The organism is Amycolatopsis sp. FU40, from assembly GCF_021903635.1.
GTDB classification, from domain to species: domain Bacteria; phylum Actinomycetota; class Actinomycetes; order Mycobacteriales; family Pseudonocardiaceae; genus Amycolatopsis; species Amycolatopsis dendrobii.
Genome location: NZ_CP091381.1, coordinates 394594 through 451662 on the forward strand (window position 1 = coordinate 394594; position 57069 = coordinate 451662).

At 69.6% G+C, this 57069-nt stretch carries 50 protein-coding genes and 2 pseudogenes (2 of these 52 cut by a window edge); 21 read left to right on the plus strand and 31 right to left on the minus strand.

Annotated elements, in window-relative coordinates; all coding sequences use genetic code 11:
• The 3 genes in view from L3Q65_RS03085 to L3Q65_RS03095 are tightly spaced (at most 40 nt apart) and all read right to left on the minus strand, a layout consistent with a single transcriptional unit that may run on beyond the window.
• A protein-coding gene (locus tag L3Q65_RS03085) for an APC family permease (RefSeq protein ID WP_182890559.1) crosses the window boundary here: on the minus strand, positions 1 to 707 show its 5' portion. Its footprint begins 727 nt before the window's first position; only the first 707 of its 1434 coding nucleotides appear in the window; it begins with the start codon at positions 705 to 707; its stop codon lies beyond the left edge, outside the window.
• A gap of 40 nt (positions 708 to 747) precedes the next feature.
• Positions 748 to 1401, minus strand: coding sequence for a response regulator transcription factor (locus L3Q65_RS03090; RefSeq protein ID WP_182890558.1), 654 nt, complete (start codon positions 1399 to 1401; stop codon positions 748 to 750).
• Complete coding sequence (locus tag L3Q65_RS03095; RefSeq protein ID WP_370648249.1) at positions 1398 to 2579, minus strand: sensor histidine kinase; 1182 nt, start codon at positions 2577 to 2579, stop codon at positions 1398 to 1400. Before L3Q65_RS03095 ends, L3Q65_RS03090 begins: the two co-directional genes overlap by 4 nt.
• A 124-nt stretch (positions 2580 to 2703) precedes the next feature.
• Between L3Q65_RS03095 and L3Q65_RS03100 the strand changes: the two genes are divergently transcribed.
• From L3Q65_RS03100 to L3Q65_RS03115, 4 genes are read left to right on the plus strand one after another with little or no spacing between them, the layout of a single operon-like run.
• Positions 2704 to 3270 (plus strand): hypothetical protein, encoded by a 567-nt coding sequence (locus L3Q65_RS03100; protein ID WP_237598744.1) that lies wholly within the window; start codon positions 2704 to 2706, stop codon positions 3268 to 3270.
• The gene (locus L3Q65_RS03105; protein ID WP_182890555.1) at positions 3267 to 3470 is read left to right on the plus strand and encodes a hypothetical protein; all 204 of its coding nucleotides are present in this window, start codon (positions 3267 to 3269) and stop codon (positions 3468 to 3470) included. The genes L3Q65_RS03100 and L3Q65_RS03105 overlap by 4 nt, the downstream gene beginning before the upstream one ends.
• 10 nt (positions 3471 to 3480) lie before the next feature.
• Positions 3481 to 3858, plus strand: a complete 378-nt coding sequence (locus L3Q65_RS03110; protein WP_237598745.1) for a hypothetical protein — start codon at positions 3481 to 3483, stop codon at positions 3856 to 3858.
• Positions 3859 to 3879: 21 nt separating this feature from the next.
• Complete coding sequence (locus tag L3Q65_RS03115) at positions 3880 to 4848, plus strand: phosphotransferase family protein (protein ID WP_237598746.1); 969 nt, start codon at positions 3880 to 3882, stop codon at positions 4846 to 4848.
• Positions 4849 to 4882: 34 nt separating this feature from the next.
• On the opposite strand, the gene L3Q65_RS03120 is transcribed toward L3Q65_RS03115, so the two are convergent.
• From L3Q65_RS03120 to ppgK, 7 genes are all read right to left on the minus strand, one after another.
• Positions 4883 to 5818, minus strand: a complete 936-nt coding sequence (locus L3Q65_RS03120; protein WP_237598747.1) for a DUF3592 domain-containing protein — start codon at positions 5816 to 5818, stop codon at positions 4883 to 4885.
• 80 nt (positions 5819 to 5898) lie between these two features.
• Positions 5899 to 7590: an ABC transporter family substrate-binding protein gene (locus L3Q65_RS03125; protein WP_182890551.1), complete on the minus strand. Its 1692-nt coding sequence runs from the start codon at positions 7588 to 7590 to the stop codon at positions 5899 to 5901.
• Between the two features lie 40 nt (positions 7591 to 7630).
• A complete protein-coding gene (locus tag L3Q65_RS03130) occupies positions 7631 to 9763 on the minus strand; it encodes an ABC transporter ATP-binding protein (RefSeq protein ID WP_237598748.1) in 2133 nt (710 codons plus the stop codon).
• Positions 9760 to 10767 (minus strand): ABC transporter permease, encoded by a 1008-nt coding sequence (locus L3Q65_RS03135; RefSeq protein ID WP_182890549.1) that lies wholly within the window; start codon positions 10765 to 10767, stop codon positions 9760 to 9762. The genes L3Q65_RS03130 and L3Q65_RS03135 overlap by 4 nt, the downstream gene beginning before the upstream one ends.
• The gene (locus tag L3Q65_RS03140; protein ID WP_067579476.1) at positions 10767 to 11744 is read right to left on the minus strand and encodes an ABC transporter permease; all 978 of its coding nucleotides are present in this window, start codon (positions 11742 to 11744) and stop codon (positions 10767 to 10769) included. The genes L3Q65_RS03135 and L3Q65_RS03140 overlap by 1 nt, the downstream gene beginning before the upstream one ends.
• Before the next feature lie 602 nt (positions 11745 to 12346).
• The gene (locus tag L3Q65_RS03145; protein ID WP_182890548.1) at positions 12347 to 13777 is read right to left on the minus strand and encodes an RNA polymerase sigma factor; all 1431 of its coding nucleotides are present in this window, start codon (positions 13775 to 13777) and stop codon (positions 12347 to 12349) included.
• A 222-nt stretch (positions 13778 to 13999) separates the two neighbouring features.
• Complete coding sequence (ppgK, locus tag L3Q65_RS03150) at positions 14000 to 14761, minus strand: polyphosphate--glucose phosphotransferase (protein ID WP_182890547.1); 762 nt, start codon at positions 14759 to 14761, stop codon at positions 14000 to 14002.
• A 64-nt stretch (positions 14762 to 14825) separates the two neighbouring features.
• Here ppgK and L3Q65_RS03155 point away from each other — a divergent pair, with 64 nt between their 5' ends.
• Entirely contained in the window at positions 14826 to 15662 is an 837-nt protein-coding gene (locus L3Q65_RS03155) for an inositol monophosphatase family protein (RefSeq protein ID WP_237598749.1), read from the plus strand.
• A 54-nt stretch (positions 15663 to 15716) separates the two neighbouring features.
• On the opposite strand, the gene cei is transcribed toward L3Q65_RS03155, so the two are convergent.
• Positions 15717 to 16400, minus strand: coding sequence for an envelope integrity protein Cei (cei, locus tag L3Q65_RS03160; protein ID WP_182890545.1), 684 nt, complete (start codon positions 16398 to 16400; stop codon positions 15717 to 15719).
• 509 nt (positions 16401 to 16909) lie between these two features.
• Here cei and L3Q65_RS03165 point away from each other — a divergent pair.
• Entirely contained in the window at positions 16910 to 17218 is a 309-nt protein-coding gene (locus L3Q65_RS03165) for a DUF4193 domain-containing protein (protein ID WP_013224476.1), read from the plus strand.
• Between the two features lie 520 nt (positions 17219 to 17738).
• On the opposite strand, the gene L3Q65_RS03170 is transcribed toward L3Q65_RS03165, so the two are convergent.
• Entirely contained in the window at positions 17739 to 18221 is a 483-nt protein-coding gene (locus L3Q65_RS03170) for a DUF3093 domain-containing protein (protein WP_237598750.1), read from the minus strand.
• Positions 18222 to 18245: 24 nt separating this feature from the next.
• Between L3Q65_RS03170 and dut the strand changes: the two genes are divergently transcribed.
• Entirely contained in the window at positions 18246 to 18749 is a 504-nt protein-coding gene (gene dut / locus L3Q65_RS03175) for a dUTP diphosphatase (protein ID WP_043838363.1), read from the plus strand.
• Positions 18749 to 19414 (plus strand): DUF3710 domain-containing protein, encoded by a 666-nt coding sequence (locus tag L3Q65_RS03180; protein WP_182890543.1) that lies wholly within the window; start codon positions 18749 to 18751, stop codon positions 19412 to 19414. The genes dut and L3Q65_RS03180 overlap by 1 nt, the downstream gene beginning before the upstream one ends.
• Before the next feature lie 63 nt (positions 19415 to 19477).
• Here L3Q65_RS03180 and L3Q65_RS03185 read toward each other — a convergent pair whose 3' ends face one another.
• A complete protein-coding gene (locus L3Q65_RS03185; RefSeq protein WP_237598751.1) occupies positions 19478 to 20185 on the minus strand; it encodes an alpha/beta fold hydrolase in 708 nt (235 codons plus the stop codon).
• Between the two features lie 104 nt (positions 20186 to 20289).
• Between L3Q65_RS03185 and L3Q65_RS03190 the strand changes: the two genes are divergently transcribed.
• Both L3Q65_RS03190 and L3Q65_RS03195 read left to right on the plus strand, forming a co-directional pair.
• Positions 20290 to 20670: an OB-fold nucleic acid binding domain-containing protein gene (locus tag L3Q65_RS03190; RefSeq protein WP_009075573.1), complete on the plus strand. Its 381-nt coding sequence runs from the start codon at positions 20290 to 20292 to the stop codon at positions 20668 to 20670.
• 87 nt (positions 20671 to 20757) lie between these two features.
• Positions 20758 to 21426, plus strand: a complete 669-nt coding sequence (locus L3Q65_RS03195) for a DUF3159 domain-containing protein (RefSeq protein ID WP_182890904.1) — start codon at positions 20758 to 20760, stop codon at positions 21424 to 21426.
• Positions 21427 to 21480: 54 nt separating this feature from the next.
• On the opposite strand, the gene L3Q65_RS03200 is transcribed toward L3Q65_RS03195, so the two are convergent.
• A complete protein-coding gene (locus L3Q65_RS03200; RefSeq protein WP_009075577.1) occupies positions 21481 to 22137 on the minus strand; it encodes a TrkA family potassium uptake protein in 657 nt (218 codons plus the stop codon).
• Positions 22137 to 22802, minus strand: a complete 666-nt coding sequence (locus L3Q65_RS03205) for a TrkA family potassium uptake protein (RefSeq protein WP_067579456.1) — start codon at positions 22800 to 22802, stop codon at positions 22137 to 22139. The genes L3Q65_RS03200 and L3Q65_RS03205 overlap by 1 nt, the downstream gene beginning before the upstream one ends.
• A gap of 95 nt (positions 22803 to 22897) precedes the next feature.
• Here L3Q65_RS03205 and L3Q65_RS03210 point away from each other — a divergent pair, with 95 nt between their 5' ends.
• Both L3Q65_RS03210 and L3Q65_RS03215 read left to right on the plus strand, forming a co-directional pair.
• Complete coding sequence (locus tag L3Q65_RS03210; RefSeq protein ID WP_182890541.1) at positions 22898 to 24946, plus strand: APC family permease; 2049 nt, start codon at positions 22898 to 22900, stop codon at positions 24944 to 24946.
• Complete coding sequence (locus tag L3Q65_RS03215; protein ID WP_182890540.1) at positions 24943 to 26133, plus strand: class I SAM-dependent RNA methyltransferase; 1191 nt, start codon at positions 24943 to 24945, stop codon at positions 26131 to 26133. The genes L3Q65_RS03210 and L3Q65_RS03215 overlap by 4 nt, the downstream gene beginning before the upstream one ends.
• 3 nt (positions 26134 to 26136) lie before the next feature.
• Here L3Q65_RS03215 and L3Q65_RS03220 read toward each other — a convergent pair whose 3' ends face one another.
• From L3Q65_RS03220 to L3Q65_RS03240, 5 genes are all read right to left on the minus strand, one after another.
• Positions 26137 to 26556 (minus strand): hypothetical protein, encoded by a 420-nt coding sequence (locus tag L3Q65_RS03220; RefSeq protein ID WP_237598752.1) that lies wholly within the window; start codon positions 26554 to 26556, stop codon positions 26137 to 26139.
• Positions 26557 to 26869: 313 nt separating this feature from the next.
• The gene (locus tag L3Q65_RS03225) at positions 26870 to 28768 is read right to left on the minus strand and encodes a prolyl oligopeptidase family serine peptidase (protein ID WP_237598753.1); all 1899 of its coding nucleotides are present in this window, start codon (positions 28766 to 28768) and stop codon (positions 26870 to 26872) included.
• 114 nt (positions 28769 to 28882) lie between these two features.
• Positions 28883 to 30436 (minus strand): GMC family oxidoreductase, encoded by a 1554-nt coding sequence (locus tag L3Q65_RS03230; protein WP_237598754.1) that lies wholly within the window; start codon positions 30434 to 30436, stop codon positions 28883 to 28885.
• Positions 30433 to 31959 carry an APC family permease gene (locus L3Q65_RS03235; protein ID WP_237598755.1) on the minus strand — a complete coding sequence of 509 codons (1527 nt, stop codon included), beginning with the start codon at positions 31957 to 31959 and terminating at the stop codon, positions 30433 to 30435. The genes L3Q65_RS03230 and L3Q65_RS03235 overlap by 4 nt, the downstream gene beginning before the upstream one ends.
• Positions 31960 to 31991: 32 nt before the next feature.
• Positions 31992 to 33461 (minus strand): aldehyde dehydrogenase family protein, encoded by a 1470-nt coding sequence (locus L3Q65_RS03240; RefSeq protein ID WP_237598756.1) that lies wholly within the window; start codon positions 33459 to 33461, stop codon positions 31992 to 31994.
• A 208-nt stretch (positions 33462 to 33669) separates the two neighbouring features.
• Between L3Q65_RS03240 and dxs the strand changes: the two genes are divergently transcribed.
• On the plus strand, positions 33670 to 35586 hold the full coding sequence (gene dxs / locus L3Q65_RS03245) for a 1-deoxy-D-xylulose-5-phosphate synthase (RefSeq protein WP_182890534.1): 1917 nt from the start codon (positions 33670 to 33672) through the stop codon (positions 35584 to 35586).
• 200 nt (positions 35587 to 35786) lie between these two features.
• Here the strand turns inward: dxs and L3Q65_RS03250 are convergent, their stop codons facing one another.
• Complete coding sequence (locus L3Q65_RS03250) at positions 35787 to 36413, minus strand: hypothetical protein (RefSeq protein WP_182890533.1); 627 nt, start codon at positions 36411 to 36413, stop codon at positions 35787 to 35789.
• Positions 36414 to 36588: 175 nt separating this feature from the next.
• Here L3Q65_RS03250 and L3Q65_RS03255 point away from each other — a divergent pair.
• Positions 36589 to 37152: pseudogene (locus L3Q65_RS03255) on the plus strand (cupin domain-containing protein).
• An 84-nt stretch (positions 37153 to 37236) separates the two neighbouring features.
• Positions 37237 to 38001: pseudogene (locus L3Q65_RS03260) on the plus strand (LysR family transcriptional regulator); the annotation flags it as partial.
• 52 nt (positions 38002 to 38053) lie between these two features.
• On the opposite strand, the gene L3Q65_RS03265 reads toward L3Q65_RS03260, so the two are convergent.
• From L3Q65_RS03265 to L3Q65_RS03285, 5 genes are read right to left on the minus strand one after another with little or no spacing between them, the layout of a single operon-like run.
• The gene (locus L3Q65_RS03265) at positions 38054 to 39502 is read right to left on the minus strand and encodes a cytosine permease (protein WP_237598757.1); all 1449 of its coding nucleotides are present in this window, start codon (positions 39500 to 39502) and stop codon (positions 38054 to 38056) included.
• Entirely contained in the window at positions 39502 to 40908 is a 1407-nt protein-coding gene (locus tag L3Q65_RS03270) for an aminobutyraldehyde dehydrogenase (protein ID WP_182890531.1), read from the minus strand. Before L3Q65_RS03270 ends, L3Q65_RS03265 begins: the two co-directional genes overlap by 1 nt.
• A complete protein-coding gene (locus tag L3Q65_RS03275; RefSeq protein WP_182890530.1) occupies positions 40905 to 42548 on the minus strand; it encodes a thiamine pyrophosphate-binding protein in 1644 nt (547 codons plus the stop codon). The genes L3Q65_RS03270 and L3Q65_RS03275 overlap by 4 nt, the downstream gene beginning before the upstream one ends.
• A complete protein-coding gene (speB, locus tag L3Q65_RS03280) occupies positions 42545 to 43498 on the minus strand; it encodes an agmatinase (RefSeq protein WP_237598758.1) in 954 nt (317 codons plus the stop codon). The genes L3Q65_RS03275 and speB overlap by 4 nt, the downstream gene beginning before the upstream one ends.
• Positions 43495 to 44946, minus strand: a complete 1452-nt coding sequence (locus L3Q65_RS03285; protein WP_182890528.1) for a sodium:solute symporter — start codon at positions 44944 to 44946, stop codon at positions 43495 to 43497. Before L3Q65_RS03285 ends, speB begins: the two co-directional genes overlap by 4 nt.
• A 106-nt stretch (positions 44947 to 45052) precedes the next feature.
• Between L3Q65_RS03285 and L3Q65_RS03290 the strand changes: the two genes are divergently transcribed.
• From L3Q65_RS03290 to L3Q65_RS03310, 5 genes are read left to right on the plus strand one after another with little or no spacing between them, the layout of a single operon-like run.
• Positions 45053 to 46537, plus strand: a complete 1485-nt coding sequence (locus L3Q65_RS03290; RefSeq protein ID WP_182890527.1) for a PucR family transcriptional regulator — start codon at positions 45053 to 45055, stop codon at positions 46535 to 46537.
• Between the two features lie 59 nt (positions 46538 to 46596).
• Positions 46597 to 47268, plus strand: coding sequence for a response regulator transcription factor (locus tag L3Q65_RS03295; RefSeq protein WP_009075614.1), 672 nt, complete (start codon positions 46597 to 46599; stop codon positions 47266 to 47268).
• Positions 47265 to 48389, plus strand: coding sequence for a cell wall metabolism sensor histidine kinase WalK (locus L3Q65_RS03300; protein ID WP_237598759.1), 1125 nt, complete (start codon positions 47265 to 47267; stop codon positions 48387 to 48389). The genes L3Q65_RS03295 and L3Q65_RS03300 overlap by 4 nt, the downstream gene beginning before the upstream one ends.
• Positions 48390 to 48433: 44 nt before the next feature.
• Positions 48434 to 48721 (plus strand): type II toxin-antitoxin system Phd/YefM family antitoxin, encoded by a 288-nt coding sequence (locus L3Q65_RS03305; RefSeq protein WP_182890525.1) that lies wholly within the window; start codon positions 48434 to 48436, stop codon positions 48719 to 48721.
• Positions 48718 to 49119: a type II toxin-antitoxin system VapC family toxin gene (locus L3Q65_RS03310; RefSeq protein WP_182890524.1), complete on the plus strand. Its 402-nt coding sequence runs from the start codon at positions 48718 to 48720 to the stop codon at positions 49117 to 49119. Before L3Q65_RS03305 ends, L3Q65_RS03310 begins: the two co-directional genes overlap by 4 nt.
• Positions 49120 to 49138: 19 nt before the next feature.
• Here the strand turns inward: L3Q65_RS03310 and L3Q65_RS03315 are convergent, their stop codons facing one another.
• The 4 genes from L3Q65_RS03315 to L3Q65_RS03330 all read right to left on the minus strand — a co-directional run bounded on the left by L3Q65_RS03315 (position 49139) and on the right by L3Q65_RS03330 (position 54964).
• Positions 49139 to 49732, minus strand: coding sequence for a LysR substrate-binding domain-containing protein (locus L3Q65_RS03315; protein ID WP_237598760.1), 594 nt, complete (start codon positions 49730 to 49732; stop codon positions 49139 to 49141).
• Positions 49733 to 49890: 158 nt separating this feature from the next.
• Positions 49891 to 51504 (minus strand): PHP domain-containing protein, encoded by a 1614-nt coding sequence (locus tag L3Q65_RS03320; RefSeq protein WP_237598761.1) that lies wholly within the window; start codon positions 51502 to 51504, stop codon positions 49891 to 49893.
• Between the two features lie 143 nt (positions 51505 to 51647).
• Positions 51648 to 53756: a 3-hydroxyacyl-CoA dehydrogenase NAD-binding domain-containing protein gene (locus L3Q65_RS03325; protein WP_237598762.1), complete on the minus strand. Its 2109-nt coding sequence runs from the start codon at positions 53754 to 53756 to the stop codon at positions 51648 to 51650.
• Positions 53756 to 54964 carry a thiolase family protein gene (locus tag L3Q65_RS03330; RefSeq protein WP_237601036.1) on the minus strand — a complete coding sequence of 403 codons (1209 nt, stop codon included), beginning with the start codon at positions 54962 to 54964 and terminating at the stop codon, positions 53756 to 53758. Before L3Q65_RS03330 ends, L3Q65_RS03325 begins: the two co-directional genes overlap by 1 nt.
• A gap of 206 nt (positions 54965 to 55170) precedes the next feature.
• Here L3Q65_RS03330 and L3Q65_RS03335 point away from each other — a divergent pair, with 206 nt between their 5' ends.
• The gene (locus tag L3Q65_RS03335) at positions 55171 to 56232 is read left to right on the plus strand and encodes a tetratricopeptide repeat protein (protein WP_237598763.1); all 1062 of its coding nucleotides are present in this window, start codon (positions 55171 to 55173) and stop codon (positions 56230 to 56232) included.
• Positions 56233 to 56271: 39 nt separating this feature from the next.
• On the opposite strand, the gene L3Q65_RS03340 is transcribed toward L3Q65_RS03335, so the two are convergent.
• Positions 56272 to 57069 carry the 3' portion of a 3-hydroxyacyl-CoA dehydrogenase NAD-binding domain-containing protein gene (locus L3Q65_RS03340; RefSeq protein WP_237598764.1) on the minus strand. Its footprint extends 165 nt past the window's final position, so only the last 798 of its 963 coding nucleotides appear in the window; the start codon falls outside the window, past its right edge; it ends in the stop codon at positions 56272 to 56274.

Sequence of the window (57069 nt, forward strand, 5' to 3'; positions counted from 1 at the left end):
CCGGCGATGCCGTACACCGACTGCTCGAGCCCGAGCGCGGCCTGGACCACCGGCTGGTGCAACGCGTTCGCGCTGCTCGACGGCGGCTGCGCGGGCGGGATGAACGGGGTGAGGTTCGAACCCTTCACGAAGAACACGCCGACGGCGAGGATGAGCACGCAGACCGCGACCTTGACGAGCACCAGCACGTTCGTGAGCCACGCGGACTCCTTGATGCCGACGACGGCCACGACCGTCAGCACCGCGATGATCAGCACCGCGCCGACGTTGACCGTCGCGGACTCGCCGAACCAGTCCGGCGACAGCCCGAGCAGGTTCGCGAGGTAGCCGGACCAGCTGCGCGACACCACGGCCGCGCCGAGCGCGAACTCCAGCAGCAGGTCCCAGCCGATGATCCAGGCGAAGACCTCGCCGAGGGTGGCGAAGGCGTAGGTGTAGGCGCTGCCCGCGGTCGGCACGCTGGAGGCCAGTTCGGCGTAGCAGAGCGCGGCGAGGCCGGCGACCACCGCGCCGATCACGAACGAGAGCGTCACCGACGGGCCGGCGTGCGTCTTCGCCTCGACCCCGGCGAGGGTGAAGATCCCGGTGCCGATGATGATGCCGACGCCGAACCCGATCAGGTCGCGCCCCCTGAGCCGCCGCTTCAGCTCGCCGGATTCCTGTCGCTTGAGGACTTCGTCGACGTCGAGAGTTCTCCGCTCACCCATGGGGGAACGTTAGAAGGTCGCGCCCGGATGCGCAGATCGGCTAACCGGGTGGCTCAATACCGTGGTCTTGCGCGAGGATCGCGGCCTGCACCCGGGACCGCAGGCCGAGCTTGGCGAGCACCCGGGAAACGTGCGTTTTCACCGTCGCCTCGCCGATGTACAGCCGGGAGCCGATTTCGGCGTTCGAAAGCCCGGCGCCGAGACAGCCCAGCACCTCGCGTTCGCGTTCGGTGAGGTCCGCGAGCCCGCTCGGCGCGGGCGACGGGCCGGCCGGGGTGCTGGCGAAGGCGGCGATCAGCCGCTTCGTGACCTGCGGGGCGAGCACGCCCTCGCCCGCCGCGACCAGCCGGACGGCCTCGATCAGCCGCGGCGCCTCCACCGACTTCAGCAGGAACCCGGCGGCCCCGGCGCGCAGTGCGGCGTGCACGTATTCGTCGAGGTCGAAGGTGGTGAGGACGAGGACCTCGGCGAGCCCTTCGGCGATCAGCCTGCGGGTGGCGGTGATCCCGTCGGTGCCGGGCATCCGGACGTCCATCAGGACGACGTCCGGCCGCAGCGCGCGGGCCTGGCGCAGCGCGACCTCGCCGTCGGCGGCTTCGCCGACCACCTCGATGCCCTCGGCGTTGCCGAGGATGAGCGCGAGCCCGGCGCGGATGGCGCCGTGGTCGTCGGCGACGAGGACACGGATGGTCATGAGGGCTCTCCGGCGAGGGGAAGTTCGGCGTGGACGAGCCAGCGCGGTCCGGACGGACCCGCTCGCAGGGTGCCGCCGACAGCGTGGGCGCGCTCGCGCATGCTCAGCAAACCGTGCCCGCCGCTGCCGGACGGGGAAGGCGCGCCGAGCAGTTCATTGCCGATTTCGACGGTCAGCGTGCCGTCGGCCGCTCGCAGCCGCACTGTCGTCTGGCTGCCCGGCGCGTGTTTGACCGCGTTGGTGAGCGCTTCCTGCGCGATCCGGTACGCGGTGAGGTCGACGGCCGTCGGCAGCGCGAGTTCTTCGTTCACAGTGGAATCCACGGTCACCGTCATGCCCGCCGCTCGGGCAGATTCCACCAGTCTGGACAGTTCGGCCAGCCTCGCCGGAGCGGTCACCTCGTCGTCGGTGGACTCCGAACGCAGCAGGCCGATCATCGCGCGCATTTCTTCCAGCGCGTGCACGCTGTTCTCCCGAACCGCGACGAGCACGGTCTGCGCGGTCTTCGGATCGTCTGCCATGGACAGCGCCGCCTCCGACTGGATGGCGATAGCCGACAAATGCCCGGCGACGACGTCGTGCAGGTCGCGAGCCATCCGCGCGCGCTCGGCCGCTACGGCCGCCTTTCGGTCCAGCGCAGCGATCGTCGCGAGCTGCTCGGCGTTGGCCCGTTCGGTCGCCGCGATGTCGCTCTGCTGGCGCACATTCGCGCCCCACCACACCGGGACCAGCAGGAACGACAGCATGCCGAACACCCCGAACGCAGCCGCTCGCCAGCCCGCGATGGCCACGAAGACGAACAGCACCGCGAGCGTGGCGGCGGCGGTCAATCCGACCAGCACCCGGGCGGTGCGGCGGGAGCCGTGCAGCACCGCGGTGTAGAGGAAATCCGTGTACGCGACGGCGATCGGCAACGACAGACCCACCACGACGTCAAACCCGACGATGCCGGTCGCGATCAGCAGCCCCCACGGCACTGTCCGGCGCAGGAACAGGGCGAGGCACATCGCGCCGAGCTCGGCGAACCGGACCCAGATCGGGTACGGGTCGCTGTTGCCCTGCAGCCGGTGGACGTCGATGAGGTACAGCATCGCGCCGCCGGCGAACACCGCGAGCGCGACGAGGCCGTTCTGCTGCCACAGCGGCAGTTCGCGCGGCCGGGGGAGGGCCGAGCGCAGGTCTCGCAAGCGCACCCGACCATGACAGCACACCGCGGCGGCCCGGTCGTCCTACGAAATGATGACCCCCCGATCGTGCCGACCGCTGACGCGCGCGGACGTCCGCGCCCGCGACAGTGAGGCCATGGACGAGATTCTGAACAGCCAGATGACCGCCGCCATCGTGGCGTGCGAGATCGGGTTCTGGGTCTTCATCGCGGCCGGGCTGCTGACCCGGTACGCGCTGCGCAAGCAGAAGGCCAGCACCGTGCTGCTCGCGCTGGTGCCCGTGGTCGACCTGGTGCTGCTGGTGATCACGGTGATCGACCTGACCAACGGCGCGAAGCCGAACGTGACGCACGGGCTGGCCGCGGTGTACCTGGGCTTCTCGGTGGTGTTCGGACCGTCGATGGTGGAGTGGGCCGACATCCGGTTCGCGCACCGCTTCGCCGGCGGACCGCCGCCGGAGAAATTGTCCGGTCGTGCGAAAGTGCGCAAGGAATGGCTCGAATGGGGCAAGTGCGTGCTGGCCTGTGCGATCAGCACCGCACTGCTGTTGCTCGCGATCCTCTTCATCGGCGACGCGAGCCGGACCGAGCCGTTGTGGGGCTGGATGTCGCTGCTGGCCAAGGTCGTCGGCATCTGGTTCCTCGTCGGGCCGTTGTGGCACCAGATCGGGTCTTCCGAGCGGAAAGGAAGGGCGCGGTCGTGATCGAGCTGCTCGGCATTCTCCTGGTGGTGCAGGGCGCGGGCGGGCTGATCAACCGGCTCGCCGGGGCGGAGCACCCGAGCTGGTTCGTCCAGTTGCACGTGCTGCCGCCGCGGCTGCACGTGATCGCCAGCATCGTCCTGCTCGGGGCGGGTGTCGCGGTGCTGTTCGCGAACCGGGCGCGCAACCGCCGGCGCGGCTAAACTCGGCGGGGTGGCGGCCGGTCCGGTTCTGCTGTTCGCCGTGGTCAGCGTGGCACCCTCGGCGTTGTTCTGGGCTGCCCTCCGCCTTCCCGCGCTCTGCCGCTGGCTTCGTCGGCGACGCGCCGCTCCAGTGCCGTCCGAACCGCCGGTAGAGCAGGTGGCCGCCGACCTGCGCCGGGTACGCCGGACGCTCGCGCGGCTTCCCGCTGGTACGCCCGCCGCGCGTCGGATCGGCACCCGGCAGGCGTACGACGCACTGCTCGTCACCGCCTGCCGCGAGCTCGGCGTCGAACACCGGCTCGACGGCTTGCGCGAGGGCGCCGACCGGGATCTCGAACGGCTGCGGATCGAGGATTCGCTGAGCCGTCAAGGATTCGTGCTGTCCTGAACGGGGTGGCAGGATGCCCCGGTGGACTTCCAGCCGAAAGACCGTCCCTCGGACGCGTTCCAGCAACCCCTCACCGCCGAGCAGATCGAACTGCTGTGCCGCCGTGCGCTCGGCAGCAGTGTGCGGTCCGCCGTCGAAATCGGCTGGGGCGGCTACAACAACACCTACCGGGTGGAGCTGGCCGACGGCCCGGCGATCCTGCGCGTCGCCCCGGAACCGGCGCGGCAAAACCGGATCGAGCACCAGTTCATGCGCAACGAATACCTTGCCGCGCCGTACTTCGCCCCGATCGCGCCGCTGATGCCGCGCACGATCGCCGCCGACTTCACGCACCAGGTCATCGGCCGGGATTACGTCCTGCAGGCGGTTCTCCCCGGAGCGCCCGGCCCGGACATCCTTTCCGCGCATACGCCGGAGGAACGGGTGCCGTACTTCCGCCAGCTCGGCGAAATCACCCGCGCGATCCACGACGTGCGCGGCCCCGGTTTCGGCGTCGTGGCCGGTCCGCATTTCGCGACCTGGAGCGAAGCGCTCATCGCGTATTTCGAGGACAACGCGGCAGACGTCGAAGGCTTCGGCCTCGACGGGTCTGACTTGCGCGCGATGGCCGCTTGGGTGAAGCGCGACGCCGCGCTGCTCGACGAGATCACCGAACCGCGCCTGACGCACGGGGATCTTTGGCATGTGAACGTCATGCTGACGCCGGAACTCGAGATCGTCGGAGTATTCGACCACGACCGAAGCTGGTGGGGCGACCCGGCGGCGGACTGGACGATCCGCATGGCCTCGGTGAAAACGGGTTCGAGACGGGATTGGTTCTGGGAAACCTACGGGCGGCCCGACGAGTCCCCGTCGGCGCGTCGGCGCGCGTTGTACTACGAGGCCCGGCACCTCGGCGCGGTGCGGCTGGAACGGCAGCGGCTCAAGGAGCGGCAGGTAGAAGAGACGTACGCCGATCTGGCCTCTATCCTGGCCGAACTGGAGTCCTGAGCGCGGAAGTCCTCGCGAGCCGGGGCGGGGCCGGTCAGAGTGAAGGATCGGAGCCGCGCAGAGCGGCCCACCAGAAGCCGAACGCGGCGATCAGCACGCTGACCGTCAGCCAGCCCGCGAATCCGCTGCCGTCGACCAGCGCCCAGAACGCCCCCACGACCGGGGCAACCGCCAGCACCGGCAGGTCAGCGCGGAACTGCCGAGCAAGCCGTACCGGCGTGGCCGCGGCGAGCGCGCGTTCCTCGTCCGGCTCGGAAGGGTTGTCCAGCCGGCGGCCGCGAGGTTCGCCAGTGCGCACCGCGCCTGCCGGGTACAGCACCTCGCCGTCGAGGCGCACGGCGACGTGACGGTCTGTGCGCAGGTCACCCAGCACCTCGACCCGCGAGGGCGACGGCAAGCCGATCAACGTCGGCGAGAAGTACACCGGGATCCACCGCGGCGTCGCGGTGTCGGTCTCCAGCCACGACCGCGTCAGCAAGCCGCGTTGCACCTTCACCCGGCGCATCGGCACCGAAGCGACCGCCTTGCGCCGGGACGGCTGCACGAAGCGCGTGAAGAACAGGAATCCGTTCACCGCAAGCATCGCGAGCACTGCGACCACCGTGACCGTCGCGTACGTCGAGGCGCGATCGGCGGTCACCAAAGCCGAAGCGCCGGTCGTGACCGCGCGCGAAGGGGCTGACGGGTCGTAGCGCACCGGCACCTTCGTGCCCAGCGGCGGGGGAGTGGTGTCCAGTTCGACCGCCGCGCTCGCTTCCGGCTGGTTCGGCACCGGGAACCGCACCGTGACGGTGGCGTCGTCGACCCGGGAGACGATGCCAGTCGCGTTCACGGTCAGCCCCTGCAGCCGCGGCCGGGTGCTGTTGAACTCCAGCAGTTGCACCACGAACACCGCGGCGCACGCGACGAACACCACCGCACTCGTCGCCAGGATGTGCCGCACCGGCCGCAATCGCAGGAACTTCCGCACAAGGATCACCTTAACTGTCCAAAAAGGAAGGAGCGGCGCGGGGAGTCCGCGCCGCTCCTTCGTTTCCCGCTGGGGGAGGATTACTTCACGAACCCGATCTTGGTGTAGTCGTACGGGTTGTTCGCGTAGCCAGGCGAACCGAAGTTGCCGAGCGTCTTGCGGACGGCGAAGGCGCCGGTCGACTGGAAGATCGGAAGCTGGTGGCCCAGCGCCCAGATCTCCTTGTCCGCGGCGTTGATGTCCGCGGCCCGCTTCGTGTCGTCCAGTTCCTGCGCGGCGGTGTCCAGCAGCTGGTTCAGCTTGTCGCTGCCGATGTGCCCGTAGTTCTGGTTGATGTTCTTCGGGTCGAGGTAGTAGATGCCCTTGCTGCCGCCGATCGGGAACGAGTTCGAGATCCAGCGGAACAGCGTGAGGTCGAAGTTGCCGACGTTCACGTAGTTCTTGAAGAACTCGGCCGACGGGACCGCGACGATGTCGATGCCCACGCCGATCGCCTTCAGCTGCGACTGCAGGATCTGGCCGGTCTGCTGGCTGATCGGGGTGCCCGACGGGATGACCAGGCGCAGCTTCAGCTGCTTGCCGTCCTTGGCGCGCAGGTCGCCGGACTGCTTCCAGCCCAGCTTGTCCAGCTCGGCCTTGGCCGCGTTCTGGTCGAACTTGTACGGGCCGCTGTTGTCCTCATAGGTCTTCGAACCCTTGAGGTACAGGTGGTTGCCGATCGGCGTGGTGTCCTTCTGCATCTGGCCGAGGATCGACTTCGAGATGGTCACCGTGTCGACGCCGCGCATGACCGCCAGCCGCAGGTCCTTGTCCGAAAGGATCGAGGACGGCGCGCCGTTCAGCGTCATGTGCGTGTAGTCGGGGTAGGTCGACTGGCGCACGACCGCGTTCGGGTCCGCCTGCGCCCGCTTGAACGCGTTGATGTCGTTGTTCAGGTTGTAGAAGTCGATCTGCCCGTTGGCGAACGCGTCCGCCAGCGCGGGACGGTCCACGACCTTGTAGGTCACGGTGTCCAGCTTCGGCTTGTCGCCCCACCAGTTCGGGTCGCGCTCGAACACCGCGGTCTTGGCGGTGTAGTCGACGTTCTTGATCTTGAACGGGCCCGCGGTGATCAGCGCCTTCTGCGCCCAGCCCTTGTTGAAGGTGTTGGCGTCGGCCATCGCCTCCTTCGGGTACAGCGGCGAGAACAGCGACTTCCACTCCGCGAACTTCTTCGCGAAGGTGACCTTGACGTCGAGGTCGTCAGTGCCCTTCTCGACCTTGGCGATGTCCTCGTAGCCGGTGGTGCTGGAGACCTGGTAGGCGGTGTCCTTGCCGTTCAGGACCTTCGCCATCGCGGCGAAGTCCTCCCAGGAGAACTGGCGCCCGTTGCTCCACTTGGCCTTCGGGTTGATCTTGTACTCGATGACCTGCGGGTCCTGGCTGACGATCTCGGCCGAGGTCAGGTAGTTCTTGTCCAGACCGACCGTCGCGTCCGCGTTCTGCGGGAACGGGTAGGGCAGGATCGCGCCGAACATGTTCGCGCCGTCCAGGACGGTGCCGTCGACCTGGTAGTAGTTCCAGTTGTCCGGCAGCTGGTCGACCGGCCACTTGAAGTCGCCGCCGTCCTTCAGCTTGTCCATCGGCTGCTCGTTGATGTCCGACGTCTTGACGCCCGTGGTGCCTGCGTCCTGCAAACCCTTGTCGCCGCCGCCGCTGCCTCCGCCGCAAGCGGCGAGCAGGAGCCCCAGAGCGGCAACGGGGGCCACGATTGCGGCCATTCTCCGTCGCATGTGTTTACCTTCCTTCTTCTGGTGTGCCAACGGATTGTGGCTACACAACTTCGCGGGTTTTGGCATAGTGGCACGCGACGTCGTGGTCCTCGGCGCGGGATTCGCGCGGGGGTTCGACGTCGACGCACTTGCGCTTGTCCTCTTCGGACAGCTGGGAGAAGACGAAACACCGGGTGCGGAACCGGCAGCCCGACGGCGGATTCGCCGGGCTGGGCAGGTCGCCGGTGAGGATGATCCGGCCGCGCTCGCGTTCCTTGGCCGGGTCCGGGATCGGGATCGCGGACAGCAGCGCCTGCGTGTACGGGTGCTGCGGCGCCTCGAACACCGTGCGGACGTCGCCGATCTCCACGATCTTGCCGAGGTACATCACGGCCACGCGGTCGGCGATGTGCCGGACCACCGACAGGTCGTGCGCCACGAACAGGTACGACAGGCCCAGCTTGGCCTTCAGCTCGTCCAGCAGGTTGATCACGCCGGCCTGGATCGACACGTCGAGCGCGGACACCGGCTCGTCGAGCACGATCAGCTTCGGCTCCAGCGCGAGCGCCCGCGCGATGCCGATGCGCTGGCGCTGCCCGCCGGAGAACTCCGCCGGGTACCGGTCGGCGTGCTCGGGGCGCAGCCCGACCAGCCCGAGCAGTTCCGGCACCCGCTGGTCGATGCGCTCCTTCGAGAACCCGTGCGTCACCATCGGCTCGGCGATGATGTCGCCGATCGGCAGCCGGGGGTCGAGCGCGGCCATCGGGTCCTGGAAGACCACCTGGAGGTCGCGGCGGATCGACTTGCGGTCCTTGCCCGCGAGCTTCGCCACGTCCTTGCCGAGCACCGCGACCGAACCGTGCGACGGGGCCGCCAGTTCGAGGATCTCCATCAGCGTGGTCGACTTGCCGCAGCCGGATTCGCCGACCAGGCCGAGGGTTTCGCCCTCGACGATGTCGAAGGTGATCCCGTCGACCGCGCGCACGACGCCGACCTTGCGCTTGAAGACGGTGCCCTTGCTGACCGCGTAGTGCTTCTGCAGGTCCTGCACGTCCAGCACGGTCGAGCGCTGGGTGCGCGGCAGGGACGCGACCGCGGCCTCCTCGATCACCTCCGCGCCGTAGACCTCGGCGGCGTCCGCTTCGGGACGGGCGAGTTCTTCGGTGCGGATGCAGGCGGCCCGGTGCGTCGTGTCGACCGGCGCGTTCGGGTTGCCCGGCGTGATCGTGAACAGTTCCGGCTCGGCCGTGCGGCATGCGTCGATCGCCAGCGGGCAGCGCGGCGCGAACGGGCAGCCCTGCGGCAGGTTCACCAGCGACGGCGGCTGGCCCTCGATCGGCACCAGCGGCTGCTTCTCCCGCGCGTCGACGCGGGGGATCGAACCGAGCAGGCCCAGCGTGTACGGCATCCGCGGCTGGGCGTAGATCGTCTCGACCGGACCCTGTTCGACCGCGCGCCCGGCGTACATCACCATCAGCCGGTCGGCGAACCCGGCGACCACGCCGAGGTCGTGCGTGATGATCACGATGCCGGCGCCGGTGACCTCCTGCGCGGTCTTGAGCACCTCCAGCACCTGCGCCTGCACCGTCACGTCGAGCGCGGTGGTCGGCTCGTCGGCGATGATCAGGTCCGGGTCGTTGGCGATCGCGATGGCGATCACCGCGCGCTGGCGCATGCCGCCGGAGAACTCGTGCGGGAACGCCTTCGCCCGCGCCGCCGCGTTCGGGATGCCGACCAGGTCGAGCAGCTCGACCGCGCGGTTGTTCGCCTGCTGCTTGGTGATCGTGCCCTTGCCGTGCACCAGCAGCGCTTCGGCGATCTGCGCCCCGACGGTGTACACCGGGGTCAGCGCGGACAGCGGGTCCTGGAAGACCATCGAGATCTTCTTGCCGCGGATCTTCGACAGCTCGACGTCGGACTTGCCGATCAATTCGCTGTCCTGGAACCGGATCGAGCCCGACACCCGCGCCTGCGGGGGCAGCAGCCCCATCACCGCGAGCGACGACACCGACTTGCCCGAACCGGACTCGCCGACGATGCCGAGCACCTCGCCGGCCGCGACCTGGTAGTTCAGGCCGCGCACCGCGTGCACGCGGCCGGACTCGGACGGGAAGGACACTTCGAGGTCGGAGACCTCGAGCACGGTGCCGGTGGGCTTGCCCGTTTCCGCGCTCAATTCGAGTGCGGCGCTCATGCTTCTGCTCCCACAGGTTGCGTCGAGGCGCTCGACTTGGTCTTTTCTTCGATCCGCTTGCGTTCCTTGCGCCGCGAACGGCTGGACGACGGGTCGAGCGCGTCGCGCAGGCCGTCGCCGACGAAGTTCACCGCGAGCACGGTGAACACCAGGAAGCCGGCCGGGATGTAGAACAGCCACGGGAACGTGCGGACCGCGTCGGAGCCCGCCGAGATCAGCGTGCCCAGCGAAACGTCCGGCGCCTGCACTCCGAAGCCGAAGAACGACAGCGACGTCTCCATGATGATCGCGACGCCGACGTTGATCGTCGCGTCGATGATCAGCAGCGAAGCCATGTTCGGCACGATGTGCTTGAAGATGATCCGCCACGGGGACTGGCCCATGAACTTGGCGGCCTTCACGAACTCGCGCTCGCGCAGCGTCAGCGTCATGCCGCGGACGATGCGCGCGGTGATCATCCACTGGAACAGCGCGATCAGGCCGACCAGGATCAGCCAGGTCTTGCCGCGGAAAGCGGGCGACAGGATCGAGATGATCAGGAACGGCGGCAGGATCAGCAGCAGGTCGACGACCCACATGGACACCCGGTCGGTCCAGCCGCCGAAGTAGCCCGCCGCGGAGCCGACGATCGAGGCCACGCCGGTGGAGAACAGCGCGGCCAGCAGGCCGATGGTGAGCGACTTCTGCAGTCCGCGCATGGTCTGCGCGAACATGTCGCCGCCGATCTGGTTGGTGCCGAACCAGTGCGTGCCGTCCGGCGGCATCAGCGTCGCGGCCGGGTCGAGTTCGTCGTAGCCCCACGGCGAATACCAGCTGTAGGTGAACGCCAGCACGTAGAACAGCAGGATGACGACGAGCCCGACCAGCGCGAGTTTGTTGCGGAAGAACCGGCGGGCGACGAGCCTGCCGCGACTGGAGGACTTCCCGGTCTGCTGCTCGGTTTCCGTTTCGGTGGCGGCGACAGCCGAGTCGGCGAGGTCGGCCTCGTTCAATGGGGCGGCCATCAGATCCTCACCCTCGGGTCGAGCGCGGCGTAGAGCACGTCCGCGAGCCAGCCGGCGAGCAGCACGCAGATCGCGATGAACAGGGTCACGGTGGTGACGATGTTGGTGTCCTGCTTCTGGATGCCGGTCACCAGCCAGTCGCCCATGCCGTACCAGCCGAAGATCTTCTCGGTGAAGACGCCGCCGGTGATGAGCAGGCCGAAGCCGAACGCGAACAGCGTCGCCATCGGGATCAGCGCGGTGCGCAGGCCGTGCTTGAACAGTGCGCGCCTGCGGGTGAGGCCCTTGGCCTGCGCGGTGCGCAGGAAGTCCGAGCCGAGCACGTCGAGCATCGCCGAACGCTGGTAGCGGCTGTAGTAGGCGACCTGGGTCAGCACGATCGCCAGGGTCGGCACGATGATGTGCTGCAGCCGGTCGAGCAGGACGTCGCCGAAACCGCCGTCGACCGCGCCGCCCTCGCCCTGCACGATGAAGAACTGGTAGCCGTCGAGCAGGTTGTCGTTGACCGACTGCGCGCCCGCCTTGAGGATGGTGGCGATCACGAACACCGGCGTCGACAGCACCACGAAGGAGAACGTGGTGGCGATGTAGTCGCTGATCTTGTACTGGCGGATCGCGCTGATCACGCCGACCAGCACGCCGATGATGATGCCGATCGTGATCCCGAGCAGGAACAGCCGCAGGCTCACGCCCGCGCGGCGGAACAGTTCGTCGGTGATCGCCTGATCGGCGACCGTGCGGCCGAAGTCGCCCTGGAACACGCCGCCCAGCCAGGTGAAGAACCGGTGCGGGATCGCCTGGTCCAGGTGCAGTTCGGCGGCCTTGGCGTCGATGGTCGCCTGCGGAGCCGGCGGATTGCGCAGCTTGAGCGCGTCCAGCGGGCTGAACGACAGCGACGCCAAGGAGAACGCCGCGAAGGTCGCGACGAGGCACAGGGCGATGTAGTTGACGAGTCTGCGGAGGAGGAACCCGATCACAGTTGCCTCGCTTCACCGGGGCCGGAGGATCCGCTCCGCGCCGCCGGGCATCCCTGGCTCGCTCGCGATTGAGTTTTCGTCGAAAACACTGGGCGGTGCTGCCTTCCAATACTGACGCTCGTTGTGGGCGCAGCTTAATGGCGATCACTCGTTGCGATCTTCGTTTTCAGGCAACCAAACAATCACGATTTCCGCGCATCTGCGGAGAACAACCAACTTTAGCCTCTTGCCCGGGTCCCAGTGTCGCGGTGGGTGCGCGACTGTGCACCGGCGATGAGTATTCCGGAACGGTTCCGGGGTTCCGGGTGAACGGTTGTGAACAGGAAACGGACACGCGTGCAAAGCCCGCGGCTCCGGCGGTGCACGTTCGGGTGCACGTTCACTCGCCGGGATTCACGCGCGGATTACTCTTGCGCCGCAGCGTAATTCGCATCGGGACCCGGTGTCTCCGGGTTTTCGGGACTTGTCCTGGGTCCACTGTGGTCAGCGAAGGAAGGATTTCGCGGAAATGCCGGGGCGATGCCGCGCGGCGTTGTCGGTAAACGCAGAAACCCCGCCGCCGCGTAGTGCGGGGCGGGGTTTCTCGCCGGAACCGGAGAAGCTCAGTCCAGGTAGTCGCGCAGCACCTGCGAGCGCGACGGGTGGCGCAGCTTCGACATCGTCTTCGACTCGATCTGCCGGATCCGCTCGCGCGTGACCCCGTAGACCTGGCCGATCTCGTCGAGGGTGCGCGGCTGGCCGTCGGTGAGGCCGAAGCGCAGCCGGACCACGCCCGCCTCGCGCTCGGACAGCGTCTGCAGCACCGACTGGAGCTGGTCCTGCAGCAGCGTGAACGACACCGCGTCGACCGCGACGACCGCTTCGGAGTCTTCGATGAAGTCGCCGAGCTGCGAATCGCCCTCGTCGCCGATGGTCTGGTCCAGCGAGATCGGCTCGCGCGCGTACTGCTGGATCTCCAGGACCTTCTCCGGCGAGATGTCCATTTCCTTGGCGAGCTCCTCGGGCGTCGGCTCGCGGCCGAGGTCCTGGAGGAGTTCGCGCTGTATGCGGCCGAGCTTGTTGATGACCTCGACCATGTGCACCGGGATGCGGATGGTGCGCGCCTGGTCGGCCATCGCGCGGGTGATCGCCTGGCGGATCCACCACGTGGCGTACGTGGAGAACTTGTAGCCCTTGGTGTAGTCGAACTTCTCCACCGCGCGGATCAGGCCGAGGTTGCCCTCCTGGATCAGGTCCAGGAACGCCATGCCGCGGCCGGTGTAGCGCTTGGCCAGCGACACGACGAGCCGGAGGTTCGCCTCCAGCAGGTGGTTCTTGGCCCGCTCGCCGTCGCGCACGATCCACTTGAGGTCGCGGCGCATCTGGGTGACGAGCTTCTCGCCCTCCTCCTCGGCGGTGCGCACGCGCTCGGCGGCGTAGAGCCCGGCCTCGATCCGCTTGGCGAGCTCCACCTCCTCCTCGGCGTTCAGCAGCGCGACCTTGCCGATCTGCTTGAGGTAGGCGCGGACCGAGTCGGCCGACGCGGTGAGCTCGGCGTCCTTGCGCGCCTGGCGCAGCGCCTCGGACTCCTCCTCGTCCCACACGAAGTCCGGGTTGTCCGAGGACTTGCCGCCCTTCTCGGCGGCACTCGCGCGGCGGCGGGCGGCGGTGGACGTCGCGGCTCCCGCGGCCCCCTCGGTCGCTTCGGCCTCGTCCTCGGAGTCGTCGTCATCGTCGTCGTCGGTCTCGTCGTTGACCGTCTCGTCGACGACGTCGACCTCGACCTCTTCGAGATCGGACAGATCCGGGCTGTCGAGTTCGGCCTCGTCGAGGTCGACCGGGCCGTCGGGATCGCCGTCGTCGGTCTTCGGACCCTTCGCGGCGGCCTTCTTCGCCGGAGCCTTCTTGGCCGGAGTCTTCTTCGCGCCCGCCGGCTTCGCGGCGGTCTTGCGCGCCGGGGACTTCGCCGCTCCGGTGGCTGCCTCGTCGGCCGGCTCGCCGGCTTCGGTCGCTGTCTTCGTCCCGCCTCGGGTTGCGGTTCTTGCGGCTGCCACTTACGCCCTTTCGCAGCGGTCGATCATGACGAGCCGAGATGTCGCCACCTCAGCTGCCTCACATTCGGGGAACACGCCTCGGCCTGCGGTTTTACCTCCGCAGCTCCTGCGCCGTGTTCCATTGTAACGACGTCGGCCCACTGCGTCGCGAAGCGATCACCCTCCGGCCCCCTTCCCGGCGCCTCGCGGTGACCGCTCCGAGACCCGGCGCGGACTCCTCGCTCAGTGCCCGGCGCCCTCCGCGGCGGCCGCGGCGGCCCCGACGATGCCCGCGTTGTTCTGCAGCGACGCGACGGCCACCGGCGTGCGGATGTCCAGCAGCGGCACCCACTTCTCGGCCTTCTTGCTGACGCCGCCGCCGACGATGAACAGGTCCGGCCAGATCAGGTTCTCCAGCACCGAGAGGTACCGGTGCACCCGCTTGGCCCACTGCGGATACGACAGGCCCTCGTTGTCCTTCACCGAAGCGGCGGCGCGTTTCTCCGCGTCGTGGCCGTCGACCTCCAGATGGCCGAATTCGGTGTTGGGCACGAGCTTGCCGTCGTGGAACAGCGCGCTGCCGATGCCGGTGCCGAAGGTGAGCAGCGCGGTCACGCCGGTGCGCGCGGCCGCGTCGCCGAAGCGGATCTCGGCGAGGCCCGCGGCGTCGGCGTCGTTGAGCATCGTGACCTCGCCGACGCTCTTGCCGAGCCGCTTCGCGAAGAGCGCCTCGGCGTCGGTGCCGATCCACTTGTGGTCGATGTTGGCCGCGGTGTGCGCGGTGCCCCTCTTGACCACCGCCGGAAGCGTCACGCCGACCGGGCCGTCCCACTCCGCCGCCCGGACGATTTCGGCGACGACGTCCGCCACCGCGTCCGGCGTCGACGGCTGCGGCGTTTCGATCCGGTGCCGGTCCCCGATGAGCTGTCCCTGTTCCAAATCGACCAGCGCGCCTTTGATACCGCTGCCGCCGATGTCGATTCCGAAACCTCGGGTCGCCGTCACTGACGTGGTCCCTTCTCGCACGATTCAGAAGTCTGCTGCGGAGACTTTAACCGGATGTGGTGACATGGCGGGCGTGGGAGTTGACGAGGCGATGCTGAACGACCTGAAAAACACCGCCGAACAGGTCGCGGTCGAGGCCGCGCACCTGGTCCGGACGGCGTGGGTGCGGATGCGGTCCGGCGGCGAGGTCGCCGTGGACACGAAGTCGGCGGAGACCGACGTGGTGACCGCGGTGGACCGGGAGTCGGAGGAACTGGTCCGCGCCCGGCTGGAGCGGATCCGGCCCGGGGAACCGGTGCTGGGCGAGGAAGGCGGCGGCGCGGTCGGCGACGCTGCCGGCGGGGTCACCTGGGTGGTCGATCCGATCGACGGGACCGTCAACTTCCTCTACGGCCTGCCGACCTTCGCGGTGTCGATCGCGGCGCAGATCGACGGGGTTTCGGTCGCGGGAGCGGTCGTGGAGCCGGTGAGCGGCCGGCGCTGGACGGCCGTCCGCGGCGGCGGTGCGTGGCTCGACGGCGACCGGCTGTCGGTGTCCGCGGCGGACCGGCTGGACCTGGCGCTCGTCGGGATGGGGTTCTCCTACGCGCGGGACCGCCGGGTCCGGCAGGGCAAGCTGACCGCGGATCTGGTCGGGCAGGTGCGCGACATCCGCCGCCGGGGCGCGGCCTCGCTGGACCTGTGCGCTGTCGCGGCCGGGTGGCTGGACGGATTCTTCGAGCACGGCCTGCACCGCTGGGACTGGGCGGCCGGAGCGCTGATCGCGCAGGAAGCGGGCGCGACCGTGCTGCTGCCGGGCGAAGCGGCGGACCTGGGGGAGGACGCGACGTTCGCGGTGTCGCCGGGCATCGCGGCTGAGCTGCGCGCGGCGTTGGCCGCGGGCGGCGCGGCAGAGGTGTGAACTGGTCGTGAGTGCTGATCACGGTTCTAACCGTGATCAGCACTCACGAGGGAGTCAGCAGGTGACGGAGCGCGCCGAGGCCAGGAGCGTCTGGTCGATCACCGGCGCGCCGGGGCTGGCGGACTGCTCGCTGCTGCCGCCGCCCTGGTGCGCCTGCGACCAGGCGGTGAGCTGCTTGAGGATCTTGACCGCCTCGGGGCGCGGCTGGACGTCGGTGAAAAGCTTCCCGGTGGCCAGGTCGACGCTGGCGTCCTTGCGGGTGTCGTGGACCAGCTCCGCGCAGGGGATCACCAGGCTGACGGTGCGGGCCGCGGCGGCGCCGTTGTCGCCGTACCGGATCTGGCCGCGGCAACGCGCGTCGCCTTTCGGGTACGCCGGGTCGTTGCCGGGATCGCCGATCGCGGTGAAGCCGAGGTCGCGCAGCGCGTTGGTCGCGATGCTGCCCTGCCCGCGCGTGCTGCTGGCGTTGAGCACCTTCAGCGCGACCTTGTCCGGGGGCATCGGCGAGCGGTCGTCCAGACCGTTGTGCGGGACCGACGTGTAGGTGATTCCCGGCGGCGCCTTGGGCTCCGGGGTGCAGCGCACCGCCTCGTCGATGTCGCCGCGGCCGACCACGGCGTTGACCCAGACGAACACCGCGCCGAGCGCGAGCACGCCGATCACTATCAACGCGGGCAGCGGACGGTGCTTGCGATAAGGCCGCGCACCACGGTTCCCCGACCCGTTCCCCGACGCCACCTGCCCCGTCCCTTCCCCTCGCAGAACCGGCCGCGGTCGCCCCGCCGCGCCTCGCGGTAACCGCCAGCGTACGCACCGGCGTGGTAGCCGGTGAGCCTAGGCGCTGTTCGCGGCGCGCGGTGTCGCGGGTCACCTTCACCCATTCCGCGTAATGCCCCTCCGTGGCGATCGCACCACGGACGGCTCCGCGCGGGCAAGCGGACTCGGCCGCGAGGTGATGTTTGCGACGGCGGGGCAACCCGAACGGAGGACAGGTGTCTCACCTGCGCGTTCCCCCTCCCGGGTGACGCTGGGACGGCAATGTCCGACTCGGTGCGAGGCGCGCCCGGCGGTGAGCTACCCTTCCCGGGCTCCGGCCGCAGAACGAGGTCAACCAGGTTGAGACCTGGGTCACTCGCGGGCCGGGCACAAACAGGGGCGCTGGAACGTTGACCAGCGGCACGACCGGTATCGGGCGCCTCCGGAACCGGTGCAGGACGACACGCTGAATCGCAGGGGTGAGGGACACCATGGCTACCGACTACGACGCTCCGCGCCGCAGCGAAGCCGACGAGCTGGCCGAAGACTCGTTGGAGGAGCTGAAGGCCCGGCGGAACGAGAACCAGTCCGGCGTCGTCGACGTCGACGAGGACGCGACCGCGGAGAACTTCGAACTTCCCGGCGCGGACCTTTCCGGGCTCTCCGGGGAAGACATGACCGTGAAGGTCGTGCCGAAGCAGGCGGACGAGTTCACCTGCTCGGTGTGCTTCCTGGTGCACCACCGGAGCAGGCTCGCCGAGGACAACGGCGGCCGGCTGATCTGCCGCGACTGCGCCTGACCTGGGGATTTTCTCGGGGAGATCTAGGGGAGATTCACGGGGACAGCGTTTTCGCGGTCTTGGGAAGACTGGGTAAGCGACGGGGGTCGGCCTTGGCGGTCGGCCCCCTTACTCGTGTTTGGGGTGGTTCGGCTCGTCGCCTGGCGGCGACATCGGCCGTCTTGGGTTGCGTGGGGCACCCCGAAGGGTGATTGTGCTGACGGTTCGGGGGTGCTTGTCAAGGCGGGAAAGATGCCTTGACAAGCACCCCCGAACCGCAGGGCGGCTTCGTATCGGGGTGCGGGGGAGGGGCTGGGTGCCTCGCTGGGCGGGTGCACCGGCTGCGGTTTTTGTGAGTGGGGCTAGCGCCCCAATGTGGCATTGGGTGCGTCAGACGCACCCAATGTGGCGTTCGGTGCGTGGGACGCACCCAATGTGGCATTGGGGCGCATCCGGTGGGCGGGCGGTGGTCCGGGAAGGGCTCCTTGAGGGAATCCAAGTCCGTGAAGGAGCCCCTCACGGGCTTCAGCGGGCGGGCGGGTCAGGCGCCGCGGAGCAGTTCGACTACCCGGCTTGGTTTGCGGGTGCTGAAGAGCCAGTACGGGGTGGGGTCTGCTGGGTCGGTCAGGGTGATGCGGACCGCGGGGCCTACCCAGCTTCGGTGCAGGACGAAGGCTGCCGGGTCGCCGTCGCGGCCCAGGGCGTGGCGTTTGGCGTCTTTTTCCACGACGGTGATGTCGCCTACGTAGCGCAGCGGCAGGTGGGCGTCGCCTAGCCAGAGTTCGGGGTCGTCGCCCGCGGTGATCTTGACTTTCGCCCGGCCCATCGAGAGCAGCAGCGCCGCCATGACCGGCACGGCGATCGCCAGCGGGATCCACATCGGGACGGACGGGTAGCCCAGGTGGACCTCGACGCCCAGCAGGATCGCCCCGGCCATCGGCAGGGGCCAGCCCCACCACGGCAGGTAGAGCCGTTCGGAATGTGCGACGACGCCCGTCGCGGCGGTGTTCACGCGGTCAGCCACGCATCAAGGGTAGTCTCGCCGCCCGTGTCCAGCGTTCAGGTCCTCCTTCAGCGGCTCGACCCCGAAGTCCCGCCGCCCGCCTATGCCCGGCCCGGCGACGCCGGGGCCGATCTCGTCACCACCTCGGATATCGTGCTCGGACCCGGCGAGCGCGGGGTCGTCGGCACCGGGGTCGCGATCGCGCTGCCCGCCGGGTACGCCGGGTTCGTGCATCCTCGCTCGGGGCTCGCGGCGCGCGTCGGATTGTCGGTGGTCAACACTCCCGGCACGATCGACTCGGGCTATCGCGGCGAGATCAAAGTCTGCCTCGTCAACCACGACCCGCGCGAGAAGATCGTGCTGGCGCGCGGCGACCGGATCGCGCAGCTGGTGGTCCAGCGGGTGGAGCACGCGGAGTTCGTCGAGGTCGCCGAACTCGAGACGACCGAACGCGGCGCGGGAGGTTACGGCTCGACCGGCGGGCACGCCACACTGGCACCCGGCGCCGGAGACACCGGCGCGGGCACCGGGGAAGGAACGGAACGATAGTGGGGATTTTCGGACGCAAGCGCCGGTCGAGCGACGACGAGACCGGAGGCGTCGCTTCCCAGCGCGGCGAAAACGCCGAAGCTGACGGTGCCGACGACGCGCTCGAACCCGAGGACCAGCTGTCGGAGACAACCGACGGCCCGTTCGACGCCGCCGAAGCCGAAGAAGACGGCATCCCGCGCATCGACCTGGGCTCGGTGCGCGTGCCGGTGCCCGACGGTTCGCAGGTGCAGGTCGAAATGGACCCGGAGGAAGGCGGCGTGCGCGCGGTGCACGTCGTGACCGAAGTCGGGCAAATCACCGTCAGCGCCTACGCGGCCCCGAAATCCGGCGGCCTGTGGCGCGAGGTGAGCAACGAGCTCGCCGACCAGCTCCGCGCGGACGGCGCGAAGGTCAACGTGGGCCGCGGCGAATGGGGCATGGAACTGTCCGCGATCGTCGGCGACGTAGCCCTGCGCTTCGTCGGAGTGGACGGCCCGCGCTGGATGCTGCGCGGCGTGATCGCCGGCCCGCAGTCCACTGCCTCGCAGGCTCCCGAAGTCCTGCGAGCGATCGTGCGCCGCACCGTCGTGGACCGGGGCAACTCCCCGATGCCGGTGCGCACCCCTCTCCCCATCACGCTCCCCGACGCAGTCGCCCAGCACATCGCGGAACAGCAAGGCTGACCGTTTTCGCTCTCCAGAAGGCCCTCGCGGACACCATTCCGCGAGGGCCTTCTCGACGCGTCCTCACAACGCCCGCAAAAACGCCAGAACAGTCGCTCTCCCCAACGCCTCCCGATCCCGCCCGACCGCCTCGAGCGACGTCTCCCCGTACCTCCCCCTGGGCAGCGTCCGAGCCCACTCCCGGGCGACCGAAGCGGGATGAACGGGATCATCCGCGCATCCGCCCACCCCGGCCGGAACCTTTACGCCCCGCAATTCCGCCAATGCCGGCGCTGGCCTCCCCGCCGCCGCCCGCAACCCGGCCTCCAGCCCGTCCCCCTGCCGCCGCCAAGCCCGCCCCAGCTCTTCCCCGAGCCACCCCGGACTTCCCGCCGCCGCGGAAGCCAGCGCCCCCTCCACCCCCGCATCAGCCACCAGATCCGCCGTGACCGTCGCAGCCGCCGCCGCGGGTGCTGATCCGGATTCCCCGTTCCAAGCCGGGAGCGCCGCCAGCAGCCCCTCGCAACGCCCCGGATTCGCCACCGCCCACTCCGCGGCGAGATGTGCCCCGAACGAAATCCCGCCCACCAGCAAAGTCCCGTACCGGTCAGCGAGACGGTCCAGTCCGGCCAAAAACTCCTCGGCGAGGCTCGCTCCGGCAACCGGTGCGGGCGTGATCAACGGCACCCCCAGCGCGGCGAGCGGCCCCCCGAACACCGAGCGCACGAAGACCTCGTCGGAGCCGGTGCCGGGCAGCAGGACGGCGGCCGGGAGACGGATTGCGGACGTCACGTTGCGATCTTGCCCCAAACCCGTTTCCCTGACTGGGACCGCAGCTACGCTGGAACACGCACGGGCCGAACGAAGTCGGGGGCCCCGGAGCACAGGAGCACACCATGTCCGCCAAGGACGGCGGCTACTTCAGCCGGTTGGTTCGCAAGCTGACCAGCGACGTCGAGGACCTCGACGCCGACGAGATGTCCGAGAGGTCGGGTGCCGAAGGCGCGCAGCGCGCCTGTGACTGCCGGTCCGGCGAAGAGGTGACGGTGCTCGGCAGGCTGCGCAGCGTCGAGCTGTCGCCGACCGACGGGCCCGCCTCGCTGCAGGCGGAGCTGTTCGACGGCACGCAGGGCGTGACGCTAATCTGGCTGGGCAGGCGCCGGATTCCCGGCATCGAGCCCGGCCGTACCGTCAAGGTTCGCGGCCGGATGGCCGAACGGGACGGGCAGAAGGTGCTCTACAACCCGTATTACGAACTCCAGAGCCCGGTAGGGTGATCAACGCTCGTGACTGAACCCGCTGCTCCCCGCGACGAGAAGGACGCGCCCGGAAACGGGGGCGACGAAGAGCGGCAGCCGACGCTGATGGAGCAGATGGGCGGGGTTTCCGGCCTGTTCTATTCCTCGGTGCCGGTCATCGTCTTCGTCCTGCTGAACGCGTTCTTCGGGCTCACCGCGGCGATCTGGGGCTCGATCGGCAGCGCGGTGGCGATCACCGTCCTGCGCGTCGTGCGCAAGGAGCCGCTGCAGCCGGCCATCTCGGGGTTCTTCGGCGTCGCGATCGCGGCGTTCATCGCGTTCCGCACCGGGTCCGCGAAGGGGTTCTTCCTCTTCGGCATCTGGGCGAGCCTCGCCTACTGCGCCGTGTTCGTGATTTCGGTGGTGGTGCGCTGGCCGCTGGCGGGCGTCGTGTGGAACGCGCTCAACGGCAACGGCACCGCCTGGCGCAAGGACAAGCCGTCCCGCTACGGCTACGACGTCGCGACGCTCGCGATGGCCGTCATCTTCGCCGCCCGGTTCGTGGTGCAGCGCTGGCTCTACGACGGAAACCAGACCGGCTGGCTCGCGTTCGCCAAGATCGCGATGGGCTACCCGCTGTACGCGATCGGGCTGCTGGTGGTCGTCTGGGCGGTGCGCCGCTCCGACAAGCGGCTGAAGGCGCTCGCCGAGGAAGAACCGGAGCCGGAGACCGACGCGCAGGTGGAGGCGCGCCTGCGGGAGAAGTACGCGCAGGCGCCGACTCCCGAGACCTGATCCGACGCACGCAAAAGGGGCGGGCCCGCGACGAGCCCGCCCCTTTTGCGTGTCTCAGTAGCCCAGCGCCGTCCGGATCTCCGGTTCGACGTCCGAGGTCGCGACGAACAGCAGTTCGTCGCCCGCCTCCAGCGGGTCCTCCGGCTGCGGCACGATCACCCGGTCGCCGCGCAGGATCGTCACCAGCGCCGCGTCGCGCGGCAGCGCCAGTTCGCTCACCGGCTTGCCCGCGAGCGGCGTCTCCTCCGGCAGGGTGAGTTCCACCAGGTTCGCCTGCCCCTGCCGGAATGTCATGAGCCGCACCAGATCGCCGACGCTCACCGCTTCCTCGACCATCGCGGCGAGCATCCGCGGGGTCGACACGGCCACGTCGACGCCCCACGCGTCGGTGAACAGCCATTCGTTGGCCGGGTTGTTCACCCGCGCCACCACGCGCCGCACGGCGAACTCCGTCTTCGCCAGCAGCGACACCACGAGGTTCGCCTTGTCGTCGCCGCTCGCCGCGATCACGACGTCGCAGCGTTCGATGCCGGACTCCTCGAGGATCGACACCTCGCACGCGTCGCCCAGCACCCAGTCGGCCTGCGGAACGGATTCCGGCTCGAACTGGTCGGCGTCGCGCTCGATCAGCATCACCTGGTGGTTGCCGTCGATGAGCTCGGCGGCGATGGACTGCCCGACGGCTCCCGCGCCCGCGATCGCGACCCGCATCAGTTCTCCTCCTCGGGGGCGCGAGCGGCCAGGCTCGTCACGTCTCCGACGGTGCCCGAACGCGCCGCCACCCACACGTCGTCGTCGGCCTGCACGACGGTCTTCGCGTCCGGCAGCACCGCGGTGCCGAACCGCATCATGAACGCCACCCGCGCGCCGGTGGTCTCCTGCAGCTCGCGCACGCTGCGGCCGACCCAGCCCTCGTGCAGCGGCAGTTGCAGCAGCGCGACGTTGCCGGACGGATCGCGCCACGCGGAGGCGACGCCGTCGGGCAGCAGGGTGCGCAGGAACCGGTCGGTCGTCCACGGCACGGTCGCGACGGTCGGGATGCCCAGCCGTTCGTACACCGCGGCGCGCTTGTGGTCGTAGATGCGCGCGACCACGTGCTCGACGCCGAAGTTCTCGCGCGCGACCCGCGCGGAGATGATGTTGGAATTGTCGCCGCTCGACACGGCCGCGAAAGCGCCCGCGCGCTCGATCCCGGCCTCGACGAGCACCCGGCGGTCGAAACCCGCCCCGACGACCTGCTGGCCGTGGAAGTCGCTGCCCAGCCTGCGGAACGCCTGCTGGTTCTTGTCGATGACGGCCACGTCGTGGCCGAGCCGCTCCAGCGCCGCGGCCAGAGACGCGCCGACGCGGCCGCATCCCATGATCACCACGTGCACGCTTAGCCTCCTCGCAGGGTGCGGATGACCCGTCGGTGGGTACCCTCGGACACCAGCGCCGAACCTACCTTGCCCCTGCCAGTTAGGCTCTCGTGGTGTCGAAGTTCCCGACCGTGCTGAAGCGGCTGGTCCTAGGACGTCCGTTCCGAAGTGACCGTCTCGCCCACACCTTGTTGCCCAAGCGCATCGCGCTGCCCATTTTCGCCTCCGACGCGCTGTCCAGCGTGGCCTACGCGCCGGAGGAGATCTTCCTGACGCTGAGCGTCGCGGGCCTGTCCGCGTACGCCTTCGCGCCGTGGATCGGGGTCGCGGTCGCGCTGGTCATGCTCGTCGTCGTGGCGTCCTACCGGCAGAACGTCCACGCGTACCCGAGCGGCGGCGGCGACTACGAGGTCGCGACGACCAACCTCGGCGGGAAGTTCGGCCTGACGGTGGCGAGCGCGCTGCTGGTCGACTACGTGCTGACCGTCGCGGTGTCCACTTCGTCCGGTGTCGCGAACATCGGTTCGGCGATTCCGTGGGTGGCCAACCACAAAGTGCTCGCCTCGGTCGTGATCGTGGCCGTGCTGACCGCGCTGAACCTGCGCGGAGTGCGCGAATCCGGCAAAGCGTTCGCCATTCCCACGTACGGCTTCATCGCGGGCATCCTGATCATGGTCGTCTGGGGGCTGTTCCAGGCCGTCACCGGCACCGAGATGCGCGCCGAGAGCGCGGGCTTCACGCTGCACGAGGAAGGCAACTGGGCGGGCATCGCGTTCGTGTTCCTGATCCTGCGGTCGTTCTCGTCCGGCGCCGCCGCGCTGACCGGGGTCGAGGCGATCAGCAACGGCGTGCCCGCGTTCCGCAAGCCGAAGTCGAAGAACGCGGCGACCACGCTGCTGCTGATGGGCGTGCTGGCGGTGACGATGCTGGTCGGCATCATCACGCTCGCGATCGTGACGAAGGTGAACTTCGCCGAGGACCCGGCGCGGCAGCTGGCCGGCGCGCCCGCGGGCTACGAGCAGAAGACGATCGTCGCGCAGATCGCGCACGCGGTGTTCGAGAGCTTCCCGCCCGCGTTCTACTACATCTCGTTCTCCACCGGCATCATCCTGCTGCTGGCCGCGAACACCGCCTTCAACGGCTTCCCGGTGCTCGGCTCGATTCTCGCCCAGGACCGCTACCTGCCGCGGCAGCTGCACACGCGCGGCGACCGGCTGGCCTTCTCCAACGGCATCCTGTTCCTCGCGGTTTTCGCGCTGGTGCTGATCATCGCGTTCGACGCCGAGGTCACCCGGCTGATCCAGCTGTACATCGTGGGCGTGTTCGTGTCGTTCACGGTGAGCCAGGCGGGCATGATCCGGCACTGGAACCGGTTGCTGGACAAGGAAACCGACGCGGCGGCGCGGCGGCGGATGCGCCGTTCGCAGACGGTGAACGCGATCGGCCTCACCATGACCGGCACCGTGCTGGTGATCGTGCTGATCACCAAGTTCCTGCTCGGCGCGTGGATCGCGATCGCCGCGATGGTGGCGATTTTCGCGTTGATGACCGCGATCCGGAAGCACTACGACCGGGTGGCCGAGGAGCTCAAGGACATGGGCGACGCGCCGACCGTGCTGCCCTCGCGCAACCACGCGATCGTGCTGGTGTCCAAACTGCACCGGCCGACGCTGCGCGCGCTGGCCTACGCGAAGGCGATGCGCCCGGACGTGCTCGAGGCGGTCACGGTCAACGTGGACGACGCCGACACCCGCGCGCTCACGCACGAATGGGAAGCGCACAAGTTCAAGGTGCCGCTGAAGGTCGTCGAATCGCCGTACCGGGAAATCACGAAGCCGGTGCTGGACTACGTGAAGCGGGTCCGCGGCGCCAATCCGCGAGACGTCGTCACCGTGTTCATTCCGGAGTACGTCGTGGGGCACTGGTGGGAGCAGGTGCTGCACAACCAGAGTGCGTTGCGGCTCAAGGGAAGGCTGCTGTTCCAGCCGGGTGTGGTCGTGGCGAGCGTGCCGTGGCAGCTGGAGTCGTCGCAGAAGGCGGTCGCGCGGCTGCGCAAGGCCCGCCCGTCCGCCGGCGACGTCCGCCGCGGTTTCACGCCCACGACCCCTCGTCCCGCGGACGCCCCGAAGCCCGCTCCTGCGACTAAGGAATCATCAGAATGACCGAGAGCTGGCTAGGCCGGATCCTGGAACTGGAAGTCGGCCCAGTCGCGCACGGCGGACATTGTGTGTCGCGTGTGGACGGACGAGTGCTGTTCGTGCGGCACGCGCTGCCCGGCGAACGCGTGCGGGCCGAAGTGACCGAGGACAAGGGCGGCTCGTTCTGCCGCGCCGACGCGATCGAGGTGCTCAGCGGGTCGGAGCACCGCGTGACGCCGCCGTGCCCGCTCGCCGCCCCTGGCGGTTGCGGAGGCTGCGACTGGCAGCACGCCGAACCGGCCTACCAGCGGGAACTGAAGGCCGCGGTGGTGGCCGAACAGCTGCAACGGCTCGCCGGGATCACCCGTGACGTGGTTGTCGAACCGCTCGAAGGCGGCCCGCTCGGCTGGCGCAGCCGGGTGCGGCTCGTCGCCGGACGCGACGGCCGGGCGGGCTTGCGGGCGCACCACAGCCACCGCGTCATCCCGATCGACGACTGCCCGATCGCGGTGCCCGGCTCGCTCGGCACCGCGCTGAGCAAGCGCTGGCGGCCGGGTACCGAACTGGAAGTCGCCAGCGACGGCGAGAACCACCTCCACCTGCGCGAACTCGCCACCGTGCGCGGGCGTACGCAAGGCAAGCAACTGTCCGGCGGCATGGCGATCCAGCACGCCGCCGGACGCGACTGGCGGCTCGACGCGCACGGCTTCTGGCAGGTCCACCCGCGCGCGGCGGACACGCTGGCGGAACTCGTGCGGGAATGGGCGGACGCACCGCGCGGCGGGGTCGCCTGGGACCTGTACGCCGGGGTCGGCCTGTTCGCCTCGGTGCTCGCCGATCAGGTCGGCCCGGACGGCCAGGTGCTGGCCATCGAATCCGGCCGGCGCGCGGTCTCCGACGGCGAGCGCAACCTCGCCGACCTGCCGCAGGTCAGCTGGCGTTCCGGACGCGTGGAACACCTCATCGAAGACGCCCCGGCGCCGGTCGACGTCGTGGTCCTCGACCCGCCGCGCAAGGGAGCCGGCCGAGCAGTCGTCAACGCGATCGCGGCCGGTGAGCCGGACCGGATCGTCTACGTGGCTTGCGACCCGGCGGCGTTGGCGCGGGACGTGCAGTTCTTCTCGGAGCACGGGTATTCGCTGACGGATCTGCGGGCTTTCGACGCGTTCCCGATGACGCATCACGTGGAGTGCGTCGCGCTGCTCCAGTGACTCTTATCGCCCCCGTTGGGCATTTGCCGCCGCGATCAGTCCCGTCGCGGCCAAGACGAGGCCCGCGGTCAGCAGCACCCATGCTCCTGCCGCGGGCTGAACGTCGGCGGAGGGGGCGAGCCGGTTCGCGCTGGGGAGCGTGATCACGAGGTAGCGCAGGAGGATTCCCGCTACCGCGATGCCGGTCAGGGCGGTGAAGGCCAGCGGCTCGGCTTGGCGTCGGCGGAGAGTCAGGATCGCCAGCGCGAAGGCGAGCGCCAAGGCTCCGGCACAGGCCAGCCGAAGGCCGAGATCCAGATCGGGTTCCGTGCCGCCCAGCGGCAGATGCGACGGAAGATAATGCGCGGTCGGCAGGGCAAGCCCGACGCCACCGCCCACCGCGGCGATCGCTCCGGCCCACGCGAGCACCCGATTGCCTGCCACGGAAGAAATTCTACGTCGGTATCGCTGCTTCCGATTGCTTGTGCCGCAACGGAATCTGCTGCTTCGGCCGGACGGGAGACTCCCCGTTGACGGTCACGATTCGGTCACGCGAGAACCTCAGCGCGCTCCGCGGCGACTGACCGGATGTGCATCGCGGAAGGTGCGCGGTTCTCCGGCAGCGGGTCGGAGGACGGAGCGAGGGGTGGACATGATGGTGCGCGGAATTCTGTCACTGGCGGGTGTGCTGCTGGCGAGACGGCGGACCGGCGCTCGGTCGGGAACCGGTTGTCAGCACCATCTCTCGCGTCCACGGTCAGAACCGGAGCCAGCGGTCGAACCACCCACGGGCCCGGAACAGGACGTCGAGTTGGTGATGGCGTTCCCGGATCGAGTGCCCCTCCCTCGGGTAGATCACGAACTCGTGCTCGACGCCGAAATGGCGCAGCGCCCGGTGGAAGCACACGGATTGGCCGAGCGGAACGTTGGTGTCCTCGGCGCCGTGCAAGAGGAGCACCGGAGTGCGAACGCGGCTGGCGAACGAGATCGGACTGACCGCGTCGTGCGAATGCGGGCCGACGCCGTCCCACCCGGTGCTGCCGCCGAGCGCGGCTTCGAACTGGCCGTACTCGCCGGTCGCGGCGAGCATGCCCCAGTCGATGACGCCGGAGAGGACCAGCGCGGCGCGGAAGCGATCGGTCTGGCCGACGGCCCAGGCGGCCAGGAACCCGCCATGGCTTCCTCCGGCGATCCCCAGCCGGTCGGGGTCGGCGACGCCCTCGGCGACGAGCAGGTCGATGCCGGACAGGATGTCGGTCCACTCCTCCTGTCCGACCCTGCCGGCCACGCTGAGGGCGAACTGGTGGCCGTGGCCCTGTCCGCCGCGCGGATTGGGCAGGAACACCGCATAGCCGGCGGCGAGCCACTGCGCGCTGGGGAACCAGAACAGCTGGAAACGATCGGCGTAACGGTCGTAGGGACCGCCGTGCGCGATCGTGATGAGCGGAAACGGGCCGTCCGAAACGGATTTCCCCACTGGCAGTACGAGCAGACCGTCCAGATCGAGGCCGTCGGCGGCACGGTAGGCCAGGGGGCGCTGGGTGCCGAACGCGATGCCGTTCAGCTCGGGGCGGGTGTCGGTGATCTTTCGCAGTGGTCCGCTCGGCGGCCCGACGTGAACATTCGGGGGCTGGTAGCGGGTGCCGGTGAGGACCGCGATCGTCGTGGCGTCCGGAGTGGTGGTGAGGGCATTGAGAAGGCCGGGGTGCTGCGACAAGGTCGTGAGGCCGGTGGGGTCGAGCCGGGCCAGTGTCGTGTTCAGGCCGTCGGCGAACACGACCAGTGGGGCGGCGTCGGTCTCGTGCAGTTCGGTGGGGCATATCGGGAGGCCGGACGTCCGGTTGCGCAGGACCCGGCTGTCCACGGCGAGGTCGAACACGGCGGTGCCGGCCTGCAGAACCGGTGGGGTGAGAGCGAGGTAGCCGAGGTGCCAGCCGTCCTCTCCTGGCCACCAGATCAGGGATCCGGCAGCTGCGCCTGCCTCCCCGAGATCAGCCGTGGCCCCGGTCACGGGATCGAACAGGTGCAGGCGGCCGGTGCGGGGACCGTAGTCGTTGTCGCTGCTGGCCTGGGTGAGCACGGCGAGCGGACCGCCGCCGGGCCGTTGCCGCAATTCCACGACGTGCCGGTCGCCGAACACCTCTGGAGTGGTGACCAGGCCGGTGCGCAGGTCGAGCAGACGCAACCGGGCACGCGGTTCCCGCTCGCCGACGACAATCGCGTCGTCACGGTCCCGGGCGCGGCTCGCGTCGTGTTCGGTGGGTTCGTCCCAGGCGAGCAGAGCGACCAGGTTGGGGTCAGCGAGCGGCAGGTAGTCGACGATGCCGGAGCGCCAGTCGGTCACCGCGCCCGCCGCGCCGTCAGCGAGGACGAGCCGGTGCACCTGCGAGGTGCCGCGGTCGGCTCGGTCGGAGAGGAAAAACAGCGTGCCCGAGTCCTCGGACCATCGAGGGCGGGATTCCGTTGCGGTGTCGGAGGTTGCCCGGCGGGACGCGGCGGTGCCGTCGGCGCCGACGAGCCAGAGTTCGGTGTCGAGGTGGTCACCGGTCCGGCTGAGGGGAGCGAGGACGTAGCAGAGCAGTTGCCCGTTCGGGGCAAGAGCAGGGGTCTGCGGTGCGCGACCATCAACCACGAGTTCGGCGGTCAGACCAGACATGTGCCCAGTCTGCCCATCTCGCCGGCGCAGCACGCGATCGAACCGGCATCGGTTGGTACAAGGCCGATTAGCGGGTGGTTGTGCCCCACCAGGACACAACCACCCGCCGCGAGGTCAGCCCCGGTCTTCCTTGAGCATGTCCGCGCACTTCTCGCCGATCGCCATCGTCGTGATGCACGGGTTCACCGTGACGAGGAACGGCATCACCGAAGCGTCGGCCACCCGCAGGCCCGCGACGCCGCGGACGCGCAGCCGCTCGTCCAGCACCGCCTCGGGGTCGCCGTCCGCGCCCATCCGGGCCGTGCAGGCCGGGTGGTACACGGTGTTGTGCGTTTTGCGCAGGTAGTCGGCGATCTCGTCGTCGGTCTTGCAGTCGCGGCCCGGCGCGAGTTCCACGCCCGCCCATTCGTCGAGCGCGGGCTGGGCGGCGATCTCGCGGGCGAGTTTCACGCCGTAGGTCATCACGCGCATGTCGTACTCGTCGGTGAAGTACCGCGGGTCGACGCGGGGCTTGTCGCGGAAGTCGCGCGTGCGCAACCGCACGGTGCCCCGCGATCGGCTGCGCGTCACGTTGGGCGTGAGGCAGAAGCCGTTCTCCGTCGTCGGGTAGCCGTGCCGGACGGTGTTCATGTCGAAGGGCACCGAACCGTAGTGGAACATCAGGTCCGGGCGGTCCAGGCCCTCCTCGGTCATGGTGAAGATGCCGATTTCCCACCACTGCGTGGATTCGGTGACCATCGGCTGCAGGGCGTCCCACATCACCAGGCCCTCGGGGTGGTCCTCGAGGTTCGAGCCGACGCCCGGCGAGTCCACGAGCACCTCGACGCCGACCTCGCGCAGGTGCTCGGCGGGCCCGATGCCGGACAGCATCAGCAGTTTCGGCGTGTCGATCGCGCCGGAGCTGACCACGACCTCGCGGCGCGCGGTGATCGTGCTGTGGTGGATGAGGTCCGCGTCCAGCACCTCGACGCCGGTGCAGCGGCGGCCGTCGAACAGCAGCCGTTTCGCGCGGGCTCCGGTGCGGATCTTCAGGTTCGGCCGCTTGCCCATGATCGGGTGCAAGTACGACACCGACGCCGAAGACCGGGTGCCGTCCTCGCGGGCGTTGATCTGGAACCAGTTCGCGCCGTGGGTGACGGTCTTGCCGGAGTTGAACTCCGTCGTCGGGATGCCCGTCTGGGCGCACGCGGACAGCAGCGCCGCGCCCGCGGGGTCGTGCGGCGGGACCGACCGGATGGTGACCGGGCCGGAGCGGCCGTGGTGGTCGCCGGGGCCGTCGTTGGTCTCCAACCGTTGGTACAGCGGGAAAACGTCCGCGGCCGACCAGCCCGGCAGGCCCATCGAGGACCATTCGTCGAGGTCCTCGGCCGGGGCCCAGAACGCGATGCACGAGTTGTGCGACGAGCAGCCGCCGAGCACCTTCGCGCGGGCCTGGCGCAGGTAGGAGTTGCCCGCCTCCTGCGGTTCCACCAGGTAGTCCCAGTCGTATCCGGACTCCAGCAGGCCCATCCAGCGGGTCAGCTCCAGCACCTCCGGCACGTCCGTGTCGGACGGTCCGGCCTCGAGGAGGCAGACGGTCACGTCCGGGTCCTCGGACAGCCGGGCGGCGACCACCGATCCGGCCGTTCCGCCGCCGACCACCACGTAGTCGAACTCGCTTGCGCTCACCGGGAAACCTCCTCGTCGGGCGCGGGGGCGGCGGCGTGGTCCGCCAGCACCCCGACCTTGTGCCGTTGCACGAACCAGTAATAGGCGAAGCCGCCGGCCGCGAAGACGCCGACGAACAGCACCGAAATCCACTTCAGATACCAGTGGAAGGGCGGGGAAGCGTTGTAGATCTCGTTGCGGGGCCAGGCCAGGTTGATCGTCATCGCACCGCCCCACAGCACCGCGAGCACGTTCACCGGGAGACCCCAGCGGCCGAGGGAGAACCGGCCGGCCGGGGTGCCCTCGCGCGGCCAGCGCCCGCGCAGCCGGCGGATCAGCATGGGCACAGTCACGAGGAGGTAGGACAGGTAGATCAGGATGATCGCGAGGCTGGTCACGGCCGAGAAGATCTGCGTGGAGTTGATGTTCAGCACCAGCAGCGCGATCGCGAGCACGCCGATCACGATCGCGGGCAGCACCGGGGTGCCGGTGGTCTTGTTGACCCGCGCCAGCTTCCGGCCGCCGGGCAGCGCGTTGTCCCGGGCCATCGCGAACGCGATCCGGATCGCCGCGGTGTGCACGGCCAGCACGCACACGGTGATCGCGATGAACACGACGAACAGGAACACTCGTCCGATCGCCGGGCCGAGCGCGTCGGTGAGCACGTATTGCAGGCCGACCGTGCCGAGTTCCGGCGCGTTGATGTTGCCGACCGCCATGAGCGCGAACAGGATGATCAGCCCGCCCAGCACGAAGGAGGCGACCAGCGCGCGCAGAATCGCCTTCGGCGCGTTGCGGTGCGGGTTCAGCGATTCCTCGCCGAGCGACGCGGCGGTGTCGAAGCCGTACATGACGTACGACGAGGCGATCCCGGCGATCAGGAACGCGCCGAGGTAACCCGACGAATGCCCGGCCTCGGTGCCGTTCGTCTCGGTCACCACCGACGGGCCGCGTACGAAATGGAAGGCGAGGAACACCACCAGCAGCACCGCGAACAGCAGCTCCACGAACACGCCCGCGCTGTTGATCCGCGCCATCAGCTTCACGCCGAAAGCGTTCACCAGCGTGGTGAACACGATCAGCACGGTGGCCAGCAGCACGCCGTTGGCCGCGTCGCTGGTGCCCGTGCCGTCGCCGATGAACTGGAAGAACGACGTGATCTGCGGCAGCGTCCGCTGGTAGGCGAGCGCGGTCGCGGAGATCGAGACGATCGAGGCCAGCAGCATCATCCAGCCGGCCATCCACGCGATGTGCGGGTTGCTGAGCTTCTTCGCCCAGTTGTAGACCGACCCGGCGACCGGGTACTGCGCGGCCAGTTCGGCGAAGCAGAGCGCCACCATCAGCTGCCCGATGAACACCGCGGGCCAGGACCACCAGTAGGCCGGGCCGCCCTCGGAAAGGCCGAGGTAGGAGAGCTGGAACACCCCGGTCAGCACCGAGATGTAGCTGATCCCGGCAGCGAAGGTGTGGAAACTGCCGAGCGTTCTCTTGAGCTGGTTGGTGTAGCCGAATTCGCCGAGTTCGCGATCGCCGGTGTCGCTCAAGGGCACGAATTCCTTTCGGTGGGGAGAGGGGATCAGCCGGAGAACCAGTGCTGGGGGCCGGGCTTCAGGTTCTGGTGGATGTGCTTGACCTCGGTGTATTCGGCCAGTCCGGTCGGGCCGAGCTCGCGGCCGAAACCGGACTGCTTGTAGCCGCCCCATTCGGCCTGCGGGAGGTACGGGTGGTAGTCGTTGATCCACACCGTCCCGTGCCGGAGCCGGTTCGCCACGCGCTGGGCGCGGGCGGCGTCCTGGGTGAACACGCCGCCGGCCAGGCCGTAGTGGGTGTCGTTGGCGATGCGGACGGCGTCGTCCTCGTCGGTGAATGTCTCCACGGTCAGGACTGGGCCGAAGGACTCCTCGACGACTGCGGTGCTGCCCTGCTGAACGTTGTCGAGGATCGTCGGCAGGTAGTAGAAGCCGTCCTGCAGCGCCGGGTCGTCCGGACGCTTCCCGCCGGTGCGCAGGACCGCGCCCTCCTCGACGGCGGTGGCGACGTAGCGCTCCACCTTCTCGCGGTGCGCGGCGGAGATGAGCGGCCCGGTCTCGGCGTTCTCGTCGAACGGCCCGCCGAGGCGGATCCGCTCCGCGCGCCGCACCAGTTCGTCCACGAACTCGTCGTGCCATTCCCGCTGGACGATGAGCCGCGCGCCGGCCGAGCAGACCTGCCCGGAGTGCAAGAACACCGCGGTCAGCGCGTAGTCGACAGCGGTTTCGAAGTCCGCGTCGGCGAACACGACGTTCGGGTTCTTGCCGCCGAGTTCGAGCGCGACCTTCTTCACCGTCGCCGCGGCGTTCGCCGCGATCACCCGTCCGGTGGCCAGCCCGCCGGTGAACGACACGAGGTCGACGTCCGGGTGCTCCGACAGCGGCGCACCGGCCGACGGACCCGCGCCGAGCACGAGGTTCGCGACGCCGCCGGGCAGTCCGGCCTCGGCGAGCAGCCGCATGAACAGGATCGAGGTGTGCGGGGTCAGTTCGCTCGGCTTGAGCACGAACGTATTGCCCGCAGCCAGGGCCGGGGCGATCTTCCACACCGTCTGCAGCAGCGGGTAGTTCCACGGGGTGATCAGGCCGCAGACGCCGACCGGCTCGTGCACGATCCGGCTGAACGAGTCCGCGCTGCCGGTGTCCACGACCCGGCCCGCGTCGTTGCCCGCCAGCTTGCCGAAATAGCGCAGGCAAGCCGCGATGTCGCTCATGTCGTAGCGGCTCTCCACCAGGCGTTTGCCGGTGTCGAGCGATTCGGCGCGGGCGAATTCCTCGGCGTCGCGGTCGAGCAGGTCGGCCGCGCGCAGCAGCAGGTTTCCGCGCTCGCCCGCCGGGGTGGCGGGCCAGGGTCCGGTGTCGAACGCCCGGCGAGCCGCGGCGATGGCGGCCTCGGTGTCCTCCGCGGTCGCTTCGGCGACCTCGGCGACCAGGCTGCCGTCCGCGGGGCAGCGGATCTCGCGCCGCCCTCCCGCACGCGCGTCCACCCATTCGCCGCCGATGTACAAGTCCGCCATGGGGTCCTCTCGAGCTCGGGGTCCGTCCGGGATTATCACGGCCACGCGGGGTGACCGCGACTTGACTGACCGGCCTCGTGATCTTCCCCGCTCGTGGAGTTGCGTTTCCGCCGGAGCTGTGATCCGGGACGCGGGCGGCCGGACCGAGGTGGCGGCCGTCCGTAGACTGGCCGGAACCGGCGGAGGAAGAAACGGACGGGGTGGAGCGGTGACCATGCTGGACTCGGTGCACGGACCGGCGGACCTGAAGCGCATGAGCGTCGAGGACCTCGGGGAGCTGGCGGCCGAGATCAGGGACTTCCTCGTGGACAAGGTCCGCCGCAGCGGCGGGCACCTCGGTCCCAACCTGGGCGTCGTCGAGCTGACGCTGGCGCTGCACCGGGTGTTCGATTCGCCGCGCGACGCGATCGTGTGGGACGTCGGGCACCAGGCGTACGTGCACAAGATCGTCACCGGGCGGCACGTCGACTTCGACCTGCTGCGCCAGCAGGGCGGCCCCACCGGGTACCCGTGCCGCGGCGAGAGCGAGCACGACCTGGTCGAGAACAGCCACGCGTCCACCGCACTGTCCTATGTGGACGGCATGGCGAAGGCGTTCGAGCTGTCCGGGGGCCCGCGCAGGCACGCGATCGCGGTGGTCGGCGACGGTGCGCTCACCGGCGGCATGTGCTGGGAGGCGCTCAACAACATCGCCGGGCGCAAGGACCGTCCGGTCGTGATCGTGGTCAACGACAACGGCCGGTCGTACTCGCCGACCATCGGCGGCATGGCCGATCACCTGGCGTCGCTGCGGCTGCAGCCGGGCTACGAGCGGCTGCTGGACGGCGGCCGCGAGCTGCTGCGCAGCACGCCGGTGGTGGGCAAGCCGATCTACGCCGCGCTGCACGCGGCCAAGGCGGGCATCAAGGACGCGCTGAGCCCGCAGGTGATGTTCTCCGACCTCGGCTTGAAGTACCTCGGCCCGGTCGACGGCCACGACCTGGTCGCGCTGGAGAAGGCGTTCCAGAGCGCGCGGGCGTTCGGCGGCTCAGTGATCGTGCACGTGGTCACCGAGAAGGGCCACGGCTACGCGCCCGCGGTGAACCACCAGGCCGACCAGATGCACCAGACCGACCCGATCGACCCGGAGACCGGACTGCCGCCGGTGAAGGGCCCCAGCTGGACCGGCGTGTTCGGCGACGAGCTGGCGAAGATCGGAGAGGAGCGCCAGGACGTCGTGGCGATCACCGCCGCGATGCTGCGCTCGACCGGGCTGGAAAAGTTCTCCGAGCGCTTCCCGGACCGCTGGTTCGACGTCGGCATCGCCGAACAGCACGCGGTGACGTCCGCGGCCGGGCTCGCGATGGGCGGCTGCCATCCGGTCGTCGCGCTGTACTCGACGTTCCTGAACCGGGCGTTCGACCAGGTGCTGATGGATGTCGCGCTGCACCGCCAGCCGGTAACGTTCGTGCTGGACCGCGCGGGCATCACCGGCCCCGACGGCCCGAGCCACCACGGCATGTGGGACCTGTCGCTGCTGGGCATGGTGCCGGGCATGCGCGTGGCCGCGCCGCGCGACCCGGGCACCCTGCGCGAGGAACTGCGCGAGGCGGTCGCGGTGCAGGACGGACCGACCGCGCTGCGGTTCTCGAAGGGCAGCGTCGGCCCGGACGTGCCCGCGGTGGAGCGGATCGGCACGGTCGACCTGCTGCGCCGCCCGTCGGGTTCGACGGACGTGCTGCTGGTCGCGGTGGGTCCGTTCGCGCAGCTGGCGCTGGAGGCCGCGGACCGCTTGGCGGACCAGGGCATCGGCGTGACGGTCGCGGACCCGCGCTGGGTGGTTCCGGTGCCCGCGGAGCTGGTCGCGCTGGCGGAACAGCACAAACTCGTAGTGACGGTCGAGGACAGCGGACGGCACGGCGGTTTCGGCTCAGCGCTGGCGGCGGTGCTGCGCGACGCCGAATGCGACGTCCCGCTGCGCGACCTCGCGGTGCCGCAGGCGTTCCACGACCACGGCACCCGGGCCGAAGTGCTGGACCGGATCGGCCTGACTGCCCAGGACGTGGCGCGGCGGATCACGGAGTGGGCTTCGGGCCGGCTGGGTGTCGATGTGGAGGAGACCGCGGGGGAGAAGCCGCGCGCTTGAGCGACGCGGGAAGAGTCTCGGCTGTCGCGGAGCGGGCTTCCCGTTGGCTGGGTGCCGAAGTGAATCCGGCTGCGGGGCGAGGCCGCGCCCATGATCGGGGCGGGCAGGAGAAACCTCGCGCCTGACCACTTGGACGGCGGGTTCCCGGAGCGGGAACCCGCCGTTTCGCTGTCTCGGCGAGGCCGCTCGCCCGGGTGCCGCTAACCCTCCGCTGGATCCTCGGCAGCGAAAGTCTGGTCGATGTCCGGAATCCAGTAGCAGATCTCCAGCGCCTTCAGCCGCGACATGTGCCAGACCTTCCGGCTGCTGCCCAGCGCTCCGGCCGCGCCGAGCAACGAGAGAGCGGCGGCCCCGGCGGCGACCACCCGATGCGGCCCGGTCGCGGTCTGGCCGAGTGCCACGACGACGGCCAGCGTGAAGGCGAAGGCGATGTTGCGCAGCATCACCGACTGCGCGCGCATCCGGACGATTTCTCCCGCAGCGTCCTTGTCGTGCAGTTCAGCCGCGGCGACGAGCAGCACCGGGTTGGCTTGGACGTAAGGGCGGTCGCGCGCCTGCGGGACCCCGGCGATGAACTCCTGCCGCGCGTCCTCCGCGTCCCGGCGGGGACGGAGTCGCTCCAACTGCGCGGCCAGCGGGTGGAAGAGGTGCCCGAGCAGATAACTGGCCACCACGGCACCGGCCACCAGAAGCGCGCCCGGTGCGGACGTCAGTGCCGCGACGTGTACTACGCCCAGGCGGTCGAGTACGTAGACCAGCAGCGACAGTTGGACCGCTCCGGGCACGGCGAAGCTGAACAGGTCGAAGATGCCGACTGCGAACGTCACGAATCGCCTCCAGGACAAGGGGTTCCGGGATCTTCCCACAGAAGGTCCGCGTGCGTACCAGGTTTGCTCATCGCTGCGCGCGATAGCAGTGATCCGCGCTGGGACCTTTCCGTTCTCCGCGTTCCCGGAATAATCAGGGACGGCGGATTGCTCAGTTCCGGGAAAGGCGGAAAGAATGTCGGAAATCAGCAGGCGCGGTGCGCTCGGGGCGGGTGCGGGAATCGCTGCGGCGACTGCGCTCGGGGCGGCTGGAACGGCGCGGGCGAGCACTGGGAAACCAGTGAACCCGACGTATGTCTTCCCGCTCGCCGCATCCGCGCCCGCGGTCCATGACGGCGGGACTTTACGGGGGGCGCATGAGAAGAACTTTCCGGTCTTGGCTGGTCAGCAAGGGTCGGTGTATTTGGTCCATCTCGACCCCGGTGGCGTGCGCGAACCGCATTGGCACCCGTCCGCATAGGAGCTGAACTATATCATTTCAGGCAAGGCGGACTGGAGCATTCTCGGCACACCCGAGGACGGTAGCTACCAGAATGCGGTTTTCAGAGCGGGAGCAGGAGAACTCGTCTTCGCGCCGCAAGGGTTCTTTCACTATTTCGCGAATTCCAGCAGCGCCGAAGGCCTGGACGTGCTCGTCATGTTCAACACCAGCACCGGGGAGCAGAACGACGACATCGGCATCGTCGGCACGCTGAACTCGTTGCCGCGCGAGAGCCGAAGGATCTTAAGCCGGTGGTGATCACGCGCCGGCGGTAGTGGCAGTGGCCACACCTGGTACACGGTCGCATACCGAGAGTGGTACTCCGGGGCAGTGATCGATCCGGTGCTGCTGCGCACTTTTCTCGCTGTGGCCGAGGCGGGCGGGTTCTCCGAAGCCGCCCGCAGGCTGGAGCTCGGGCAGTCGACGGTGAGCCAGCACGTCCGCCGCCTCGAAACGGCGCTCAGTTGCGTGTTGTTCGAACGAGATACGCACAGCGTGCGGCTCACCGGCGACGGCGAGACGATGACCGGTTTCGCTCGCGGCATTCTTGCTCAGCAGGACCGCGCACTGCGCTATTTCTCCCGGCCGGGCCCGCGCGGGCGGGTCCGGTTCGGAGTGTGCGAGGACTTCCTGCTCGGCCACGCCGCGGACGTGCTCGGCCGGTTTCGCGGCGCGCATCCGGGGATCGACCTCGAACTGTCGGTCGAGCTGAGCGAGGTGCTGCATTCCCGGCTCGCCGACGGAGACCTCGACCTGGTGCTCGCCAAGCGCGATTCCGGACAGGGTTTGCGGCGCGACCCGCTCGTGTGGGTGGGCGCGCCCGGGCTGGACCTGGTCCCGGGCGAGCCAGTGCCGCTAGTGCGTTACCCGGAGCCGAGCGTCACCCGGGCACGCGCGTTGAACGCCTTGCGCCGCAACGGTGTGCAGTGGCGGATCGGCTGTGTCAGCGAGCGGCTCAACGGCCTGCGAGTCGCGCTCGAAGCCGGGCTCGGCATCGGCCTGTTCGCGGAATCCGTTGTCCCGGACGGGCTGGTCCCGATCGCGGGGATGCCCGATCCGGGCTCGGTGACGTTCGTGCTGAGCCGCCGGGGAACGGCACGCGGTCCGGCCGCGGCGTTGGCGGACGCGATCCTGTCCGCACAGTGGAGCCGCCCGCCGCTCACGCTTCGGCAGCCACCGCTTCCGCAGCGACAGCCGGCGAAGGCCCGAACACCTCCCGAGGCTCCGGGAACACCTTCACCAGCACCGGATACGCCACCGCGGCCGTGCACAGCGTCACCACCAGGCTGATGTCCACGCCGCCCGTGATGCCCGCCAGCGGTCCGGTGATCATCGGCGTGTTCGCGCACAGCAGGCCCAGTCCGGTGGCCGGGATCCAGGCCGCCATCGCGCGCCAGTTGACGCCCCGGTGGAACCAGTACCGTCCGCCGGTGCGGCCCTCGTTGAACACTTGCAGGTCAGCCGGGTCGTAATAGCCGCGGCGCTGCACGTAGCCGATCATCATGATCACCATCCACGGCGACGTGCACAACACGATCAGCGTCGCGAACGCGTTGATGCTGGACACCATGTCGAGCACGAAATTGCCGACGAAGATGAACAGCACGCTCAGCGTCCCGATCAGCAGCGTCGCCCGAACGCGGGACAGGCGCGGGAAGATCGAGCTGAAGTCCAGGCCGGTGCCGTACAGCGCGGTGGTGCCGGTGGACAATCCGCCGATCAGCGCGACCGCGATCAGCGGGATCGCGTACCAGAGCGGGGAAATCGCGGTCAGGCCGGTGACGTAGTCGGCCGGGTCGGCGACCAGGGTCGCGGTCGCGATGCCGAAGCCGAACGGCAGCAGCGTCGCCAGTTGCGCGAGGAACGGCGCGGCCAGCAGCGAGCGGCGCGAGTGGGTGGCGGGGATGTAACGCGACCAGTCGCCGAGGAACGCGCCGAACGAGATCGGGTTCGCCATCACCGTCAGCACGGCGAGAATCCACGTCGGCCAGAACGTGCCGAGCGCGAAGTCGCCGCTGCCAGTGAAGGACGGGTCGAACGAGCCCCCGTAGGCGAAGATCCCGACCAGCATGATGAGCGTGCCCAGGGTTACCGCGACGCGGTTGACCAACAGCATGAAGCGGTAGCCGTAGATGCACACGACGAGTACGGCGATCGCGATCACGCCGTACGCGACCGCGCGCAGCACGGGGCCGCCGTCGATGCCGAAAAGCCGCTGTGCCGCACCGGCTACCGCGTCACCGCTCACCCACACCGAGATCGCGAAGAAGGTGATCGCGGTGAGCAGCGACAGGAACGAGCCGACGCACCGGCCGACCACGCCGAAGTGCGCGCCGGACGAAACCGCGTTGTTGGTCCGGGTGACCGGGCCGAACAGGGCCATCGGGGACAGCACGAGCGCGCCGAGCACCACGCCCACCACGGTCGCGGCGAGCGCGGCCCAGAAGCTCAGCCCGTACGCGATCGGCAGCGTGCCCAAGATGATCGTGGCGAACGTGTTGGCCCCGCCGAACGCGAGCCGGAACAGGTCGCGCGGCCGGGACGTCTGCTCGGCGGGCGGGATCGGCGCGATGCCGTGCTGTTCGACCTCGGTGACTTTGCCGCTCATCACTCGAACCTCGTCATCACGTGCTTGACGCGGGTGTACTCGGCGAACGAGTACGCCGAGAGGTCCTTGCCGTGCCCGGAGTGGCCGAACCCGCCGTGCGGCATCTCGGCGGTCAGCGGGCCGTGCGTGTTCACCCACACGCAGCCGAAATCGAGGTCGCGCGACACCCGGGCGACGCGGGCGACGTCGTTCGTCCAGACCGAAGAAGCCAGGCCGTAGGGGACGCCGTTGGCCAGCTCCAGCGCTTCCGTCTCGTCGGCGAACGACTGGACGGTGATGACCGGCGCGAAGACTTCCTCCTGGACCAGTTCGTCGTCCTGCCGGAGGCCGGACACGACGGTCGGCGCGAGCTGGAAGCCCGGTCCGGTCGCGGTGCCGCCGGTTTCGACGCGGGCGTGCGACGGCAGCCGCTCCAGCAGGCCGAGCACGCGGTCGAGCTGGGCGCGGCTGTTGAGCGGGCCGTAGTCGACGTCCGGACGACGCGTGGCGGCTGTTTTCGTCAGTGCGGCAACGAACTCGTCGTGGACGCTCTCGTGCACCAGCACGCGGCTGCCCGCGGTGCAGTCCTGTCCGGCGTTGTAGAACGCGGCGTCGGCGATCCGCTCGGCGGTGTCGGCGAGGTCGGTGTCCGGGAAGACCAGCAGGGGAGCGTTGCCGCCCAGTTCCAGGTGGGTGCGCTTGAGATCGGCCGCGGCGACGGTCGCCACGTCGATGCCGGCGCGCGTCGAGCCGGTGATGGACACCAGGTCGGTGTGCGGGTGCCGGACCAGCGCACGGCCGGTTTCCCGGTCGCCGCACACGACGTTGAACACGCCCGGCGGCAGGGATTCCGCCGCGATTTCGGCCAGCAGCACCGCGGTGGACGGCGTGGTTTCCGCCGGCTTGAGCACCACGGTGTTGCCCGCGGCGAGCGCCGGGCCGATCTTCCAGACGGCCATCATCAGCGGGTAGTTCCACGGCGCGATCTGCGCGCACACGCCGATCGGCTCGCGGCGGATCACCGACGTGTGCCCGGCCAGGTATTCGCCCGCGCCGGTGCCTTCGAGCTGCCGCGCGGCACCGGCGAAGAACCGCAGTGTGCTCACGCATTCCGGGATTTCCTCGTCCAGCATGACCGCACGGACCTTGCCGGTCTCGCGGACCTCGGCGGCGGCGAACTCTTCCGCGCGGGCTTCCAGCGCGCCGGCGATCTTGAGCAGGGCTTCCTGGCGCTGCGCGGGAGTGCTGCGCCGCCACGACTGGAACGCGCGCGCCGCCGACTCCATCGCGAGATCGATTTCGTTCCGCCGGGAAACGACGCTGGTGCCGAAAACCTTGCCGGTGGCCGGGTTCGTCAGTTCGAGGGTCGCCTCGGTGTCGGGCGTGTCGACCAAAGCGCCGCCGACGAAGTTGCGGACGTAGGTCATGAGTGCTCCAAGTGGGTTGGGGCGAACATCTTCAGCAGTGCGGGAAGCACGACGACCGACGGGCCGGGGGTGCGCAGCGCGTCGGCGAGATCGGCGCGGACAGTGTCCGCAGCGGTCTTTCGGGCGGGGATGCCGAACGATTCGGCCAGCGCGACGAAATCCGGCCGCGGCAGTTCGGTCGCGGTGCTCTGGCCGAACGCGCCGGTGAGGTATTCGCGCAGGATGCCGTAGCCGCCGTCGTCGACGACCAGCCAGGTCACGTCGAGCTGGTGCTGCACGGCGGTGGCCAGTTCGGCCAGCCCGTACATCGCGCCGCCGTCGCCGGACACGGCCAGCGATCGCACACCGGCCGCGGCAGCGCCGAGCGCGCCGGGAAGGCCGTAGCCGAGGCCGCCCGCACCCTGCGCGGTGTGGATCGGCGCTCCGTCGGGATTCCACACCGACCACGCCCAGTAGGCCGCGATCGTCATGTCCCAGAAGGTCTGCGTGTCTTCGGGAAGCGCGGCGCGGATGTCCTCGAGCAGCTTCCGTTCAAGCGCGAGCGGCTGACTGTCCAACCTGGACTCAACGCGCGCGAGCAGGTCCTTCACCGCCGCTTCGGCTCGTCCGTCCGCAGTACGCGGCGTGAGCTGATCCAGCAACGCGCGGAGGGTGTGCCGGACGTCGGCGTGCAGCGCGAGCGCGGGGTAGTTCGACTCCAGTTTTCCGAGATCCGCTTCCACCTGCACGACCTGGCCGCGCGGCGCGAACTCGCGGTAGTTGCTGGACAGTTCGCCCAGCCCGGAGCCGAGCACCAGCAGGACGTCGGCGGCGGAGAGGAATTCCGTGGTGTGCCAGTCTTCCATCCACGATTGCGCGGACAGCTCGTGGTCCCAGGCGAAAACGCCCTTGCCGCCGAACGTCGACACCACCGGCGCGCGCAGGGTTTCGGCGAGCTGGCGCAGTTCGTCGTGCGCTCCGGAACGCAGCGCGCCGCCGCCGGCGAGGATCACCGGATTCTTCGCTTCGTCAAGGAGTTTCGCGGCCTCGGCCACCAGCTCCGGCAACGGTTCGAGCGGCGCCGGAGCCGCGGTCACCGACGTCAGCCGCGGCAGGTTCGCCGGGGCGAGCAGCACGTCCTGCGGGATTTCCACCCACACCGGCCCGTACGGCGCGGTCGCGGCGGATTCCCACGCCTCGCGCAGCGCGGTCGGGATCTGACTGATCGACCGGACCACGTGCACCGACTTCACGATGTCGCGGAAGCTGGCCTGCTGGTCGGTGAGTTCGTGCAGGTAACCATGGCGTCCGCCGCCGAGCCCGGCGACCGGGACCTGGCTCGAGATGCCGAGCACCGGCACCGATGCCGCGCGCGATTCCTGCAGCGACGCAAGCGTGAGCAACGCACCGGGGCCGGTCGACACGATCATCGGCGTGACCGGCACCGGGCCGTGCGGATCGGCGGCGAGCCGGGCGCGCGCGTGGCCGTCCGCGGCGAAGGCGAGATTGTTCTCCACTCGCGAGCTGACCACGCGCAGGTCTTCAGCGCGGCGCAGAGCCTCGAACAGGCCAAGCGCGTGCTGTCCGGGCAGGCCGAACACGGTGTCCGCGCCGAGCGCCCGCAGCGTCTCTACGACAACGTCGCCGCCGATCCGGGTCATGCGCTGCGTCCCAGCGCCAGCAGGCTGACCAGGTCGTAGGCGACGTGCGATGCGGCGACGGCGGTGATCTCGGCGTGGTCGTAGGCCGGGGCCAATTCCACGACGTCCGCGCCGACCAGGTTGAGCCCGCGCAGACCGCGCAGGATCTCCAGCAGTTCGCGGCTGGTCATACCGCCCGCCTCGGGCGTGCCGGTGCCGGGCGCGTGCGCGGGGTCGAGCACGTCGATGTCCACGGACACGTACAGCGGACGGTCGCCGATGCGCTGGCGAAGCGCGTCCACGGTCTCGTCGATGCCGCGGCGCAGTACGTCGCCGGAGGTGACGATGCCGAAGCCAAGGCGACGGTCTTCTTCGAGGTCGCGCTTGCCGTACAGCGGGCCGCGCGTGCCCACGTGCGACACGGCGCTGGTGTCGAGGATGCCTTCTTCGACTGCGCGACGGAACGGCGTGCCGTGCGTGTACGGCTCGCCGAAGTAGGTGTCCCAGGTGTCGAGGTGAGCGTCGAAGTGAAGCAGCGCAACGGGGCCGTGCTTCTTCGCCGCCGCGCGCAGCAGCGGGAGCGCGATGGTGTGGTCACCGCCGACAGTCACTAGCTTCGTCTCGCCCGCAGTGAGCGCTTCGGCTTCCTGCTGCAGCTTTTCGATCGCTTCACCGATGTGGAACGGGTTGACCGCGATGTCGCCAGCGTCGACGACCTGCTTCTCCGCGAACGGCGAAACGTCCAGACCTGGGTGGTACGGCCGCAGCAGGCGGCTCGCCTCGCGAAGCGCCGAAGGACCGAACCGCGCGCCGGGACGGTAGGACACGCCGGAGTCGAACGGCACGCCGACCACGGCTACGTCGGCGCTCGGCACTTCGTCGATCCGCGGCAGCCGCGCGAAGGTCGCGAAGCCGGCGAAACGCGGGATCTGCGACGAGTCGAGCGGGCCGACCGGACGCTGTTCACTCACTGGGTCAACTCCTGTCGGGTTTCGGATGCGCTGAGATCTTCAGCGGCTTCGGAACCATGAAGACGTTGTGTCCACACGGAAAGAATGCTGTCCGGCGTACGCGGTGTCGCGAGACTGACACCGACGTACACGACCAGGCTGACGCCGAGCCCCCAATAAATCGGACTGTTGGCCGCGACCCCGTCGATGATCATGAAGGCGATGACGGACACCGTGCCAGCCACCATCGACGCGTACGCGCCTTCGCGAGTACCACGCTTCCAGAACAACGCGCCGACGATCGTGACGAGCAGGCCGCCGACGAGGATGTCGTACGCGATGGTGAGCGCGTTGACGACGTCGTCCACGAGCATTGCGATACCGATGGCCACGATGCCCAGCACAAGTGTCGTCACTCGGTTACGCAAGACCTCGCCACTCTTAAGGCCGATCTTGCGGAACAGGTCCGAAGTCGTCGTGGTGGCGCACGCGATGAGCGCGCCGCTCGAAGTCGACATCAGCGCCGAGAGCGCCGCAGCGAGCACGAGACCGCGTACGCCGGTGGGCAGCAGCCGTTCGGCGATGGTGGCAAAGGCGTCCTGCGCGCTGCCGAGGTCTGGGTACAACACCTTCGCCGCCGTACCGATCAGCGCGCCCGCGATGCCGTAGACGAGGCAGTACACGCCGGAGATGACGCCGCCGCCGGTCGCGACGCGCGGGGTGCGCGCGGTGAACACGCGCTGCCAGATGTCCTGCCCGATCAGCAACCCGAACGTGTAGATCAGGAAGTAAGTCAGGATCGTCTCGCCGCCGATCGAGGTGAACTCGAAGTACGACGCGTCCAGTTTCTCGGCCATCCCGCTGAAGCCGCCCGCCGAGACGAGCGCGACCGGGAGCAGCACGAACAGGATGCCGATCGTTTTGATCACGAACTGCGCGATGTCGGTCAGCGTGATCGACCACATGCCGCCGAGCACCGAGTACAGCACCACGATCGACCCGCCGATCGCGATCCCGGCCCAGCTCGGGATCGAGAACAGCACCTTGAAGATCGACGCGAACGCCAGTGTCGAGGTGACCGTGAGCATCAGCGTGTAGCCCCACATCACCACGCCGGACACCGCGCTGGCGCGGCCGCCGTAGCGCAGGTCGAGCATCTCGCCGACGGTGTAGACGCGCAGTTTCACCAGCCGCCGCGCGAAAACCGCGTGCAGCACCAGGATGCCGACGCCGATCGTGATCACCAGCCACGCGCCGGAGATGCCGTAGGTGTAGCCGAGTTTCACGCCGCCGACGGTCGACGCGCCGCCGAGCACGACGGCCGACATCGTGCCGGAGTACATGAACCAGCCGAGCCGCCGTCCGGCGACCAGGTAGTCGGATTTCGTCTTGGCCAGCCGGAGGCCGATCCAGCCGACCCCGATCATGCCCGCGATGTACAGCGCGATCACCGCATAGTCGCCGCCCACGGGTCCTCCTTGAAACGGGGTGGGTTCTTGCGGGACACCGTAGGGTCGGGCGACCCCGCGGCGGCATGGGACGATGTATCCAGGACTTCGCCGAAGATTGGTTGAAATGACCCAGCAGGACGTGCTGTTGCCCGCAGAGGTGACAGTCCCACTACGCACCGTCGCGGGCAACCCGGAGCTGGCGCTCGATGTGGTGCCCGAAACGTTGCGTCCAGGCGCCCTGGACCGGCCGGTGCGGTGGGCGCACGTGAGCGAACTGGCCGACCCCGCGCCGTACCTGGTGGGTGCCGAACTCGTGCTGACCGCGGGCGTGAACCTGCCGAAGGACGCCGACCGGTACGTCCGGGGACTGCGCGACGCGGGCGTCACCGCACTCGGCTTCGGCCTCACCCCGACAGTCTCGGAAACCCTGCCGTCCTCGCTGCGCGACGCCTGCGTGGAGCACGGCCTGCCGCTGCTGGTCGTGCCACCCGCGACGCCGTTCCTGGCGATCAACCGCGCCGTCGCCGTCGCGCTCGCCGAAGCGGGACGACACGAAGAACGGCGACTGGCGGAAGGTCGCGAAGCGCTGACGCGAGCCGCGGGCGGCGGCTTGGGGGAGTTGGTCGCCGCGCTCGCCGGACGCTTGCGCGGATGGGTCGCGATGGTCGGTGCCGGGGACGTACTCGCCGCGGGCTACGACGCGCCGCAGCCGTTGCCGTCGCCGGTGAAGGAACTGCTCGCGACCTTGCGCGCTCGCTCCGGAATCCGCATCGCCTCCACCGAATTGCCGGACGGCACCCACGTTGTCGCGCAACCGGTCTATCCGCAGGCGACCGCCGCGCACCTGGTCGTGGCCGGCCGCGCGCAACGGTTCGACAGCGGGGACCGGGCGATCCTGGCCGTCGGCGCGGCGCTGCTGGGACTCGTCGGCCGCGCCGGATCGGACAGTGCGGAACTCGGCGCCGCGGCGACCGCGTTGCTGCTCGGCGGCCCCGGTGCGGACGCGCTCGCCGGAGTCGTCGGCAGCGACCAGGCCCGGCTCGTCGCCGGAGTCGCCCGCCGACGGGGTCCGGACGCGCTGGCCCGGCGGCCGGACTGGCTGCGCGCCCGGCTCGACACCCCGCTGGTCCAGGTCCTGCCCGGCCCCCGGTTCTACGCCATCGCAAGCGAGCCCACCGACCTGGACGGTCTCCTGGAACACGGCTGGCTCGCGGTGGCCAGCCCGCCGCACCCCGCCGCCGGCCTGCCCGCCGCCGTCGCGGAAACCGAACTGCTGCTCGCCCGCGCCCGCGCACTGGCTCGTCCGCTGGCCGCCAGCGCCGACCCGCTCGGCTTCGACGACCTGATCCCGCCCGCCGCGGCAGGCGCGTTCGCCGAACGCCTGCTGGCCCCGCTGCGGGAACTGGACCGCGCGCACGGCCGCGAGCTGGTGCCGACCCTGCGGACGTGGCTGGCGCACCACGGCAGCTGGGACCGGACCGCCGCCGAACTCGGCGTGCACCGCAACAGCGTGCGGCACCGGATCGGGCAGGCGGAACGGGCGCTGGGGACGGAGCTGGCCGATCCGGAAACGCGGATGCGACTGTGGTTCGCGTTGCGGTGGGGCTGAACGCGAGTGTCCACTCAGGCTTCTCAGGTGCTCTCAGGAAACTATGGGATTGTGGTCTGGTGCGAGTTCTGGTAGTCGAAGACGAAGAGCCGTTGGCCGACGCGATCGCCCGCGGGCTGCGGCGGGAGGGCATGGCCGTCGACATCGCGCTCACGGGCGACGACGGGCACGAGAAGTCGTCCGTCACGCGGTACGACGTGGTGCTGCTCGACCGCGACCTGCCCGGGATGTCCGGCGACGACCTGTGCCGCGAGATCGTGACGTCCGGCGAGCTGACGCGCGTGCTGATGCTGACCGCGAGCAGTTCGGTGTCCGACCGGGTGGACGGGCTGTCGCTGGGCGCGGACGACTATCTCGCCAAGCCGTTCGCCTTCCCGGAGCTGGTCGCGCGCGTGCGGGCACTGGGCCGCCGCGCGACGCCCGCCGCGCCGCCGCTGCTCACCGCGGGCGACGTCGAGCTGGATCCGGCGAAGCGCACCGTCCGGCGCGCGAGCGGGCCGGTCGAGCTGACCCGCAAGGAGTTCGGCGTGCTCGAGGTGCTGCTGTCCGCCGGGGGTTCGGTGGTGAGCAGCGAGGAACTGCTCGAACGGGTGTGGGACGAGAACGCCGACCCGTTCACCACGACGGTCCGGGTCACCGTGATGACCTTGCGCAAGAAGCTCGGCGAACCGGGCATCATCGAGACCGTGGTCGGCTCGGGCTACCGGGTGTCGGTCGCCGGTTCCGAGTGAAGCTTCCCGGCGCCCGCAGCCTGCGGGTGCGCGTCACCGTCCTGGCGACCGTCCTGGTCGCCGCGGCGGGGTTGCTGCTGCTGTGGCTGGCGTGGACGCTCGTCGGCGACGCGGTCGACGCCGTGCCGCACATGCCGCCGGGCACCATCGTGCGGGTCGACGGCATCGACGTGGACGCGTCCACGCTCGCGCAGCACCTGCGCACCCACGCGGTCACCCGGGTGCTGATCTTCGGCTCGCTGGCCTTCTGCTTCGTGGTGGCCGCGGCGGCGATCCTGGCCTGGACGTTCACCTCCCGCGTGCTGCGTCCGCTGCGCGAGATCACCGGGACCGCGCGACGGCTGTCGATCGAGTCGATGGGGGAGCGCATCGGCGAGATCCGCTCGCGCGACGAACTGGCCGAGCTGGCCAAGACGTTCGACGACATGCTCGACCGGCTGCAGGACGCGTTCGACTCGCAGCGGCATTTCGTGGCCAACGCGAGCCATGAATTGCGCACCCCGCTGTCGGTGATCCGCACGGAATTGGACGTGACGCTGTCCGACGAACACGCCGACGAGGCCGAATTCCGCCGGATGGCCGGGGTCGTGCTGGACGCGACGAACCGGGCAGGGCAGTTGGTGAATTCGCTGCTGCTGCTGGCGCGCACCGACGGAGCCGGTCTCGTGACGCGGGAACTGGTCGACCTGACCGTGCTCGTGGAACGGGCTTGGTCCGCGGTCCGCGGCGAGGCTGAACAACGCGGCCTGCGCGCGGATTTCGCGATGCAGCCGTCCCCGGCGATCGGGGATCCCGCTCTGCTGGAACGGATCGCGGGAAACCTGGTCGAAAACGCGGTGCGGCACAACGTCGACGGAGGCTGGATCGAGGTGACGACGGAGCCGGGCGCGCGCTGGTCGACGTTGCGGGTGCGTTCGTCGGGCGGGCTGCTGGACCCGGCGGCGGTGCCGGAACTGTTCCAGCCGTTCCGCCGCGCCGGGGTGGCCCGGACGGCGCGTTCCGGTGCGGGACTGGGGCTTTCGATCGTGCGGGCGGCGGTGCAGGCGCACGGCGGGACGGTGTCGGCGGAGCCGGTGGTCGGCGGCGGGCTGGCGGTGACGGTGCGGCTGCCCACCGCGTAGCGACCCCGTAGCACCTTTTCAAGGAAGGTGCTACATTAGTCTTCATGGGGCACAGTATCGGACAGCGGGAACTGCGCAACGACAACGCGGAGATCATGCGCCGCGTCGCGGCGGGCGAGATGTTCACCGTGACTCGCAACGGAAAACCTGTCGCCGACCTGGTGCCGCACCGAGCACCGGAAGAACCGCCGCGGAACCGGACGCTCGGCGAAATCCAGGAAGCTTTCCGCGGGCTGCCGCCGATGGACAGCGCCGAATGGCGGCGCGAGCGGGACGCCGATGACGCTGTCTTCGGCGCCGACCGCCTGGGTGAGCCAGGCGAAGACCAGTGACCGTCCCGGCTCGCGTCCTGCTTGACACCTCTGTGGTCATCGACCTCGAACGGCTGGACTTGGGCTCGTACGCGTCCGCAGTGCCCGCAGTCAGTTCGGTGACCATCGCGGAGCTGGCTTACGGCCTCGCCACCGACGATCCCATCCGGCTCGGGGAACGGGTCGAGCGCTACCACACCGCCCTCGAACAGTTCGTGGTGCTGCCGTTCGCCGTCAACGAGGCCAAGATGTACGGCACGGCCGCCGCGCTGGTCCGCCGGTTCGGCCGGGATCCGCGTCCCCGCCGGATGGATTTGCAGATCGCGGCGACGGCGGCAGTGCAGCGGATCCCGTTGCTCACCAGGAATCCCAAGGACTACGTCGGGCTCGACCGGCTGCTCACCGTTATCGACGTCTGACGCGGGCCGCCGACAGTCCTCATTGGACCGGACGCCCCGCCTCACCGAACTCGCGGACGCAAAAATCCGTGAGTGCCTTCAGCGCCGCCGTGGTCTGCCCGCCCCGGACGCAAGCGAGCACCACCGCGTTCTCCGGCAGCTCGTCCGCGATCCGCCGGTAGATCAGCGGCAGCCCGTCGTAAGTCCGGTCGCCGTGCGGCCTGCCCACCAGCACCGAATAGCCCAGCCCGCGCGCGACCATGGCCCGGATGGTCTCGACGTTGGCCATGCTCCAGCCGGCGACCGGTTCGACGCCCGCGTGCCGCATCAGGTTTTCGGCCAGATCGCGTGCGGGGCGCAGGGAAGTCAGGATGGCCGGCTCGTCGCTGAGTTCCGCGAGGGCGATCTCGTCGCGGTCGGCGAGGCGGTGGTTCGCGGGCAGCATCAAGCGCAGCCGGACCGGGGCGATGCGTACGTGGTCCAGCCCGCGGCGCAGATGGGCGGAATACAGCAGGCACGCGTCGATGTCGCCGTCGGCCAGTTGCTGCTGCAGTTCGTCGGACGGGCCTTCGGCGATTTCCAGCCGCAGCGCGGGATGCGCGTGCGGTCCACCGGGGCTTCCCTGTGCTACCAAGGCGCTTCGACGCTGTGGGCGGGCTTCGCCCCGGCGATCGCGATCAGCCTTGTGCTCGCGGCGGGGGCGGGACGACGTTGCTGGGCACTCGCGAGGGGAGGGAGCGTGAGCTGTCGTGAGTGGCAATCCCGGTTAGAACCGGGATTGCCACTCACGACCTACCGGACGTCCACAAACGTAGGATTCCCGTACAGCCACAGGTCCTCATACGGATCAGCCTGCCCGATCACGTCCATCGCCGGCTCGATCCCGCCTGCGACGTGCCGCTTCCCGTCCGTCCCGCGCACCCGGACGTAGAACGGCTCCCGCACGTTGCGGAACGTGTGCTTGAACGTCACCCGCCGTCCCGCGTAGCCGCGCGAAGGCGTGAACGACTCGACCACGCGCGTACCTGGCGCAGCCATCGTGTCGCGATCCGCCGCCGGGCCGGTGACCGGACCGGAGATCAGGTCCAGCCGGCCGAGGCGCGGCACCGAACCCGATCCGTTCGGCCGGTACGCGGTCACCGCGGACACGACGACCGTCACCGTCGAACCACGCCGCACGCGCAGCCGTCCGCCGAAGGTCGCGCAGTCGCCGCCGCCGAGCACGCCGACTTCCAGCTGCTGCACCAAACCGCCGTGAGACAGCCAAATCCGGCCCGCGCGCAGACCCTCCAGCACACCCTCGAAGCCCGGCCGGCGCACGCCGACCACGGTGCGGCTGAACTCGCCGGGGTAGAAATCCGCGTACGGCGCGGACAATTGCGGGACCCCGCTGTCGACCGGGTCCGGGTACTTGCCGGTCTGCTCGTACCAGCCGTCCGGCACCGACGGGCGCACCAGCTGGTCGCCGCGGTTGTAGTGCGAGTCCGAGTTCGTGGTGATCCACCACGGTTTCCCTTCGGCCAGCAGGGAATCCCACAGCCCGCCGACCTTCGCCGTGGTCCAGTCCCAGCCGCCGAACGTGCGGTACGCCTCGGCCGGGAAACCGGGCCACGAGTCCGCGCCGGGGTTGTTGGCGTAGCCGCCGCGCGCGCCGCCATTGCCTTGCGGCTTGGGGAATCCGTCGGCCTGCGCGCCGGGCGCGCCTTCCATGCCGATCACGATTCCGGGTGCGGTGTCGCGGTAGTTGCGCAGTTCGTGCGGCGACACGCGGCCGTTGCGCAGCGGGTGGTTGATCAGCACGACCGGCGCGTGGATCCGGCGCTTGCGTTCCTGCTCGGCAAGCCACCGCAAACCCTTGAGCGCCAACGCTTCGTGCTCCGGGCTGGAGGATTCGGAACCGGTCAGCCGCCAGTCGAAACTCCGCTCGAATTCGCGCAGCACGCTCGCCTGGTCGCGTCCTGCCTGGAAGAACAGCGTCGCGTGCTCCGCGCCCGGCACGTTCCACTCCATGCCTTGCCACAGCAGCAGATCCGGATGCCTCCGCTGCGCGGCGAGCACATCGTGGCTGGTCGGCTCCACCGATGACTTCTCGTGCGTCGCGTGCCCGTGATCGGTGAAGACAATCCACTTCGCGCCGTGTTCGCGCGCTCCGGAGGCGATCCGGTCGATCGTGTACATCGCGTCGTACGAGTACTGGCTGTGCGTGTGGTGATCGCCGACGACCCACTGGTAGCGGCGGCCGAACAGCCAGTCGAGATCGATCCCGAGGTCGAGCCCCAGATCGAGGCCCGCGGCGTCGGCCTGGCCCGGGGCCAGCACCGGGACTCCGGCCGCGACAGCGCCCGCCAGCCCCGCGCGCTTGAAGAATCCGCGACGGCCGACGCCGCCCGGGTTCGTGCTGTTCATCCTGCTCCTGACCTGCTCGAATGATTCGGCAGGACGCTATGGGGCAGCGGTGAACGGCTGGTGCCCGGAAGGTCACGAAGTGCTCGGTGTGTCCGGGTTCACGGCGGAGCCGCCCTGCGGACCAGGGCGGCTCCGCCAAGGCGTTACGCCGGAACCGAAGCCACGCCCTGGGACAGGAACGGCTTGCCGTTGACCCGCTCCGAGACGCCCGCCCGGTCCAGGTACGGCGTGATCCCGCCGAGCCAGAACGGCCAGCCGGCGCCGAGGATCAGGCACAGATCGATGTCCTGGGCCTCCGCGACCACGCCCTCGTCGAGCATGATCCGGACCTCTTCGGCGATCGCGTTCAGCGCGCGGTCGCGGACCTGCTCGGCAGTCGACGGCTGGTCGCCCTGCGTCCACAGTTCGGCGACCTCCGGGTCGACCGACGGCGTGCCGGTCGCGTCCCAGGTCCAGACGCCCTTCTTGCCCGCCTTCACGAACTTGTCCAGGTTCTCGCTCACGGTGAAGCGGTCCGGGAACGAGCCGTGCAGCGTCTCGCCGACGTGCAGCGCGATGGCCGGGCCGACGAGCTGCATCAGGTTCAGCGGCGACATCGGCAGGCCGAGCGGCTCCAGCGCGGAGTCGGCCACGTCGAACGGCGTGCCCTCGTCCACGGCCACCAGCACCTCGCCGAGGAAGCGCAGCAGCAGCCGGTTCACGACGAACGCCGTCGCGTCCTTCACCAGCACGCTCGACTTCTTCAGCTGCTTGCCGACCGAGAACGCGGTCGCCAGCGCCGCGTCGTCGGTCTTCTCGCCGCGCACGATCTCCAAAAGCGGCAGCACGGCCACCGGGTTGAAGAAGTGGAAGCCGACCACGCGCTCGGGGTGCTGCAGCTTCGACGCCATCGCGGTGATCGACAGCGACGAGGTGTTCGTGGCCAGGATCGCCTCGGGGGAGACGTGCTGCTCCAGCTCGGCGAACACCTGCTGCTTCACGCCCAGCTCTTCGAAAACGGCCTCGATCACGAAGTCCGCGTCGGCGAACGCGGCCTTGTCGAGCGAGCCGGTGACGAGTGCCTTAAGCCGGTTCGCGCCGTCCGGAGACACGCGCTTCTTGGCCAGCAGCTTGTCGATCTCCTCGTGGACGTAGCCCACGCCCTTGTCGATGCGCGCCTGGTCGACGTCGGTGAGCACCACCGGCACCTTGAGCCTGCGCACGAACAGCAGCGCCAGCTGGCTGGCCATCAGGCCCGCGCCGACGATGCCGACCTTGTTCACCTTGCGCGCCAACGACTTGTCCGGCGCGCCGGCCGGCCGCTTCGCCCGCTTGTTGACCAGGTTGAACGAGTACAGCCCGGCGCGCAGCACGTCCGACATCAGCAACTCGGCGAGCCCGTCGGTCTCCGCCGCGTAGCCGCGGTCGAGATCGTTCTCCCGCGCCAGCTCCAGCAGTTCGACGGCCTTGGTCGCGCCCGGCGACGCACCGTGCGTGCGACCGTCCACAATAGACTTGGCACGCGCGATGGCCGCGTCCCACTCCGCACCGCGGTCGATTTCCCGGCGAGCCGGGGTGATCTCGCCGTTGATCACCTTCGCCAGCCACAGCAGCGACTGCTCCAGGTAATCCGCGGAACCGAAGACCTCGTCGACGATGCCGAGTTCGGCGGCCTTGCGCACGTTCAGCATCTTGTTCTGCGCCAGCGCGTTCTCGATGATCACGGTGACGGCGGCGTCCGGGCCGATCAGGTTCGGCAGCAGCTGCGTGCCGCCCCAGCCCGGGAACAGCCCGAGGAACACCTCGGGGAACGCGATGGCCGCGGTGTTCTCCGACAGCGTCCGGTAGTGGCAGGACAGCGCGAGTTCGAGCCCGCCGCCCATCACCGCGCCGTTGACGAACCCGAACGTCGGGATCTTCGACTCGGTGAGCCGGCGGAACACGTCGTGCCCGGTCTGCGCGATCTCCCGCGCCAGCTTCGGGTCCGACACCGCCTCGACGCCGGAAAGGTCCGCGCCGACCGCGAAAATGAACGGCTTGCCGGTGACCGCGATCGCGGCGGGCTCGGCGGCGAACGCCTCGTCCAGCGCGGCGTTCAGCGCGACGAGACCCTGCGGGCCGAAGGTGTTCGGCCGGGTGTGGTCGTGGCCGTTGTCCAAAGTGATCAGTGCGACCGGCTTGTCCAGCCCGGGAACCTTGACCAGGTTGGTGACCGCGTTCGTCACGACCTCGTCCGGGAACGCGGCCTTCGCCTCTTCAGCGGTGAAAGTCATTACTTCGCCCCCTCGGAGCCCTCGGAGCCGTTGTAGGCCGGGTTTTCCCAGATCACGGTGCCGCCCATGCCGATGCCGATGCACATCGTGGTGAGGCCGTAGCGCACGTCGGGGCGCTCGGCGAACTGGCGCGCCAGCTGCGTCATCAGCCGCACGCCGGATGAGGCCAGCGGGTGGCCGCACGCGATCGCGCCGCCCCACTGGTTGACCCGCGGGTCGTCGTCGGCGATGCCGAAGTGGTCGAGGAAGGCGAGCACCTGCACCGCGAACGCCTCGTTGATCTCGAACAGCCCGATGTCGTCGATGGACAGGCCGGTGCGCTTGAACAGCTTCTCGGTGGCCGGCACCGGGCCGATGCCCATCACTTCCGGCTCGACGCCCGCGAACGAGTAGCCGACCAGCCGCATCCCGATCGGCAGGCCGAGCTCGCGCGCGGTGTCTTCGTCGGCGAGGATCGCGGCGGTCGCGCCGTCGTTCAGACCGGCCGCGTTGCCCGCGGTGATCCGGCCGTGCGGGCGGAACGGCGTCTTCAGCTTCGCCAGCTGCTCGACGGTCGTGCCCGGGCGCGGCGGCTCGTCCTCGGTCGCGAGACCCCAGCCGAGTTCCTTCGACTTGGTCGCCACCGGAACCAGCTCCGGCCCGATCTTGCCGGTCTTCACGGCCTCGGCGTAGCGCTCCTGGCTGCGCGCGGCGAACGCGTCCGTGCGCTCCTTGGTGATCTCCGGGAACCGGTCGTGCAGGTTCTCCGCGGTCTGGCCCATTACGAGCGCGGTCGGGTCGACCAGCTTGTCCGCGACGATCCGCGGGTTCGGGTCGACGCCCTCGCCCATCGGATGCCGTCCCATGTGCTCGACGCCGCCGGCGATGGCGATGTCGTACGCGCCGAAGCCGATGCCGCTCGCGGTGGTGGTCACCGCGGTCATCGCGCCCGCGCACATCCGGTCGATCGCGAAGCCCGGCACGGACTTCGGCAGCCCGGCGAGCAGCGCGGCGGTGCGGCCGATGGTCAGGCCCTGGTCGCCGATCTGCGTCGTCGCGGCGATCGCCACCTCGTCCACGCGCTCGGGCGGCAGCTCCGGATGCCGCCGCAGCAGCTCGCGGATGGCGTTGACGACGAGGTCGTCCGCCCGGGTCCCGGCGTACATGCCCTTGTCGCCCGCCTTGCCGAAGGGCGTGCGTACCCCTTCGACGAAGACGACATTGCGCACCCCTCGCGCGGTGGGCGCGAGCGGCGGCGTTGCTGGTGCGGCCACGAATGCTCCTGAAGTCGAGAGTGTTCCTGCCCCGCACCCTAGCCCTTGTTACCGGTGGGTAACCAGTGCAGTGGCCCGGTCGAGTGGGGGACGGCACACTCCCGGGGTCTTGTGGCATGCGGCACACTGGCGGGAACGCACCAACCGGACGGGGGACGGCAATGGCGCTTTTCCGGGCGAACCCGGCGACCGAAATGGCGCGGCTGCGCAAGAAACTGGCGAAAGCCGCGGATTCGGATTCCCCGGAAAGCCTCGCGATGCGCCACCGGATCGGCATCCTCCTGGTGGAAACCGGCGACTGGCCCGCGGCGGCGGAGCACTACACCGAACTCGCCGACGCCCAGGTTCGGGTCGAGGGCGAACAGCACCCTGGCACGCTCGGCGCGTGGCTGAACCTGGCGACCGCGAAGGCCGCGCTGGGCCAGATCGAGGACGCGGTGCACCTGATGGGGTCCACAGTGGACATCTACGAGGCCGTCAGCCCCGACGGCCCGGCCACCCTGCAGGCACAGCTGGTGCTGTCGGAGATGTATTCGCTCTCCGGGGAGTACGACGAGGCGCTGGACGTGCTCAGCAGGCACCTGAACGCGTGCGCGGACAAGTTCGGCGAGTACCACGAGCTGACCATCGCGGGCGCGCGCCGGAAGGTGAGCGTGCTGCGGACACTCGGCCGATACGACGAGGCTCGCTCGTTGAACTCCGGCCTGTCCCGTAAACCGCGAGACGACTACGAACGCGATAGCGCCCGCGCGGTCGGCTTGCTGATCCGCGCCGAAGCCGGTGACGCGAAGATCGTCCGGCACAAGGTGAGGGAACTCGCCGAGCAGTACCGCACGCCGGAATTCATGGAGGTGCTCGCCGCGGTGCTGCTGCGCGCCGGGGAACCCGCGGAAGCGGCGGAGCTGTACCGCGCCGTGCTGTCCGCGCAACCGGCGGCGCAACAGTGGGGCCCGGCCGGGGAATTGGCCCGCGCGTACTTGGAAAGCGGCCAGCTCGACGCGGCGGAGACGCTGGCGAGGGAACTCGTGTCAGCCGACGGCCTGCCGGACGGGCATCCGCTCAAGCTCGGTTTCCGCGCGACGCTGGCGCGGGTCGCCCGGGAACGCGGCCGGGACGAGGAGGCGGACCGCGAGCTGGAGGAGGTCGCGGCGGGCTTGACCGAGGCGTTCGGGTCGAAGCATCCGGACGTTCTCGAGGTCGCCGGGTGGCTGAAGAAGGACTGAATCCGCGCGGGCCCGGACCGAACCGGGCCCGCGCGAGAGTCACTCCTCTTCCGGACGCTCCGGAACCGGCGTCCCGTCGTGCAAATGCGGTTCCCGCAACCGGAAAATGTCCTCGAACTCCCGCATCCGCGCCGCCCGGTAGTCCGGGACCCCGGCCGTGTCGAAGCGGTAGAACCCGGCCCCGTCCTGGAGACCGCGCCGCTGCCCGGTCATGTTCTCCTCGACGATCGCGGGCGCCCGGAACCGCTCGCCGAGTTCGCCGGTCAGGTAGCGCGAGGCGTAGTACAGGATGTCGCCGCCGCCCCAGTCGATGAATTCCAGCGGGCCCAGCACCGAAAACCGCGGCCCGAGCCCGGCGCGGACCGCGAGGTCGATCTCGGCGGGTCCGGCCACGCCTTCCTCGACCATCCGCGCCGCCTCGTTCATGAGCAGCGCCTGCAGCCGCGGCACGATGTAGCCGGCGGCAGGCCCGCACACCACCGGCACCTTGCCGATTTCGCGCAGCAGTTCCACGAGCCGGTCGACCGCGGCCGGGTCGGTGGCGTCGCTCCGGCTGACCTCGACCAGCGGCATCAGCTCGGCCGGGTTGAGCCAGTGCGCGTTGACGACCCGCTCCGGCCGGTCGGCGAGTTCCGCGATCTGCGTGACCAGGAAGGTCGACGTCGTCGAGGCCAGCACCGCCGACTCCGGCACCTGCGAGCCGAGCCAGCCGAACACCTCGCGCTTGACGTCCATGACCTCCGGCACGGCCTCGAACACCACGGTCGCGTCCGCGAGCTCCTTCGCCGAACGGTCGCCCAGCGTCAGGCTTTCCAGCGCGTCCGCGTGGCCGAACAT

Excerpts from the sequence above, each read along its gene's own strand:
- L3Q65_RS03090 (WP_182890558.1), bottom strand. The coding sequence starts at position 1,401 with ATGACCATCCGTGTCCTCGTCGCCGACGACCACGGCGCCATCCGCGCC.
- L3Q65_RS03100 (WP_237598744.1), top strand. The coding sequence starts at position 2,704 with ATGGACGAGATTCTGAACAGCCAGATGACCGCCGCCATCGTGGCGTGC.
- L3Q65_RS03125 (WP_182890551.1), bottom strand. The coding sequence starts at position 7,590 with ATGCGACGGAGAATGGCCGCAATCGTGGCCCCCGTTGCCGCTCTGGGG.
- L3Q65_RS03130 (WP_237598748.1), bottom strand. The coding sequence starts at position 9,763 with ATGAGCGCCGCACTCGAATTGAGCGCGGAAACGGGCAAGCCCACCGGC.
- L3Q65_RS03135 (WP_182890549.1), bottom strand. The coding sequence starts at position 10,767 with ATGGCCGCCCCATTGAACGAGGCCGACCTCGCCGACTCGGCTGTCGCC.
- L3Q65_RS03155 (WP_237598749.1), top strand. The coding sequence starts at position 14,826 with ATGGCGGGCGTGGGAGTTGACGAGGCGATGCTGAACGACCTGAAAAAC.
- L3Q65_RS03165 (WP_013224476.1), top strand. The coding sequence starts at position 16,910 with ATGGCTACCGACTACGACGCTCCGCGCCGCAGCGAAGCCGACGAGCTG.
- L3Q65_RS03190 (WP_009075573.1), top strand. The coding sequence starts at position 20,290 with ATGTCCGCCAAGGACGGCGGCTACTTCAGCCGGTTGGTTCGCAAGCTG.
- L3Q65_RS03195 (WP_182890904.1), top strand. The coding sequence starts at position 20,758 with ATGGAGCAGATGGGCGGGGTTTCCGGCCTGTTCTATTCCTCGGTGCCG.
- L3Q65_RS03200 (WP_009075577.1), bottom strand. The coding sequence starts at position 22,137 with ATGCGGGTCGCGATCGCGGGCGCGGGAGCCGTCGGGCAGTCCATCGCC.
- L3Q65_RS03215 (WP_182890540.1), top strand. The coding sequence starts at position 24,943 with ATGACCGAGAGCTGGCTAGGCCGGATCCTGGAACTGGAAGTCGGCCCA.
- L3Q65_RS03225 (WP_237598753.1), bottom strand. The coding sequence starts at position 28,768 with ATGTCTGGTCTGACCGCCGAACTCGTGGTTGATGGTCGCGCACCGCAG.
- L3Q65_RS03240 (WP_237598756.1), bottom strand. The coding sequence starts at position 33,461 with ATGGCGGACTTGTACATCGGCGGCGAATGGGTGGACGCGCGTGCGGGA.
- L3Q65_RS03265 (WP_237598757.1), bottom strand. The coding sequence starts at position 39,502 with ATGAGCGGCAAAGTCACCGAGGTCGAACAGCACGGCATCGCGCCGATC.
- L3Q65_RS03270 (WP_182890531.1), bottom strand. The coding sequence starts at position 40,908 with ATGACCTACGTCCGCAACTTCGTCGGCGGCGCTTTGGTCGACACGCCC.
- L3Q65_RS03275 (WP_182890530.1), bottom strand. The coding sequence starts at position 42,548 with ATGACCCGGATCGGCGGCGACGTTGTCGTAGAGACGCTGCGGGCGCTC.
- L3Q65_RS03290 (WP_182890527.1), top strand. The coding sequence starts at position 45,053 with ATGACCCAGCAGGACGTGCTGTTGCCCGCAGAGGTGACAGTCCCACTA.
- L3Q65_RS03305 (WP_182890525.1), top strand. The coding sequence starts at position 48,434 with ATGGGGCACAGTATCGGACAGCGGGAACTGCGCAACGACAACGCGGAG.
- L3Q65_RS03320 (WP_237598761.1), bottom strand. The coding sequence starts at position 51,504 with ATGAACAGCACGAACCCGGGCGGCGTCGGCCGTCGCGGATTCTTCAAG.
- L3Q65_RS03325 (WP_237598762.1), bottom strand. The coding sequence starts at position 53,756 with ATGACTTTCACCGCTGAAGAGGCGAAGGCCGCGTTCCCGGACGAGGTC.
- L3Q65_RS03335 (WP_237598763.1), top strand. The coding sequence starts at position 55,171 with ATGGCGCTTTTCCGGGCGAACCCGGCGACCGAAATGGCGCGGCTGCGC.